The sequence below is a fragment of the Flavobacterium fontis genome (assembly GCF_900129405.1).
GTDB lineage: Bacteria > Bacteroidota > Bacteroidia > Flavobacteriales > Flavobacteriaceae > Flavobacterium > Flavobacterium fontis.
On the sequence record NZ_FQVQ01000003.1, the window covers coordinates 173,015 to 230,685 of the forward strand.

Below are 57,671 nucleotides of genomic sequence, written 5' to 3' on the forward strand. Positions count from 1 at the left end.
TGTATTCCAAGATCTCCGTACACAAGTTGGACGAACGAATCGTACCCAAGTTTTTCTGGTTCGATTTACGGTTAGCCGCATCTTTGTACAGCATATAAGGCGTGCCTGTTTCGATTTGTGATTCTAAGATTTTCTCCCACAATTCACGGGCACGGATCGTTTTACGTCCTTTACCAGCCAATTCGTAAGAGGTATATAATTCTTCAAATTTTTCACCATAGGTATCATACAAACCAGGACACTCGTTCGGACACATTAAGGTCCATTCGCCGTCGTTTTCTACGCGTTGCATGAACAAATCGGAAATCCACATGGCAAAGAACAAGTCGCGGGCACGCATTTCTTCTTTACCGGTATTCTTTTTCAAATCCAAGAATTCGAAAATATCGGCATGCCAAGGTTCGATATAAATCGCGAAACTTCCTTTGCGTTTTCCACCCCCTTGGTCAACATAACGTGCGGTGTCGTTGAAAACGCGCAACATCGGTACAATACCATTCGAGGTTCCGTTTGTCCCACGGATGTACGATCCTGTTGCGCGCACGTTGTGAATAGACAGCCCGATACCTCCGGCCGATTGTGAAATTTTGGCCGTTTGTTTTAAGGTGTCGTAAATACCATCGATGCTATCGTCTTTCATGGTCAACAAGAAACACGACGACATTTGTGGTTTGGGCGTACCCGCGTTGAAAAGGGTAGGCGTGGCGTGGGTAAAGAATTTTTTGGACATCAAATCGTAGGTTTCAATTACCGACTGCAGGTCGTTTAAGTGAATCCCTACCGCCACACGCATCAACATGTGTTGCGGACGTTCTACGATTTTGCCATTTATTTTGAGAAGATAGGAACGCTCTAAGGTTTTAAAACCAAAATAGTCGTAATTGAAATCGCGGTTGTAGATTACATGAGAATCCAAAAACTCGGCGTTTTCCATAATGACTTGATGTACTTCTTCAGAGAGTAAAGGCGCCTCTTGATTGGTTCTTGGGTTCACATAGTGAAACATATCGTTCATGGTTTCGGAGAACGATTTTTTCGTGTTCTTGTGCAAGTTAGAAATCGCAATTCGGGCGGCCAACAACGCATAATCCGGATGGGTTACGGTCATGGCAGCAGCGGTTTCGGCGGCAAGGTTGTCCAGCTCAGAAGTGGTCACACCATCATATAAGCCTTCAATTACACGCATGGCGACTTTTACAGCATCGACCATTTCGTTTAGGCCGTAACATAATTTTTTGATACGGTCGGTAATTTTGTCAAACATAACGGGCTCTCTGTGGCCGTCTCTTTTTACTACGTACATATTTGTTTGGTTTTAGGTTATGAGTTAGACAATCCCTTCTCTAACTCGAATTGATTTTTTGATGCGGCGACAGCGAAGGTCTTCCGAATCGGTTGTAACTCCTCCCGGAGCAGTATTTAGGTTTGATTTTGCGAATTAAAAATCAGCGTCAAAGCTAATTTTCTGTGTGCTGGAGTCATTGTTCATCACGCCGGCTTTTTGGTATTCGGAAACGCGTTTTTCAAAGAAATTTGTTTTTCCTTGCAACGAAATCATGTCCATGAAATCGAAGGGGTTGGTCACGTTGAATACTTTATTGCATCCCAATTCTACCAACAAACGGTCGGTAACAAATTCGAGATATTGGGTCATTAATTTGGAATTCATGCCGATCAAACTCACCGGCAACGACTCAGTGATGAATTTACGCTCAATATCCAACGCATCGGTTAAAATTTCGGTAATGCGTTCTTTCGAAACTTTATTCACCAAATGGTGGTTGTGTAAGTGAACGGCAAAATCGCAATGCATTCCTTCGTCACGCGAAATTAATTCGTTGGAGAAGGTAAGTCCGGGCATTAACCCGCGTTTTTTCAACCAGTAAATCGAACAAAACGATCCTGAAAAGAAAATACCTTCTACGGCGGCAAACGCAATGAGTCGTTCATTAAAATTGGGCGATTGTACCCATTTTAACGCCCATTCTGCTTTTTCTTTGATAGCAGGGAAGACTTCAATGGCATGAAACAATTGATTTTTCTCAGCTTCATCTTTCACATAAGTGTCAATCAAAAGCGAATAGGTTTCACTGTGAATGTTTTCCATCATCAACTGGAAACCGTAGAAAAATTTAGCCTCGGGGTATTGTACTTCACTAACGAAGTTCTCGGCCAAGTTTTCGTTGACAATTCCGTCGGAAGCCGCAAAAAAGGCCAAAATATGTTTGATAAAATAGCGTTCATCATCGTTCAATTTGTTGTTCCAATCGTTTAAGTCTTGGTGCAAATCGATTTCCTCCGCCGTCCAAATACAGGCTTCTTGTTTTTTATACCATTCCCAAATATCATGGTGTTTGATGGGGAAAATTACAAATCGGTCTTTGTTGTCCTGTAGAATGGGTTCCGCAATTGCCATAGTGTTTTTCTTTTTTTAGGATTTTATTAACGTAATTCTGACTGTTACAAATTTGGTCAAATACCCGTAAAAAAGAAAGTCAAACTTATCCACAATCGGCTTTAGTTTTTAACAACGCGTAAGAAAATTCTTCTTTTTAACTATTTTATAACGTATTGAAAAACAAGGAAATAGAAGTCCATTTTTTGATAAACCGCTGAAAAATCAAGGGTTTTCGGAAAAGGAGTAAATAATTTTCGTTGGGTTTTCGGAGGCGCTGAATGTTGTGTTAATGTAAATAAAAAAACCGCTTCTCGATAGAAACGGTTTTTAGTTTTTTGGATACACCTTTTACTCTTCTTGCTCGCCGTCAATATAAGTCTTGTTTCCGTTTTTATTGATGTAATATTTTCCACCACGAGGCCCCGTATACACTTTTCGTCCTTTATACGTGCCCGTCACTTTGTCTTTTACCTTTTTTTCAGCGGCCTTAGATAGCGTTGATTCTTTTAAATCTTCTTTCTCTTCAGCAGCGCTCAATTTTTTAGCTTTGGCTTTGGCTTTGTTGCCCGCCGCTTTGGCTTTTCCTTCGGCCGCTTTGGCTTCTCCTTTAGCCGCCGCTTGATTTTCTTTAAATCGTTTATCGGGAGTGCCGTCTTTTTTTAATGGGGCTTTTGCTTCCTCTTTTGCATTTTCTTTGAAGCGTTTGTCTGGAGTGCCGTCTTTTTTGAGTTTTTGAGTCTCTTTTTTTGCTTTTGCTTTTTTGTCTTGCACTACTTTTTCAGTTTCTTTCTTGGCTTTTTTGGCTTTTTCTTTGGCTTCTTGCGCTCCTACAACTTGCAAACAGAAGAATGCCACACAGAGCAGAATGAGTTTTTTCATAGGGTTAGGATTTAAATTTGACTCTTAAAAGTACAAAAATTATAGTTCCAAAAGTGCACCTTTTTAGAAAAAAGCGCGCAATTGTACACTCCCGGTATGTATGGTCTTGGTGTTTTCCGACTGTCGGCCGAGGTAGTTGAGGTTGAGGTCTAAATATTTTGTCAAATTTTTCTGTAGCAAAATGCGCCAAGTCCCATTGCGTCCCGGTTGTAATCCTTCCAACATTTGGAAAGCAACGGGACTGTTCGTATTACCCGTAAAGTCATTTTGGTAGTACGAATATTCACCCGTTAAAGTGAACTGTTTCGACCCAATGTAATTGATAGACGCGCCAAACCGTTGTTGGTGGAGTTGCTCGCCGTCGGTAAGTATATTCTTTTTGGATTTTTGTTCGTAGAAAAGACTCACACTCGTGTTGGCCGAAAACAAATACGATACTTTGGGCAACCATTGGGTGGCTTCCAATTCAAAATTTCGAGCGGCAAAGTTGTCTGAAATACCGGTGCTTGAACTCCACGACGATTCAAAATTGAATAACCATGTTTTGCGCCACAAATGGGCGTATTGCAACTGATGGGAACGCAGCTGATTTTCTTGTGATCCCACCGAGAGTAGGGTGCGCACTTTGGTGACTAAATAGGTATAGGTCATGGAATGCAACTGACGTCCCCGATTAAAAAACAAACTGTTGCGAAACGATTCATTGAGCCCCAACAAGTTTTCTGAACCAGGGTCAAAAGGATTTAGATGAAAACGTTCGCCTACCCGTTGTGTTTTTTGATCAATGGTGAAGGCGGTTTGGTTGTAAAAATGAGACAACAACTTTTTGAATCCTTTGGCATTTATCCATGTCGCTGGATTGAGAATAAGGGATTGTGAAAATTTGTTTTGATGTGTTTTCACAAAAATTTGATTGGGCAAAAATACCCGAACGTATTTGGCTAAATCAGGAAAAGGGGCGACTTCAAACTCCTGTAATTCCTGAATGCCGTTTCCATTATAATCGTTCCACATATATACCCCCTGCCCAGCATTTACCTCCAAATACGTAAACTCTTGTTGCGGCAACGTACCTGAGGCCGTTTCAACCGCGGTTGTCACTTGTACCAACTGTCCCCAATACCGATCGTTGTAGACCAATCGCGAGTTTAACGAGGGTTCGTCGGGTCGCGCTGCATCGTTGTAGGTCAATCGGCGGTAGTTGGCAAACAAAAGTAAATTGGATTTGGCGGTTTGCAACAACCGTGTTTTTAGAAAAAATCGGTTGGAAGTATTCACCCGTCGTACGGCTCCATTTTGCAAACTATCGTTTTTTCGGTGGTACCAACCCATTTCAACAAAGACTTTGGTCGTATCGCCGCGTCCCACCCAAAGGCCTACTTCACGAAACCGCTGACTCAAGGCACTCAAGTTTCCTGTGGTGGCGTCTTTTTCTTCATTATCCTCCCAATTTTGTTCGCCACCGACCCAATTTTTGCCCCAATGCCGCTTCACCACCGAACGATTGCGGGTGAAACGACTCTGGGTAAGCGTTCCTTGACTTTCCAGCGCACTGGCTTGTTGCACGATCCACCATTTGGTATCGCGAAACTGTCCTTTGATGCTGTGTCGATTTCCAGCGAAAACGGTTCCCAAATCGAGGCGCTCAAATTGATACGCGAAAGCACCTTTGGTTTTAAAATCAAATTCCAAGCCCGTTCCCGCCAAAAGTTGGGTTCCCGTCACGGCGGTATTCAGATTCCAATCCCGATTAAATTCAATATTGAACAAGCGCTCGACCGTACGAAAATCCTGTTGAATCAACTGCACATTAGCCAAAGCATTGATCGAAAAAGTGCCCGTGTACAATCGCTGTTTTCCATTAAATTTCGCCGCCACACCTTGATTGTTCCCATCGTCCAAGGCCGAGAAGAGGTTCAAATCGTTGTTGCTCACGCCCACTTCAAAGTCCAACGCTGTTTTTTCATTGGGTTTATATCCTCCCAATACCGTTGCAATTTGCAATTTCACGGGCGCAATCAATCGCGTGATGGGTTCGAAATTCCCCTGAGGAACCCCGCCAATTGGTGCTACATATTGGTAAATTTTACTCACCGCATTGTTGTTGGCCAAAATATAATTTCCTTGATTGGCACCCACCAACGTAAAGGTGACATTGAACAAAGTATCGGAGGGATTGTTTGAAAATTCAAAGATTTCTGTGGTGCCCACGAGTACTTTTTTGTATAAAATTTTATTCTCAGAAAAAGTGTCCTCAAAGGCCGAGGGCGCTGCCATTAAGTTGAGGTTATCCCCAGCATTTTGCAACACGGCCACTTGTTCACCCGTTAGACTTTGTTGTAACGGCTGATTTTTCACATCATTTTCTGAATATACATACCCGGCAATGTTCCAATTTTCATTTTGATGATGCACGCCGCCATAGGTAACAAATCGGGTATAGCTACGCTCGGCATATTGGTATTCGATAACAATTCGCATCTCTGAAGTAATAGGAAAAAGGGAGGTAAAACGCACTTCACCCGCGTTGTAATCGATGATATAGTCGTTGTTTTCACCCCGGGTCAATAGAATCCCGTTGACGAAAACACGTTCCGAGCCTGAAATAACCAATACAAACAATTCGCCGTTGTTTCCCCGCAATTTATAGGGCCCTTGATTGCCTTCTTGTCCTGTGAAACTACTTCGAGCATATTGACCGCGAACGACAGCCCCTGAGGCAAAGAGTTCGGTTTTGTTTTTGGGGCCACCCAATGTAAATCGGGTGTTGATGCCTTGCACTTTTTTGTTAAAGTTCAAAAATTTGGAATGCCGATTTTCCAAAAACAAATCCCCCGCGCGAATGCTCCATTTGTCGGAAAAAAGTTCGACGAAGATTTGATCAAATTCATCCAGTCGTTGCGAGTACCCGCCATCTTGTAGCGGAATGTTGCTGTCTTGAATTGAAGCGCGCAAACTTACTTTATCCGAAATTTTCCCGCTGATTTGTAGGTCCAAATTAGAATTTACCGTAGCATTTTGGTTGTTTCCAATGGTAATCCCGCGGCTAATACTCCCCGTGGTCGTAAGTCCATCAAAAGGCTTGAAGGTACTGATGGGGTCTTTTTTTACGGTGACCAAAATTCCCGCTTCGTTGGGTACGACCCGTTTACTATCGTATTGGGCATACGATTTAGTAAGAAACTCAGGAAAGGTTTGAAACCGAACCGTTAAGGAGTCTTTCGACTGAAATTGAGGAGCGAACCACAGTTTGGCACGGGAGTAATCTACAGCGTAATATGCAGTATCAATGGGATTTCCACGGGCATCAGTGAGCTGGAAGGCCGTTTTTAAAATACTCACCGGATGCAAGGTGAGGGTATCACGGGAATAGGCAATTTTTTTGCTTTTGAAAGGTCCGCCCACTTCTTGTGCCGACAAACCCCAAAAACAACCGAAAAGTAGTACCCATGCCCAAAATATCCGCATACCCGTAATCACTCGTGTCCTTCAAAAGTAGTATTTCCTTGGTGATTATGGAACGCTAAAAATCAGGAATTATTCTTTAGTAACCAATTGAAGGGTTTCTCGTGAGGTTTGTCGTACCAAAACGGTTTTTCCTTTTTCAACCATGGTCGCGGCTTCAGGAGTAAAATGGCGAATGGTATACAAAGAAACATTTTCGTTGTAGGCGACTTTGAACTTTTTAGAAAGCACCGATTTCAGTTTTTCAAAATGGCCAAATTTATCCTCTACGCAGACGGTAAAACTAATGGCGGTGTTTTGAATTAGGCTGACTTTAATTTTATATTGGTGTAAAAGCGCAAAAATTTCGCTGATGTTTTCCTCCATAATGAAAGAGAAATCGATGGCCGACAACGAAATGAGTAGCTGATTTTTTTTCACAATAAAACAAGCTGTTTTGGGTTCGAGATCGGCTCCTTTAGAAACGCTTGTGCCTGGCAATAACGGATTGACAAACGATTTTACGTACAAAGGAATTTCTTTGCGCTGCAGCGGTTGTAAGGTTTTGGGGTGAATGACGGAAGCCCCATAAAATGCCAACTCAATGGCTTCTCGGTAGGAGATTTGGTGTAAAAGGGTAGCGTTTTCAAAGTACCGTGGGTCGGCATTCAAAACACCGGGTACATCTTTCCAAATGGTCACACTCTCGGCCCCAATGCAATAGGCAAAAATCGCCGCCGTATAATCCGAACCTTCACGACCTAAGGTGGTGGTGAAATTGTTTTCATCTGAACCTAAAAATCCTTGGGTGATGTAAAGTCCTTTTTTCTTGATTTGTTTGGAAATACGCTTTTGTGTTTGATCCCAATCGACCAAAGCATCGCGGTAAGTTGCATCGGTTTTGATCAAATTGCGCACATCTACCCACTGATTGGACAACCCTTTTTCATTGAAATAATGACTGACAATGGTGGTAGAAACAATTTCGCCATAACTCACTACTTGGTCGTACACAAAGTTGTAATTGGGCGATTTGTTGCTGCGTAAGAAATATTCTAAATCGGCAAAATGACTGTTGACGGCATAAAACACCTCGTGGTTTTCATCGTCAAACAATTCCAACAAAATCTGGTTGTGGTATTTTCGCACTTCCTGAAGCGAGGCATGAAAGGCTTTCGATTTTTCGAAGTAGTTCTTGATCACTTCTTCCAAAGCATTGGTGGTTTTGCCCATAGCCGAAACGATGATGACCACCTCTTCGTGTCCCACGGTTTGCAGTACATGCAACACATTTTTTACACCTTCGGCATCTTTTACAGAGGCCCCACCAAATTTGAATAATTTCATGAAGATTGGGATTTAAAAAAAATGAAATCCAAAACTAAGCAATTCTTCTTTTCAGGGCGCCTAAACAAATTAAAAATTATCCCTTTTTTTCCAAAAAGGTGGCGATACCGTTTTCGTCCATTTGTACCACACGCCAATCCGGTAGTACACGCGCGCCCGTTTTTTCGTAGAACTGAATTGCGGGCGTATTCCAGTCCAAAACGGCCCATTCGATACGGCGCACGCCTTCTTCTTTTCCACGACGGATTACTTCACGGTATAATGCCATTCCAATGCCGCGCCCTCGTTCGGAGGCTTTGACAATCAAATCTTCCAAATGAATCGTTTTCCCTTTCCAAGTGGAATACCGAAAGTAAAAAAGGGCAATACCCAACACGATATCCTGTTCTTCCGCCACCAAACATTTAAATAGCGGCGGATCAGAGAATCCATCGCGAATCAAGTCGGCCTCGGTGATGACCACGGCTTCGGGTTCTTTTTCAAAAACAGCCAGCTCTCGAATTCGTTCGAGCACCTGCTTCATGTCGCTTGGTTGGGCGGGACGGATAGTCATTACTTTTTCTTCTTTTTGGTAGGACGTTTTGTGGTAGGTTTTTTTACCACGGGCGCTCTGTTGTTGATGGGTTTTTGGACATACGCTTTGTAACGGTTGTCGGCGATGGCGCGTTCGCGAGCTTTTTGTGCACGACTGTTAGGGTCGGGATGCGAACTCAACATACGGCTGATAAAGTCGGACTGCCCACCTTCGCTGAGTTTGGCTAAAATTAAAAAAGCCGATTCTACCGCATTGACATCATAGCCATGTTTTTTCATAAAATCATAGGCAAATGTATCGGCATCATTTTCTTGGCTGCGGCTGTGTTTACTATCGAGCAAAACGCTGGCAATTTGCCCTGCCTCTCCGTCGGTTACTTTACCAATTTTATCCGATTGGGAAGCGAGCGCGTCCAAAACAGCACTTTTTTTCAAAGCGGCCCGCATGGCATCTTTTGAATCTTCATTGACCACATGACCGATTTCATGACCAATGACGGCCAACAGTTGGCTATCGTCCATGATATCCATCAATCCCGAATACACGCGCACGCTGCCATCGGCACAGGCAAATGCGTTGACTTCTTTGGTTAAATAGACTTTATAGTTGAGTTGTAATCCGTTTTCATTAGCGTGTTTGCCAAAAACGCGATTCAGACGCAAGGTATATCCGTCATTGGGTCCTGCTACCACGTTGGCCGAATCGAGTTTTCGAACGCCTTCTTTGGCCAAAGCGGCGGCTTGCTCATTGGAAAATGTAAATCCAGCGACGCCTTTTTGAAGGGCTCCAAGTGCTCGTTCGCCAAGGTTGATTTGCGCTGAGGTAATCCATGGGATGGCGGTTATAGCCAAAATGGGGATGAGATGTTTTGCTTTCATTTTTCGGTTTTTTAGGTCATACAAAGATACAGGAAGTCGCGGGAATTGGGCGTAGAATTATTTTCTCCCGAATTGTCGAATTAATTCCGAAAAAATAGGATATTTGCAGCACAACTACAACGATTTCGTAAATGGAAGAACGCAACAAAACCTTAGGGGAATTTATCATTGAGAAACAAACCGATTTTCAGTATTCAACAGGCGAATTATCGCGCATTATCAACTCTATTCGCTTGGCGGCTAAGGTCGTAAATTACAAAGTAAACAAAGCGGGATTGGTTGATATTGTGGGCGCTGCGGGCGATACCAACGTGCAAGGCGAAGACCAGCAAAAATTGGATGTGTATGCCAATGAAGTATTTATTCAAACCCTGATCAATCGCGAAATTGTGTGTGGGATTGCCTCCGAAGAAAACGATGATTTTATCACGGTGGCGGGCAGTGACAATAGCCACAACAATAAATATGTGGTCCTGATGGATCCACTAGATGGTTCTTCCAATATTGATGTGAACGTTTCGGTGGGAACTATATTTTCGGTTTTTCGACGGGTTACTCCTGTGGGAACGCCCGTTACTTTGGACGATTTTTTGCAACCCGGTGTTAACCAAGTGGCCGCGGGGTATGTAATTTATGGCACCTCGACGATGCTGGTTTACACTACGGGACATGGGGTGAATGGGTTTACACTCAATCCAGCCATTGGCACCTTTTACCTTTCGCATCCCAACATGCAATACCCGAAAAACGGAACCATTTATTCGATAAACGAAGGGAATTACGTACATTTTCCACAAGGCGTCAAAAATTATATTAAGTATTGCCAGTTGGAAGAAGGTGATCGTCCCTATACGTCGCGCTACATTGGGAGTTTGGTGTCCGACATGCACCGCAATATGATCAAAGGCGGAATTTATATTTATCCCACGAGTTTCAAAGCCCCCAAGGGCAAATTGAGACTGTTGTATGAATGCAATCCGATGGCTTTTATCGCTGAACAAGCTGGGGGAAAAGCCTCCGACGGTTACCAACGAATTATGGAAATTCAACCTACCGAATTACATCAACGGGTGCCGTTTTTTTGCGGAAGCGAGAATATGGTGACGAAAGCAGAAGAATTTATGCGTGACGCGCTATAATTGTTATGTAAACTTGAAAAAAAAGTCCCGAACATGCGGGACTTTTTTGTTATTTGTACATGTGTCGCATTTCGTACACAAAGGTGTCCAAATCGGCGTTGAGTACTAATAGCGACAACGCTTTGTCCACGATATACTGAACGTTTCCTGGGGTAAAGCCCAAGGCTAAGGCAAAACGCGTCAGGATTTCCTTTTGTTTTGGGCCTAACACTTTATCCGCGTAAACCATTCGTGATAAATCGTACAATCGCTCCAATCGCATCGCATAGGAGTAGGGAGGATTGATAGGATATTTTAAAGGATTGGCCAAAATTTCGGCATATTCTTCATCAGAAATTTCCAACTGCACGGCCAATTTATCCAAGAAGTTTTTCTCCTCATTGGTTAAATCGCCATCGGCAATGGCCACACGAACGATGGCTGAAAAATGCCCTTTATTTCGGCTTTTGAACTCACTGTCAAATAAATCTGCTATAGACATAATACTATTGATTTTATGCGCTAAAAATACCGCTTTTTCTGAAATATGACTAAAAAAATGCCGATTTTACCGCTGGGTTTTTTCACTATGAAAATATATTGTAAGTTTACCCTAATTAACCTTCTTTTGCAATGCTATGACTGATTTCTGGATTTTTTTTAAATTCGGTCTCGAACATGTACTCGACCTAAACGGCTACGATCACTTGCTTTTTTTGGTGGTGCTCACGGTTCCCTACACAGGAAAAGACTGGAAACGGATCCTTTTGTTGGTGTCTCTTTTCACGTTGGGGCACACCTTATCCTTGTTTTTGGCGGTATTGAATATCGTTCGGGTGCAACCCACCTTGATTGAATTTCTTATTCCCATAACGATTTTGCTGACAGCGCTTTATAATTTGGCAACCGCGGGAAAATCCAAGCCCAAAGAAAACCTTACTTTCATCGGGGGTATTACTTTGTTTTTTGGTCTAATTCACGGGTTGGGGTTCTCCAATTATTTTAAAGATTTGCTCCCAGGGGAAGCCCCCGATAAAATGCTTCCGATGCTGGCTTTTGCTTTAGGTATCGAAGCGGCGCAACTCATTATTGTTTTGGTGGTATTGTTGCTGTCCTTTGTGTTTTTAACACTTTTTCGTTTTTCCAAACGAGAATTTATTCTGGTTTTTTCAGCGATTGTTCTCGGAATTATCCTTCCTTTGTTGGCACAAAATCCCATTTGGGAGCCCTAGTTCAACGAAAAAGTAGTATTTTAGAGACCATGAAAAAGGAGAAGTTAATCAAATACGATAAAGCGTATCTGCGCATCGCTGCCGAGTGGAGTAAATTGTCGTATTGCCAACGCAAACAGGTAGGAGCCATCATCGTACGCGATCGAATGATCATTTCGGACGGATACAACGGTACGCCCTCGGGATTTGAAAATTGTTGCGAAGATGACGAGGGTTTAACCAAATGGTATGTGCTTCATGCCGAGGCCAACGCCATTTCCAAAGTGGCGCGCTCTACCCAATCGTGTGAGAATGCAACGTTATACATTACCCTCTCTCCGTGCCGAGAATGCAGCAAACTCATTCACCAATCGGGCATCAAAAGAGTGGTTTACCAAAAGGGCTACCGCGATACTTCGGGCATCGATTTCTTGACTAAGGCCGGGGTTGAAGTGGTTCAAATGGAAGATCTAGAATAAACGAAATATTCCTTTTTTAGCGTTATTTATTTTTCGGTACACCTATGCGTATTCCTAAAATTTACATACCGTTTCTTTTTTTCTCCTGTGTGGCGCTCGGCATCGTCATAGGTGGACTCGTGAACTATCCGATTCCTGCCAAAGTGACAAAGCAAGAGTACCGCAGTAAACTCAATCGGTTGTTGAATTTTATCGAGAACGAGTATGTAGATGAGGTAAAAACCGACTCTATCGTCGATGTTACGGTGACGGGTATTTTAGCCAATTTAGATCCGCATTCGGTGTATGTTACCCCCCAAGAACAAACGCTGTTGGCCGATAATATGCGCGGCGATTTTGTAGGCATTGGGATTAATTTTTATACCTACAATGATTCGATTGCAGTGATCAAACCCATTCCGGGGGGACCCGCAGAAAAAGCTGGAATCCAAGCGGGAGACCGAATATTGTATGCGGGAAAAAAACCTTTATTTGGGAAAAAATTAAAATCCGAGTCGTTGTACAATACGTTGAGAGGCGAACCCTTATCCAAGATTCAACTGACCGTATATCGCAAGAAAACGCGCAAAACATTTACCACCCAAGTCATTCGCGACGTTATCCCATTGAAAAGTGTGGAAGTTGCCCTTCTCCTCGATGGGAACACGGGTTATATCAAAATTGAACGTTTTGCCGAAACGACCGGAGAAGAGTTTCATGAAGCCTTGCTCCAGTTGAAAAAGAAAGGCATGCGCGCACTTATTATTGATGTACGCGAAAACGGCGGCGGGGTGATGGAATCAGCGATTGCTATTGCCGATGAACTGCTTCCCGAAAATGATTTAATTGTTTTTACCAAAAATAAAAAAGGCGCGGTTGAAAAAATGTATGCCACCGAGGAAGGTTTGTTTGAATCGGGGAAAGTAACCGTGCTCATCGATGAAAATTCAGCCTCGGCGAGTGAAATTCTAGCCGGAGCGATTCAAGATAATGATCGCGGGCAAATTGTGGGAAGACGCTCTTTTGGCAAGGGATTGGTGCAACGAGAAATGAATTTTGACGACGGTTCGGCAGTGCGTTTAACCGTTGCACGTTATTTTACTCCCAGTGGCCGTTCGATACAAAAACCCTACAAAAAAGGCGAGTCCGAAGCCTACCATGGGGAATACGAACACCGCTACGAATCGGGTGAACTCACACAACCCCAAAAGGTTAAAGTAGCCGATTCACTCAAGTTTAAAACCAAGAAAGGCCGAACGGTGTATGGGGGAGGCGGCATTGTTCCCGATGTTTTTGTTCCCCTAGAAAGTGCTGTGGGCGAAGAAAATGTAGCCTATGTTTTGAAAACGGGTATTGTAGGCCATTTTGTATTTGAACAATTGGACAACAACCGCAATCGATTTGCGGGCTGGACCTTTGAGCAGTTTCAAAAAAACTATGAAACAACAGCCGATTTTTTGCCTGAATTTGAAAAGTATATGGAAAAGTCTGGAGTTCAAATGCAGTGGGAAAAAAGTAAATCCCTAGTGCAACGGTATGTAAAAGCCGAATTTGCTCGACAGTTGTTTGGGGATACTGCCTACTACAAAATCATTCTCCAAGAAGACCCTATGTTAAAAAAAGCGGGCGTTGTGCGTATTCGTTAGCGGTTCACGCTATCATGCACTTGCACCGGAATCCCATCGTTCCATTCGGTCAAAATATCTGTCGCTACCGAGGCGCCACTTCCTGCGGCTATAGGCAATTGACTCCGCCACCCGGCTAAGGTTCCACAAACATACAATCCCGGTTTTACCACATGATCGGTGTTGCGCAATTGCAACCGGTTTTTGTCGGGATGGGCTTTTTGATGCGGGATAACATACGATTCCAGTCCCGCAATGGGAAACGGATTTCCAGCTCCAATAGCGATGACTACACGACGACTTTCCAAAATTTCGCCCGTATGGGTTGTTAGGGTAAACTGATTTAATTCGCCCGAAATCGCTGTGATTTTCAGGGTTTCGAGTTGAATGACATGCGGATACACAGCTGCCAAATGCGTTTTACTTTCCGCCAACAACGATGCACCCGTGGTTCCTGCCGGAATACCATAGGCGTTATTGAAAACCGCATTTTGTAAAGAAGAAGCTTTTTGGTGCGTAATCACGCCAATTTTTTTATTGGCCGCAAAAGGTTTGTGTTGCGCCGAACCCAAGAGCAAGGCACACGACATTCCCGATACGCCACCGCCAATAATGAGTACGTCAAACATGTTATTGGTTTTTCATTTTCTCTTCGATGCGCTTCGACATTTTGAAAATCAAAAGAATAAAAATAGCGCAAAACGAAGCTACGATTCCGATTAAGGCCACCAAACTGTTCCCTTCAAACGGACGGTCAAAATCCAACATCATCACATTAACGACCACTAATGCAATGGCAATAAAGATTAATAAAGTGGTAAAGATTTTCATTGTTTTACTTTCTGACGACAAATTTAATCATTTATCGCGGGACTAAAAGAGGGCTTTAACATTAGAGGCAAATAATTTAACAGCAATCGCCAACAACACGACTCCAAAGGTTTTTCGAATAACGCCCAAACCATTTTTGCCCAAAAACTTTTCAATTTTTGCCGACGATTTCAATACACCGTAGACCAAAATCACGTTCAAAAAAATGGCAATCACAATATTGATAGAAGCATATTGCGACCGAAGCGATAGCAAGGTGGTCATCGTTCCAGCCCCAGCAATCAAAGGAAACGCCAAAGGCACTATCGAGGCCGAAGTATTGGCTTCCTCTTTATAAATTTTGATTCCCAAAATCATCTCCAAGGCCAAAAAGAAAAGGACAAACGAACCCGCAACCGCAAACGAGTACACGTCCGTGCCGATTAATTTCAAAAACTCTTCCCCAGCAAACAAAAAGGTAATCATGATACTCCCCGCCGCCAACGACGCTTTTTCCGATTCAATATGCCCAAATTTCTGCCGTAAATCTACAATTATCGGAATCGTACCGACGATATCAATGACTGCAAAAAGCACCATACTAATGGTAACAATCTCCCTAAAATCCAAGCCCCACATACCCGTTGAAATTTTTTGCAAAAGTAAGGCATAAAAAAAGATTCAAATTTTAAATTCCCGTTAAATTTCAATCCCCTGATTTTTAATCTTTTGGGCGCTCCCCCTCGGTGTGAAGTGGGCAATTTCTATCCGTTTTTCGTCCTCGGGGTCAGGTCGTCCGTTACAAGTCCGCGCTCGTTCCTCGCTGTGGGCTTTTCACTACCACCCTTAGCGCGGTGTTCAGTCTACAGTGTTCAGTCTACAGTGTACAGTCTACAGTGTTCAGTCTACAGTGTACAGTCAACAGTGTTCAGTCAACAGTGTTCAGTCGCACTTTCAAAAATCAACAATCGTTAATCAACAATCGTTAATCATCATTCCCCCTTTGTGGAATACCGACAACCGACAACCAACAACCGACAACCAACAACCGGCAACCGACAACCGACAACTGGCAACCGACAACCGACAACCAATCCCCAAGTGCATGGGTGCAGCAGGCAGTCTTCAAGTACTTAGAAAGTAATATCTTTGCCACAAAGAAAAATACTATGTTTCAACTCGGGAAAACCATTGTGTCGGAGGATATTTTAGAAAAAGACTTTGTGTGTAACCTCACAGCCTGCAAAGGGGCTTGTTGTGTTGATGGCGATGCTGGGGCTCCGCTTAGCGCCGAGGAGACAAAAATATTGGAGGCGATTTATCCCCAAATTAAATCCTATTTACGTCCCGAGGGCATTGAAGCTATCGAACGCCTCGGAACTTGGGTGGTCGGGACAGAGCAAGATTTAGAAACGCCTCTTATCGATAACAAAGATTGCGCATATGTCATTTTCGACGGTCAAACTGCCTTGTGCGGCATTGAACAAGCCTACAATGAAGGCCTAATCGACTGGAAAAAACCCGTTTCTTGTCATTTATACCCCATCCGAATAAAGGATTTTACCGAATTTGCTGCTGTGAATTACGATCGGTGGGATATTTGCGATCCCGCTTGTTCGCTGGGTAAAGAACTACAAGTACCCGTGTATAAATTTGTCAAAGAAGCCTTGATTCGTCGCTTTGGAGATAATTGGTATGCCGAATTGGAAAAAGTAGCCGAGGAATACCAAAAAGAGCGCAGAAAATAAAGGGGAATAAGGTATACGTCTTCAAACTAAATTGGACTTTTCCTAGGAGATTATTGAGGCTATTAATGCCAAGGTAATACGGTGATTCTTTGGAATAACTGATTCTTGTTGTATATTCGTCAAATAAGTAGTTAAGAAAATTAAGCACCATGTCAGAAGACCAAAAACGCATCCTAGAACAACAACTCTGGAACATCGCCAACACCCTTAGAGGTAAAATGAACGCCGACGAATTTCGGGATTATATTCTCGGCTTTATTTTCTATAAGTACTTGGCCGAGAAAATGGAGTTGTTTGCCAACGATATACTCAAACAAGACGGAATTTCATTCCGAAGCCTAACAGCAACCGATAGCCAAACCCTTGAAATCGTGGAAGCGGTGAAAGAGGAATCGCTCGAACGGTTGGGCTACTTTTTGAAACCTGATGAACTGTTCAGCGAAGTGGTGAAACGCGGCAACAATGATGTGGAGGGTCAGAGCAATTTCATCCTAGAAGATTTGCAAAAAATCCTCACCAACATTCAATTAAGTACCATGGGGACAGAGAGCGAAGACGACTTCGACAATCTGTTTGAGGACATGGATTTGAACAGCACCAAGTTGGGGAAATCACCCGAAGCCAGAAATGAGATTGTGGTGAAGGTATTAACCCATTTGGATAAAATCGACTTCAAGCTCGAAAGCACCGAATTGGATGTGCTGGGTGATGCCTATGAATATCTTATCAGTCAATTTGCCAGCGGGGCTGGCAAAAAGGCTGGTGAGTTCTATACCCCACAAGAGGTGAGTATGATTCTGGCTAAAATTGTATCAACGGGTAAAGACAAGTTGAGGTCGGTGTACGACCCTACGTGTGGTTCTGGTTCGTTACTGTTACGGGTAGCCCGTGAAGTTAAGGAAGTAAGCAACTTTTACGGTCAAGAACTCAATCGTACCACGTATAACTTGGCCCGAATGAACATGATATTGCACGGGGTACATTACCGCAAGTTTGACATCAAACAAGAAGACACCCTAGAGCACCCACAACACAAAGACTTGACGTTTGAAGCGATTGTGGCCAATCCACCGTTTTCAGCGCAATGGAGTGCCAACCCTTTGTTTACAACTGACGACCGATTTTCACAGTACGGCAAGTTAGCACCGTCAAGCAAGGCCGATTTTGCTTTTGTATGCCACATGGTGCATCACTTGGCCGATAATGGCTGTATGGCCGTTGTATTACCGCATGGCGCCTTGTTCCGTGGTAGTGCAGAACAACACATTCGACGTTATTTGATTGAGAATCGTAATTACTTGGATGCGGTGATTGGATTGCCAGCCAACATATTCTATGGAACCAGTATTCCAACGTGTATCTTGGTATTCAAGAAGTGCAAAGAAAGTCCAGAGGATGTCTTGTTTATTGATGCCAGCCAACATTTTGAAAAAGTGAAAACCCAAAATGTCTTGAGAGAGGAACATATTGAAAAAATTGTGTCCACCTACCGCAACCGACTGGAAGAAGATAAGTACAGTAAACGTGCTACGTTGCAACAGATAGCCGACAACGATTACAACTTGAATATACCGCGCTATGTGGACACTTTTGTGACAGAGGAATCCATTGACATCAACCAAGTGGCCAATGAGCTTAAATCGCTGGAAAATGAGTTAAAAGACATCGACCAACGTATTGCTAGTTTTTGTGTAGAGTTAAACATAACAACGCCATTCTAATGAACAAATATTCAATTCCAACATTGCCCCTAGAAGTCGACCTTGAAACCAAAAAAGTTCTCAAAAAAGTTGCCGAGGCTAGAGCTTCTTTGGCTGAATTGAAAGGGGTTCATGCAACTGTGCCCAATGTAGGTATTTTGTTGAATACTCTGGCTCTACAAGAAGCCAAAGACAGTTCAGCGGTGGAAAATATTATAACCACTCACGATGAGTTGTTTCGTGCGGAGTTGAATATGAATTTGGTAAAAAATATTGCAGCCAAAGAAGTTCAACGATACTCTTTAGCACTAAAAAAAGGTTTTGAGTTAGTTCAAAAAGATAAACTGATTACCAATGGTCATATTCTTGAAATTCATGGTGTTTTGGAACAGAATGATGCTGGTTACAGAAAAGTCCCTGGTACCGATTTAAAGAATGATAAAACAAAAGAGGTTGTGTATACCCCTCCACAAACCGCTAATGAAATTATTGCTCTGATGCGCAACTTGGTAGAGTATATCAATGATGATACACTAGATGATTTAGACCATTTGGTTAAAATGGCTGTAATTCATCACCAATTTGAAAGTATACACCCTTTTTATGACGGAAACGGAAGGTTAGGTAGGATTATCAATATACTGTATCTGATTTCAAAGGATTTATTAGACTTTCCAACCTTGTATTTAAGTCGATACATCATTCAAAACAAAGCTGAATATTACCGATTGTTGCAAGATGTTAGAGATAATGGTAATTGGGAAGATTGGGTGCTATATATCTTAGAAGCCATTATAAGTGTGGCCAAACAGAGTACTGAACTTATCAAAGCTATCAAAACAGAAATGATGCGTTACAAGTCAATTATACGCCAAAAATATCCCAAAATTTACAGTCAAGATTTACTGAATAACATATTTAAACATCCGTATACTAAAATCGAATTTTTAGAAGAAGATTTGGCTGTAACACGCCAGACATCTTCAAAGTATTTAGAAACGATTTCAAAGGACGAAAACAAGCTGTTGGAAAAAATTAAAATTGGGCGTGATAATTATTATATCAATGTCGGGCTAATGCAGTTATTCTCGCAGTATGACTATAAGTTATAATAGGTAAACCAAACGTTGATTTAATTAACGCATTTCAAAAACGTGTTAATAAAAACACACTTTCGTTAACATGTTTCAAAAACGTGTTAACCAAATGACTAAAAAAATAAACATGACAAAATATACATACATACCGAAGTTGAGGTTCCCAAATTTCAAAGACCAATGGGCTGTAAAAAAAATGGAAGAACTAACAGAGAGGATTGGTGATGGTTTGCATGGTACACCAATTTATTCTGAAGATTCAGATATATTTTTTATTAATGGTAACAACTTGATAAATGGATTGATTTCAATTAATGAAAACACTAAACGCGTTGATAATGAGGTTTTTATTCTTAACGATAAAAAACTCAATAAAAATTCGATATTAATTTCAATCAACGGAACAATAGGTAATGTTTCAAGGTATAATGGAGAAAAAGTAATGTTGGGAAAAAGTGTAGGATACTTTAAGTTCTATTCTAATCCAGATTTTTATTATCACATACTAAACTCAAATAAAATTCAAAATTATTTTTATTCTGAGTTAACTGGTTCAACTATCAAGAATCTATCTTTAAAAACTTTAAGAGAAGCAGAGATATGTATTCCGAGTGAAGAAGAACAAACCAAAATCGCCTCCTTCCTCACCGCAGTGGACGACAAATTGCAAGCCTTGAAAAAGAAAAAGGAATTGTTGGAGCAGTACAAAAAAGGAATGATGCAACAACTGTTTTCCCAAGAGATACGATTTAAAAAGGAAGACGGGACAAATTATCCTGATTGGGAGGAGAAAAAGTTGGGGAATTGTTTAGATTATACTCAACCAACAAGTTATTTAGTTGAAAGTACAGAATATGACAATTCATATAGTATTCCAGTTGTTACGGCTGGAAAAACTTTCATTTTGGGATATACAAATGAAGAATTTGGCATATATGAAAATGGACTTCCAGTAATCATTTTTGATGACTTTACAACTGCCAGCCAATTTGTTGATTTCCCTTTTAAAGCTAAATCTTCTGCAATGAAGATATTGACAGCCAAAGAATCAATGAATATCAAGTTTGTTTATGAAGCGATGCAAATGATTAATTTTGAAATAGGTGGACATGGTAGGCATTGGATTTCAATATATTCAGAATTGATGATTGAAGTACCTTGTGAAGAAGAACAAACCAAAATCGCTAATTTCCTATCAGCTATTGATGATAAAATTGCCCATTGCCATTCGGAGTTAGACGGTTTAGAGCAATGGAAAAAGGGATTGTTGCAGCAGCTATTTTGTTGATATAAATAATTGTATTCCAAAGATTTATTAATTTTATTTTAAAAATGATTAGAAATAATAAAAATATTTATAATTTTGCATCAACAGTATCCGTTGAGCATACCATAAGAACTGCATACGGGTCATTTTTGGAAGACAGTAATTTTACCAACAATAATACACCTCCTATGCCTCTCAACGATGCACACTTAGGGGGTCTTTTCTTTTTATAAACTAATGAAGAAGGTATATAACAAAGCCCCACTTAGTTTCCAAGACCAGTTAAATCTACTGAAAAGTAGAGGTCTAGAAGTTGGCGATGAGCCAAAAGCATTGTCGTATCTTCAAGAAATAAGTTATTACCGACTAAGCGCCTATTTTTTGCCTTATCAAAAGGTGAAAGACAAATTTGATAACGGAACAACTTTTGAAAAAATTATTGAAACCTATTCTTTTGACAGAGAACTTCGTTTATTAGTTTTTGATTGTATAGAACGAGTTGAAGTTGCTATTAGAACACAGATGATTTATCAAATGGCAATTTTTTACAACGATAGTCATTGGCATGACAACAAGGCTCACTTTATTACGCCTTATTACAATAAAATTGGCAATCTAATTGACCCTTATTCTGATTTTCAAACTATTATATCAAAAGCCAAAACTGCAAGAACACCAGAAACTTTTATAAAACACTACATGAATGAGTATGGTGTTCCAGCTAATCCACCAAGTTGGATGTGTTTTGAACTTTTAACAATCGGGGAGCTTTCACATTTGTATAGAGGATTGAGTAACAATTCTGATAAAAAACGAATAGCTGATTTTTTTGACTTGCACCATACTGTTTTTACATCGTGGCTGCACACTTTGACTTATGTTAGAAATATTTGTGCACACCACAGTAGATTATGGAACAGAGAGCTTGCTATTGAACCTGATAAACTTCAAAAGCCAAAGGGGATTTGGATAGCTAAACAATTTGAGAACAACAAACGATTATTTTATTTTTTAAGTGCACTTCGGTATATGCTTTTAAGGGCAAATCCTGAAAATGGCTTACGACATAAACTTATCGATTTGTTTTCAAGATACCCAAGTGTGCCAATACAATACATAGGAATATCAAGTGACGGTAACGGAAATATGTTAGATTGGCAAAATGACCCTTTTTGGAAATAATAAATGAGTAAACAATCCGAAGCCATATTAGAAGCACAACTGGTCGCCCAGCTCCAAAAATTGGGGTACGGTTTGGCCAGCATCACCAATGAACAAGAACTGATTGCCAACTTAAAAACCCAGTTGGAAAAGCACAACCGTATTCAATTCTCGGCCACCGAGTTTGAACGGGTGATGAATATTTTATCCAAAGGGTCGGTATTTGAAAAAGCCAAAACGCTTCGGGAGAAACAACACATTATTCGGGACAACGGGGACAACTTATACTTTGAATTTATTAATACCGAACATTGGTGTCAAAATCAGTTTCAAGTAACGCATCAAGTATCTGTTGAAGGGAAGTATCAAAATCGTTACGATGTAACGATTTTGATCAACGGCTTGCCGTTGGTACAGATTGAATTGAAGCGTAGAGGCCTCGAGTTAAAAGAAGCCTTTAATCAAGTCAATCGCTATCAACGTCATTCGTTTGGTTCCAATTCGGGGTTATACCAATACATTCAAATCTTTGTGATTAGCAACGGGGTAAATACTAAGTATTACGCCAACAACCGTAACCAATCGTTCAAACAAACGTTTTACTGGACGGACAAAGAAAACAAACGATTAACCAATATTCTCAACGGATTTACCAGCGAGTTTTTAGAGCCGTGCCATATCAGTAAAATGATTTGTAAGTACATTGTACTCAATGAAACCCATAAAATCCCCATGGTGTTACGACCGTATCAATTCTATGCCGTAGAGGCGTTGATTGATAGAGTTAAGAATAGCGTGAACAATGGGTATATCTGGCACACTACTGGAAGCGGTAAAACGCTAACTTCCTTCAAAGCAAGCCAGATTATAATGAATTTACCACAAGTTAAAAAAGTGGTGTTTGTGGTTGACCGTAAAGACTTGGATTATCAGACCACCAAAGAGTTCAATAGCTTTAGTAAAGGAAGCATCGACGGAACCGACAATACCAAGATGCTGGTGGATAAATTTACGGACGATTCCAAGTTGATAGTTACCACCATCCAAAAGCTCAATACGGCCATTAGCAAGAAACAGCACTTAGAAAAGATGAATCGTTTGAAAGACGAACGTATTGTCTTTATCTTCGATGAATGTCACCGTAGCCAGTTCGGTGAAACCCATAACCGTATCAAGAGTTTCTTTAACAATATTCAATTCTTTGGCTTTACGGGAACCCCAATATTTGCGGACAATTCCGTTAAAAATGAATTAGGTCGTAGAACCACCAAAGAACTGTTTGGGGATTGTTTACACAAGTATGTGATAACCGATGCTATCAAAGACGAAAACGTGTTGAAGTTTTCTGTGGAGTACGTGGGTCGCTACAAACAGAAGGAAGACCGCAATACCAACATCGATATTGAAGTAGAAGACATCGACACCAAGGAGTTAATGGAACACCCTTCACGATTGGAAAAAATAGTGGATTACATCGTGGCACACCATAACCGTAAAACACACAGTCGTAACTTCACGGGAATGTTTTGTGTAAGTAGTGTCGATACGCTGATTAAGTATTACGAAATATTCAAAAAGAAACGATTAGCGGGTGAACACAGTTTAAACATTGCCACCATATTCAGTTATTCAGCCAATGAAAACGATGCCGATGCCAACGGCTTTTTGCCCGATGAATTATCGGTGGTGGAAGAACCCAGAGCGTTGTATGGATTACAAGCCCACAGTCGGGAGAAACTGGATGAATTTATTGTCGATTACAACCAGTTATTCGATACCAAGTTTTCCACCAAAGACAGCGAGAGCTTCTACAACTATTACAACGACATATCCAAGAGAGTAAAGGAACGTAAGATTGATATTCTACTGGTGGTCAATATGTTTTTAACGGGTTTTGACAGCCCTACATTGAACACCTTGTACGTTGATAAGAACTTAAAATACCACGGTTTAATTCAAGCCTATTCACGCACCAATAGGGTGTTGAATGAGATGAAGTCCCAAGGTAATATTGTGGTGTTCCGTAACTTAAAAGGAGCCACTGACGAGGCAATTACGCTATTCAGCAACAAAGATGCTGTTGATGTGATTATAATGAAACCGTATGAAGATTATGCGGTTAAATTTAATGAGGCCTATCAAAGGTTACTAGAGTTGGTTCCAAGTGTAGATGCTGTCAATGAACTAAGAACCGAGGACGAAGAACTGGAGTTTATAAAGGCGTTTCGTGAGTTAATGCGTATTCGCAATACCATGACAGCCTTTGCCGATTTCAGTTGGTCAGACCTTGAAATGGAAGAACAAGAGTTTGAAGATTACAAGAGCAAGTACTTGGATTTGCATGATAAGGTTAGAACCGAACATGAAAAAGACAAAGTGTCCATACTAGAGGATGTTGATTTTGAATTGGAGTTGTTGCACCGTGACGACATCAACGTGGCCTACATACTCCAATTGCTAATGAAGTTAAAGACCGATAACAAAAAGGATGCAGTTAAGACCGAGGCCGATATAATAAATTTATTGAGTGGTGAAGCCGAATTGAGAAGCAAGAGAGAATTGATAGAACGCTTCATTAAAGAGAATTTGCCCATTATTGAAGACAGCGAAACCATACCCCAAGAGTTTGATAAATTCTGGAGTGAGGAACAAGTCAAGGCCTTTAATAAAATCGTAACCGAGGAGAATTTATCCCCAGAGCGGACAGAACAGCTTATTGAGAATTATTTATTTTCAGAACAAGAGCCGTTACGTGATGAGGTACTGGATTTAATTGAAGGAACCAAACCCACCATATTGGAACGCAAGAAAACGGGTGATAGAATCCTAGATAAGATTGTAACGTTTGTGAAGACGTTTGTGAGTGGGATAACGGGGTAAATAAATCTATTAAGTGTATGAATTTTGATAAGTTAACCGATAAAGAAAGAATTGAGTTTGCATTAGGTTCAATAAAATTGATTAATCATTATTTGAGAGGCGTAAACGAAGAAAAGTTTGAGAATGATATGAAGACGCAAGATGCAATTCAATATAGAATGTCATGTATCGGTAATGCGATTAATGCTGTGTCAGAAAAATTAAGAGAAAGATATGACATTCTTTGGGGTTTGTATGTTGTTTTAAATATTGACAGTGCTGAGCTTATGTTTCAGTTGAAGCAAAAAGACAAGGAAACGAATGAGCCTTACGAATCATTAAAGTCTTTATTTAATATACTTTACGATGTTTACAGACATGAATATTCAGATGTTTTGGATAGTGAAAAGAAAAGTTATGTTGAGGATTATGATTATCCAATAAAAACAAAAAATTCAATCTGGACTGTAAAAAATAAATGACCCCCCTCCGTTACCCCCGTCCCTTCCCCCGCCCATAATATAGGTAGCTATGAGAACCTTGATGAGGCGAGGAAAAATTTTTGGGAGATTGGGATAAAACATCTTTTTAGAGTGTTTTTTTGAATCTATATTAGCGGGTAAACGCTATGTAAGTCTTAATCAAAAAACATCTATTAGAGGTAAAACATTGGAGGTGTTCGTTCGTTTTTAGTAAGGTTATAGATAAATTATCTTTTTGGGTTAAAAGGTATGATGTTTTGCGCCTTATCCAGCCATGAAAATTTATAGAGCTTTTGAATAATATACTGTTGCGCCGAAATACTAGGTTCCATACTATCACCAAACCAGTTACAAATCAATTGGCTCCCTTCGTATTTACCCAACGGGTCGTTGATGCTTTTTGGACTATATAGCCAGACTTGATATAAATATTTTGGCAACAAACCGTTGGAATCAAAATGCAAAGAATTTCTATTAATAACGGCTGGAATATCATAACCCCACTCCAATGGATTACTGGGATAAATTAATAGTTTGTTTAAACTATTTAGCGTTTTAGTGTCGGTTGGTAAACTGTTGGCGTAAGTTTCAACAAAAGTGAAACCCTTAATGAAAATTTGATACCCGTCAGGGTAAATGATGTTGTTTTTGTTTTCCATAGCTTTTTATTAATAAATATTTTAGCCATGGAAAAAGTTAAAAAAAGGGTCAATAATTTTTCAATCGTACAAGAATCGTACAGATTTAAGTAAATAAAAAACGCATCAATCTGATTATTAGATTAATGCGTTTTTACTAAGTGGAGAAGATGGGGCTCGAACCCACGACCTCTACGCTGCCAGCGTAGCGCTCTAGCCAACTGAGCTACATCCCCTTGGATGCGTTGCAAATATACTAATTTACCTATCAACCCCAAATATTTTTTTGATTCCTAAAGAATTGTATACTTAAAGCAAAAAAAACACTGATTTATAGCAAATTATCGCAATGTCCCCTCCTGAAATAAGTTGACACAAATTCGACTTATTATGAAAGACAAAGCAACCTCGCACATTAAGCGTAGTCAGAAAGATTACAACATGGCTTTTAAACTTGCTGTTATTTCCCGTGTTGAAAAAGGCGAAATGACCTATAAACAAGCTCAATCTGTTTATGGAATCCAGGGTAGAAGTACAGTTTTGGTTTGGTTAAGAAAATATGGTAACTTAGATTGGAGTAAGCCTAACCTATTATTTATGGCAAAATCTAAAGAAACCCCTGCTCAAATTATCAGAAGGCTTGAAAAAGAATTGGCTGATGAGAAGCTTAAAAATAAGATTCTTAACACCATGATTGATATTTCTGACAACCAGTATGGCACTCAGATTCGAAAAAAGTTTTCTCCCAAACAATCTTCCGGCTCAGGGAAAGAGCAGGAATAAGTCTGTCCAAAAGTTGTAGATTGTTTGGGATAAGCAGACAGGCTTTATATCAGGAACAAAGAAGAATTTTTTGTAGAGAGAGTGAATTACTTCAGGTAAAAGCTATGGTTCATGCTTTAAGATTAGAAATGCCACGCATTGGAACCCGAAAACTATATTATTTGCTTTCTCATGAACTTTCCCTTTGTAATATAAAGATAGGTCGAGATGCCTTATTTAATTATTTACTACTGGTCAGACCAAAGAAAAGTTATACTAAGACAACCTTTTCAAAGCATTGGCTACACAAGTATGATAACCTTTTAAAGGATTATAAAATTGAACGTTCCGAACAGGTTTATGTTAGTGATATTACTTATGTAAAATCATTTGAAAGGACACACTATTTATCTTTAGTAACTGACGCATATAGTAGAAAAATAGTAGGTTATCAGCTTAGTGATGATATGAGTACTGAAAATGTTGTCAAAGCTTTAAAGATGGCTGTTAGGGATAGAAAATCAGATCTCCCTCTTATACATCATTCAGACAGAGGGCTACAGTACTGTTCTAAAATTTATCAGGACATATTAAAGAAAAATAACATAACACCATCAATGACAGACGGATATGATTGTTATCAAAATGCCTTGGCAGAAAGAATAAATGGTATTATAAAGAATGAATTTTTAATCTATAAATGTAAGGATGGTAAAACATTAGAAAAGCTTATTGAAACATCAATAAAGACCTATAATAATAAAAGGCCTCATTTAAGCTTATCAATGAAAACTCCTAACTTTGTACATGAAAAAACCAGTCAGCAAATACCGACTGGTTAATATAATTTTTATTGTAAAACTTGTCAATCTATTTTAGGACGACTCAAAGAAATATTTGTTTGAATGAAATTTTTAGTACTATTCCTGCAATCGGCCATCGATAAAAAACTTCAAGAAGCACCTGATAACGGGTATGCTATCGGTGTTTGGATTGGAAATTTGCTGCCTTTTGTGGTATTGGTGGGCTTGGCTTATCTGCTTTATTACCGTTCCAAAAACCGAAAGGATTAGAATAAAACCGTATTTTTGTCGCGAAAATTTCCAGTATGAGTACCATTCGAATCACCAAACAATTTAGTTTTGAAACCGGACATGCCTTGTATGGCTATGATGGAAAATGTAAAAACGTTCACGGACACAGTTACAAATTATCGGTCACTGTCATCGGTCAGCCAATTACCGATACGGCTCATGTGAAATACGGAATGGTAATCGATTTTACCGACTTAAAAAAAATCGTGAAAGAAGAAGTAGTCGACGTGTTTGACCATGCGACCGTTTTTAATAAAAATACGCCTCATATCGAATTGGCTCAGGAGCTCCAACAGCGCGGACATCATGTTATTTTGGTCGATTACCAACCTACGAGTGAGAATATGGTCATTGATTTTGCGGCTAAAATCAGCAACCGCCTTCCCGCTACTATTCAACTTTTTTCGTTACGACTACAAGAAACGGAGACGTCGTATGCCGAATGGTATGCGTCTGATAATACATAAGTATGGCCAAAAAAATCTATTTTGCTTCCGACCAACATTTGGGTGCGCCGACTGCTGAAGCCAGCTTTCCGCGTGAACAAAAGTTTGTGGCTTGGTTAGACACTGTGAAGCAAGATGCCGAAGCTATTTTTTTGCTCGGCGATTTATTTGATTTTTGGTTTGAATACAAAACCGTAGTGCCTAAAGGCTTTGTGCGCGTTTTAGGAAAATTGGCTGAAATTCGCGACAGCGGCATTCCGATTTACTTTTTTGTAGGGAATCACGACTTGTGGATGCACGATTATTTTGAGAAGGAATTGAACATCCCCGTATACCACGATAACCAAACCTTTACGTTTCACGGCAAGTCGTTTCTCATTGGTCACGGCGATGGCAAAGGACCTGGCGACAAAGGCTACAAACGCATGAAAAAAGTGTTTACCCATCCGGTCTCCAAATGGGTTTACCGCTGGTTACATCCCGATTTGGGTGTTAAGTTAGCCCAATACCTTTCGGTCAAAAACAAATTGATATCGGGGGAAGCCGACGTGAAGTTTTTGGGCGAAGACAACGAATGGCTTGTGCAATACTGCAAACGGAAATTACAAACTCAACACTACGATTACTTTGTGTTTGGTCACCGTCACTTGCCCATGACGATTACCTTAAATGAGCAATCAACCTATATCAATCTCGGGGATTGGATTGGGTATTTTACCTATGGCGTTTTTGATGGAACCCAAATGTCGCTTGAAAAATTTGAACTATAATTTCTGGCCAATCAAATTGACAGCAGGCGTTCGAATCAAGCTTTTACTGGGCTTTTTGTAAAAGTAAAACGCAAAATCATAATTGATCCATAGATTGGCATTATATAATTCTTCCGTTTCTTTTTCAGTAACGGCATCCCGATATTTCGTGTAAAAGTTGGTTTCGTTCGAACATTGAAACTTCACTAAAGTTTGCTCTTCAAAAGGGGGATAAACCACGGTTTGATTCGCATCAACATAGTCGACCAATTCAATGGAAACCAAAATTTCTTCTCCTGGCGTTAAGGTGTAATCGATGGGGGTGTTGATTTTGTTTTTTTGTTTTGGGTCTAACGTTTGAACCGGTGAAATGTACACGGGGATGGCCTGCAGGGGAGAAATATTGGTTCGTTGTATGATTTCTCTATTCACTATTACTTTATAAAAAAGAATGCGGTATTTTGTGGGATGCACTACTTTTTTGACATACCATTGTACCTGTTCTAGCGCCAAATCAAAAGGGTGTTCATTGGTAAGCAGTAAGCCAAAAAACAATTGCTTTTGCAAATACATGCCCCTGGAATTGGGTAAAATGCGGTTGTGTTCGCCCAAGGTAATTTTTTCAGGAAGCGATCCCACTACGACTTCCTCTAGTTCGTAGATTTTTTTCTTGAGATAAATGACATCGGCGAGTTGTTCACGCGCATAGCCTTTGGGTTCAAAATTGAATTTAGAAAAGGCAATGGAATCAAACGGAATTTGAGGTAGCGTAAGTGCTTCTTTTTCGGGGGAGATGCCTTCAAAAACTTTCTTTTTTTGGTGAAAAAGGTGAAAATTCACTTCCGGTAAAAATTCGCTGGTTTCTTCATCTAAGAGTAAAAAGTGTAGGCTTTGTGCCCGTGTAACAGGAGCCAAAAATAGGAGTAGGCAGAACAATACTATAGAAAATAGTGGCTTCATAAGGTGAAGATACGGTTTTTCCCTTCATGATTTGAAAATGGGGCGTCGATTCAGCCCCGATCATAGCGGCATCCCCCGATGTATTCGGGGATATAGCGGAGAGCGGGATCGTGTTGCCAAGAACGAGGGAGTTGTTGCTGCCTAAAAATTACAATTCTTCAATTTTTTTATGAATGTCCAATTTCCGGAAGGAAGGCGAAAGGATTCCCGTAGCCGTTACCGTTACTAAGGTCATTGTACCGCCAAAAACCACTGCCGTCACCGTGCCCATTAATTTGGCGGTCAAGCCACTTTCAAACGCGCCGAGTTCGTTGGACGAACCCACAAAAATAGAATTCACCGAAGCGACCCGTCCGCGCATGTGATCGGGCGTTTCCAGTTGTAAAATGGTTTGCCGGATGACCACTGAAACACCATCAAAAATACCACTGAGAAATAAAGCGGCCACCGAAAGCCAAAAGGACGTCGAGAGGCCGAAGACAATCATGCACACGCCAAACAGAAATATGGCTACTAGCAATTTCATCCCTGCATTTTTGTTCAGCGGAATGTAAGCCGCGAGGATCATGGTGAGGAACGAACCCACTGCGGGAGCTGCGCGCAAAACGCCAAATCCTTCGGAGCCTACTTTTAAAATATCTTGGGCAAATACGGGAAGTAGTGCAATGGCGCCCCCGAAGAGCACGGCGATCATATCGAGCGTGATGGCGTTTAAGATGGTTTTGTTGTGAAAAACAAAGCGTACACCTTCTTTTAAACTTTGCATCATGGGTTCGCCGATTTTGGTATTTAATATCGGTTTCTTCTCAATTTGCGTCAGAAAAAGTAAGGCCAAGACCGTACAACCAAATACAAAGCACAGCGAATAATGCACGCCAAAAAAGCGAATGGCAATTCCGGAGAGCGCGGGTCCGGTAACCGCCGCAATTTGCCACACCGAACTGCTCCAGGTAGAAGCGTTGGGGTAGACTTTTTTAGGAATCAACTGACCCAACAGTGAAAATACGGAAGGTGTGATAAAAGCACGTACCAATCCCCCACAAAATACCAGGGCATAGATGGCATACAGCAAATTTTGTGCGGCAAAGTTCGCTTTAATAGCGGGAAGGGTTAGGGCAAACAAGCCGAGACTAATGAGTGAAAAAGCGATTAAACATTTGATCAACAGACTTTTCTTTTCGTTTTGATCGACGATATGTCCCGCAAAAAGCGCCATGCTCACGGCGGGGATAATTTCCATCAAACCAATAATTCCCAACGACAGCGTATCTTTCGTCATGGTATACACTTCCCATTCGATAATGACAAATTGCATCGACCAAGCAAAGACCAAGGCAAAGCGCATGAGGAGGAAGAAGTTAAATTCGCGAAAGCGCAGGGCTTCGTAGGGATCGTTTTTAGTCATGGTGATTGCGTAAATCTTTCAAACGGAGTTGCAAAGTTACGGAACCGTTGAATTCATTTTCATCCAAACAGAAAACCGCATCAATTTTTTGTCGGTTTTCAATCAAAGTGACCTTGTCGCCTAGGCCAAAACCCACAGCGCCTATCGTTTCGGAAGTCCCTTGTTTGAGGTTGAGTTTTAAATGGGTTTCGTCACTCCCAATGCGTTTGCCATAGCCCGTGTCGTACAGGTTTTTGGCGAGAAATGTGGGGGTCATATTGCCCGGGCCGTAGGGTTCAAATTGTTTTAGTAGTCGCATCAATTTGGGCGTGATGTCTGAAAATTGGATTTCGGCATCGACTGCTATTTCTGGGATGAGAAGATTGGGGTCAATGGTTTTTTTGACCACTTCTTCGAAAGCGGCTTTAAAGGCCGGATAGTTTTCTTCATACAAGGTCATTCCAGCCGCATACTTATGTCCGCCAAATTGAATAAGGTGTTCGCTACACGCTTCCAAAGCTTCGTACAAATCAAAATCTTTGACCGAACGCGCTGAGGCGGCCAGTTTATCGCCACTTTTGGTAAACACGATGGTCGGACGGTAATAGGTTTCGGTGAGGCGAGAGGCCACGATTCCGATGACGCCTTTGTGCCAGTTTTCTTGGTAAACTACAGTGGTAAAACGTTCGGTTTCGTTCAAATCCTGAATTTGACGTAACGCTTCTTCAGTGATGGTTTTGTCCAATTCCCGACGGTCTTTGTTATGTTGTTCAATGTCGGCGGCAAATTGAACGGCTTGTTCCAAGTTCATTTCGGTCAACAAACTCACGGCAGCGTTGCCATGTTGGATACGACCCGCGGCGTTGATGCGTGGCGCTATGATAAATACGACATCGGTAATGGTGAGTTCGCTTTTCTTGACTTGTGTGAGCAAGGCTTTGATGCCGGGTCTTGGATTCTCGTTGATGACTTGTAAGCCAAATTTGGCCAATACCCGATTTTCCCCCGTGATGGGTACAATATCGGCGGCGATTGCAGTAGCGACCAAATCGAGGTAGGGGATCAAATCCAAAATGGTTTGCCCACGGCGTTCCGACAAGGCTTGGATCAGTTTAAATCCGACGCCACACCCACAGAGTTCGTCATACGGATAGGAACAATCGTCGCGTTTGGGATCTAAAACGGCCACGGCATCGGGTAAGGTATCGCCAGGACGGTGGTGGTCGCAAATGATAAAATCGATGCCTTTGGCTTTGGCGTAGTTGACATGATCGATGGATTTGATGCCGCAGTCCAAAGCGATAATTAAAGTCATGCCATTGTCTTCGGCAAAATCAATGCCTTGGTAGGATATACCGTAGCCCTCGGCATAGCGATCGGGAATGTAGGTGGCCACGTAGGGATAAAAGCTGCGAAGGTAGGAGGCCATCAAGGAAACGGCTGTGGTACCATCGACATCATAATCGCCAAACACCAAGATGTTTTCGCGGTTGTTCATGGCTTGTTCGATACGAAATACCGCTTGCTCCATATCTTTCATGAGATACGGATTGTGTAAGTCGTTTAGGGTAGGGCGAAAAAAAGCTTTAGCTTCTTCGTAGGTGGTGATGCCGCGTTGCACCAATAAGTGGGCTACGCGTTCATCGATGTGCAATACGTCCATCAAATGGCGTACGGCGGAGGGATTCGGCTTTGAGTGAAAGTTCCAGCGCATAAGAGTTAGGTGTTAAAAGGTTGGCGTATAAATTATTCATGAATTTGATTTAAGATCCAATTGGTCCAACTAATAACTGTAGAAGATCTTCTTTTAAATGTCTCAGGTGATTTAACATTATTCAACCTCGATTTTTTCATCATTTCAATTACTTCAAATTTGCTGGGCATCTCAGAATTTTTTAGACAAAAATCTAGACATTTTTTAAAAACTTGATGGGTAAGAATTATTTTGATAAACTCTTTTTGTCTTTCAATAATGTTTAGACTAAAAATTCTTTTACCATTATTTGTCAAATAACAGCCTACATTCCCATGAACATCTTTGTTAAAATCAACTAGGCCTAAATATTTAGCAGCATTTGAATAATAATCAGTTTGTCTTTTATCAAAATCGAAATTAGCTGTTATCATTTCTTTTGTCAAAAATTCATTCTGATTTAGTAGTTCACATAAATTAATGACTCGATCGAAACTGTCAGCTTGTGGGAAAGGAATACTAGGCTCAGGAATTGTTACAGTTTTTTCTAATAATTCAGATAATACTTCTAAGTTGAGGTTTCCATCCGAAAAAGTGTATTTTTTTTCTTTCTTCAAGAAGATAGAGTTGTAATCTTTTTCATTAGCAAATTCATATTCTCTTAAGTGAAATATCCCATTTGAATAAGTTAAGAAAATTGGTTTAACTTTTTTTTGAATTTTATTTTTCCATAGAACGTAAGGATAAAAAAGTTGGCGAATCAAAAAATCATTAGAGATATAGTTTTTTGCCTCAATTAAATTTAAACTATCACTGCCCTCAAAACCACCATCGATTTCTATTTGCGATCTATCTACATATATAGTTTTCTTTCCGTTTTTTGAATTAATTTGGTAATCAAAAAATGAAGAACTCATTCGTCCATTAACAGTTGGAAACAATTCAATTTCGTTTGTAAAATCATTCAAAATTTTAGAAACAAAAGCACAATTAATTGCGGTTGCTTCGCTTGTTATATCTGTGAAGTTTAAACTTTCTAAAAAATTAGGAAACTCAATTTTTACCGTCTCTACCTCATTGATGTTGAAGTCAAAAAAAGTCTCATAATTTCCAATACTATACCCACCTCTATTTGTTGGAAGTATGGATAAGTTATTTTTTGCAAAAATTTCGGGTAGCTGAGATTTATGATCAAATTTTGTCATTAATCTTGCTTGTCTTACATCGTTAATTTGTTCAGATGTAATTTCAAAGCTACCATTTTTCTCTATTTGATTAATGATATTGAATTTTTCGAATAGAGAATTCCAAGCTATATCATTTTTTGATTTACTCATAATTTTTAATTAAAACTTCATCAACTTCTCCTCTATTGTTAGGATTTGAGTTAATAAATCTATTGGCTCTTACAATTTCAATGTTATAATCTTTGTATAAATCCATTATTTGTTGTGAAGCTGAATTTGACAATAAGAATTTTATGTTATTGTCGTTCAAAGTATCACAAACTTCTTTTAATCTTATTTGGTCAAAAATATCCCAACCCCCTTGAATATACCCTGTAAAATTTGAGGTTTCAGAGATTGGATGATAAGGAGGATCAAGATAGACAAATGATTTACTGTTTTTTTTAATATTTAATAAAATATCTGCATAATCATCATTTCTTATTTCAATATTAGCTTTGTTAAGGTAATTACTTACAGCTTTTAAAACAGTTTCATTAACTATATTTGGATTTTTATAACGACCAAAAGGTGAGTTAAATTCTCCTGAATTATTAACTCTGTATAGTCCGTTATAACAAGTTTTATTTAAATAAATTATCCGTGAAGCTTTTTCTACATTAGTCAATTTATTGTAGTCTTCGCTTCTATCTAAACTTCTAATATTATAGTAATATTCAGAATCATTAATATGAAGTTTTAAATTTTCAATTAGTTCTTCTGGATTATCTTTGATTGTTTGATAGACATTAATTAATTCTGAATTAAAGTCATTGATTATACCTTTTTTTGGTTGTAAATCAAAAAATACAGCACCACCACCAATAAAAGGCTCAAAATAGTTGAGTTTATTGATGTCGTTTGGTAAATTTTCTTTTATGGAAGGCATTAATTGTCTTTTTCCGCCAACCCATTTTAAGAATGGAATAATTAACTTATTTTTTGACATTAATCTTAATTTATTTTGTAGGTTTCCCTGCCACTACAGCGACAATTTCGCCTTTCGGGGGTTTGGTTTCGTAATGTTTGAGAACCTCTTCGGCGGTGCCGCGAATGGTTTCCTCGTGCAATTTGGTGATTTCTCGGGAAATCGATACCGGGCGATCGGGGCCAAAATACTGCACAAATTCGCCCAAGGTTTTCACCAATTTATGGGGCGAAACATACAGAATAATCGTTCGCGTCTCTTCGGCGAGTTGCAGGTAGCGTGTTTGTCGACCCTTTTTTTCGGGTAAAAAACCTTCAAAAATAAAGCGATCGTTGGGCAACCCACTGTTCACCAAAGCCGGAACAAAAGCGGTGGCTCCGGGCAGGCAATCTACTTCAATCCCATGTTCTACACAGGCTCGGGTCAACAGAAATCCAGGATCGGAAATTGCAGGGGTGCCCGCATCACTGATCAAGGCCACGGTTTCTCCCGCTTGGATGCGTTTCACCCAATGGTCCACGGTTTTGTGTTCATTATGCATGTGATGACTTTGCATGGGTGTGGCAATGTCAAAATGCTTCAAGAGTTTACCGCTATTGCGGGTATCTTCTGCCAAAATGATATCGGCCTCCTGCAAGACTTTTACGGCACGAAACGTCATGTCGTCTAAGTTGCCAATAGGCGTAGGGACCAAATACAATTTACCCATTTACGAGAATTTTTTGGCAACGATGGCGATAAATCGTTCGGCATAATCGTCGACTCCATCCCAATTGTTGTAATCGGGTTTGATGATTTCGTCGATAAAATCTTTAGCTTCAGGAAACGTGGAGAAGGTATTTAATTGCGACAGGACCCGGTTGTAATCTTCGGTGCTGTCGGCAAACAAATATTTCACGAAGGCAATTTTATCGTTTAAGCCAATATTGATGCTTTTGGAATGCAATTCATTGAGTGATTTCCCTTGTTCGTCGATTACCGTTTTAAGCGAGGGGGGCACGACTACATCGTCGGGTTTGACAAAAATGGGTTCGGTGTAATTTTCGCCCAATAACTCTTCAAAGGAAATTTGTTTGGGCTCGTCTTTTTTAGGCGCCTCAACGACGGGGTCTTCTATGGGAGTGGTGGGCAGCTCAGGCTCAGAAAGGGCTGCTGTTTCCTCCATTGGCTCTGCGGCCAATTCAAAAATAGGTTCAAAATCCAAGTCCGATTTGGCCTCCGTCATGGGAACATCCTCCTCTATTTCTTCTTCCTCCAACGTAATTTCTCCCACAATAACGGGTTCTTCCTCTATAGTTTCGGCTTCTACAACGGCTTCGGTTTCAATCACTTCTTCAACGTCTTCCACTTTTTCCACTTCATCTTCCACTACCGCAGGCGTTTCTTCCACCACTACAGGGGTTTCTTCCACAACGGGTGCTGCTTCTACCACCGCCTCGGGAATATCCAAAGCAGCGGCCAATTTGGCTTCCAAATCTTCGACGGCCACATCGTTTTTGACGACTTCAAAGTGATCGCCATAAAATTTTAAAACCGCTAGGGTTTCGTATAATTTTCGGGTTTCCGTGTAGAGTTGGTCTACTTCCGATTTGTTGCGAAGTTTTAAAATGCGGTGTGCAATACTAATCAATTCAGCTTCCAGTCTTTTTTTCATGGTGCATTACAATTTTGGGTATACAAGCGCTACCTTAGGGTAGTCGGCGTTGGGTCTTTTGTACGGTCATTTCCTTCAAAAATATGCAAACTCTTCATAACTTTATCCTAATAACCGGAGCAAGTCAGGGGAATTTTGATATTTTTGTTTCTGTACAAATGTAACAGAAAAACCTAAATTCATCTAACCAATTTAGTAAATGTTTTTAGAAAATACGGTTAATCACGAAGAGCAATTTGGGTGGATAGAAGTCATCTGCGGCTCCATGTTTTCGGGGAAAACAGAGGAATTGATTCGGCGTTTACGTCGGGCGCAATTTGCCAAACAAAAAGTAGAAATTTTCAAACCTGCTATCGATGTGCGTTATGATGAAGAAATGGTAGTTTCGCACAACAAAAATGAAATTCGCTCCACTCCGGTTCCTGCTGCCGCCAACATTGCTATTTTGGCGCAAGGTTGCGATGTGGTAGGGATTGATGAAGCCCAGTTTTTTGACGATGAAATCGTAAAAATATGCAATGATTTGGCCAATTCAGGGATTCGGGTCATTGTGGCCGGCCTCGATATGGATTTTAAAGGAAATCCTTTCGGACCCATGCCCGCGCTCATGGCTACCGCCGAATATGTAACTAAAGTCCACGCTGTATGCACCCGCACGGGGAATCTCGCCCATTACAGTTACCGCAAATCCAATAACGACAATCTCGTTCTTTTGGGGGAAACCGAAGAATACGAACCGCTTAGTCGTGCCGCTTATTATAAAGCAATGCGCGAACATATTGAAGTCAACGACCCTGAGGATTTATCGACCGAACCCAATTCCTAACTGCTGTGACACGTTCCATTCGAACCCTCATTCCCATTTTGAAAGCGCAATTTCAAGGACCGCATGATATCGCGATTGTAGATGCCGTCTCTATTGATAGCCGTTCACTTCAAAATGGCCCGCACACCTTGTTTTTTGCCTTGCGCGGGCCGAATCACGATGGGCATAATTTTTTGGAAACGGTCTATGCGCAAGGGGTGACCAATTTTGTGGTTCATAGCATACCCGAAAGCTTGGTGGGGAAAGCTAATTTTTTAATTGTTCCCGACACTTTGGTAGCCTTGCAACAATTGGCCACGGCTTACCGTTCGGAATTTTCGTTTCCCATCATTGGCGTAACGGGGAGCAACGGAAAAACCATAGTCAAAGAATGGCTTAACTTTTTGTTGAGTCCCGATTATCATATCATTCGCAGTCCCAAAAGTTACAACTCACAAGTTGGGGTGCCTTTGTCGGTATTGGGCATAAATGAAAAACACAACCTAGGTATTTTTGAAGCAGGGATTTCCACGGTAGGTGAAATGGTGCATTTGCAAAAAATTATCCAACCTACCCTTGGAATCCTCACCAATATCGGTTCGGCGCACGATGAAGGTTTTCAAAGTGCGGGGGAGAAAATCAAAGAGAAGCTTACGTTATTTTCGGCCGTTGAGCTTTTGATTTTAAATAAAAACCGAACAATTGAAGCCTTTTTGCCGCCTTCAATACGCACATTTACGTGGAGTTCGGATGATAAAAAAGCGGATGTGTTTGTCATGGCCAATGAGCATGCTGACTTCACCGAATTGCGCATTACCTATCAAAAACAATGTTTTAAAGTTGTCATTCCTTTTTCGGATTTTGCCTCTATCGAAAATGCGATGCATTGTTTGATGGTGCTGTTGTACTTGCGTTATGATGAGGCAGTGATTCAAGAACGCATGGCGCAATTGTATCCTGTAGAAATGCGACTGAAAGTCAAAAACGGCCAGCACCAAACGCGTATAATTGACGACAGTTACAGTTCGGACTTCCAATCATTGAAAATCGCTTTAGATTTTTTGGAAAGTCAGCAGCAGTATAAAAAGAAAACACTTATTCTCTCGGATATTTTTCAAAGTGGGTTGGACAATGATGCCTTGTATGCACAAGTTTCCTTGCTAGTGGTGTCCAATCATATCAACCGCGTGATTGCCATTGGGCCAACAATCAGTGCCTACAAACGGAAGTTTCCCAATTGTTTGGCTTTCCCATCGACCCAAGCCTTTTTGGAAGTCATCGATAGCGTGGTTTTTGAACAAGAAACGATACTCATTAAAGGCGCACGTCATTTTCATTTTGAAGATATCGTGACAGTTTTGGAGGAGAAAACGCACGAAACGGTGCTTGAAATCAATCTCAATGCCATCAGTCATAACCTCAATTTTTACAAAGCTAAATTACAATCCAATACCAAACTGATGGTCATGGTTAAAGCGTTCAGTTATGGCAATGGAGGATATGAAATTGCCAAATTGCTCGCCCATCACAAGGTAGATTATCTGGGAGTAGCATTTGCCGATGAAGGAGTGGCGTTAAAACAAGCGGGAATCCAATTGCCAATTATGGTTTTGAATCCTGAGAGCACGAGTTATCCTTCGTTGATGCAACACGCGCTCGAACCCGAGATTTACTCTTTAAAAGGGTTGAATGCTTTTGTCAAATTGGCCGAACAGAAAAAATTGAAGCGTTTTCCTATTCATATCAAACTCGATACGGGGATGCACCGATTGGGATTTATGGAACAAGACATTCCCGCTTTGATTGCCCGTTTGCAGCAAACCCAAGCGGTGGAAGTGAAAAGTATTTTGTCGCATTTGGCCGCGAGTGACGACATGAAGTTTGTCGATTTTACCCTCGCCCAACTTACTTTGTTTGACGCGTTGTCGACGCAAATGATGGAGGCATTGGAAATACAACCCATTCGCCATATTTTAAATACGTCGGGCATTTCCAATTTCGGTCAAGCGCAATACGATATGGTGCGTTTAGGCATCGGCTTGTATGGAATATCCAATGACGAAGACGAACAAAAATTACTGGAGCAAGTCGCCACCCTAAAGTCGGTCATTTCGCAAATTCGGGTCATCGAACCCGGAGAAAGCGTGGGGTACAGCCGCCGATTTATGGCCGAACGCCCAACGTGTGTCGCTACGGTGCCCATTGGTTACGCCGACGGAATCTCACGCCATTGGGGCAACGGTAAAGGGTATGTCACGGTTAAAAATAAAAAAGCTCCTATACTCGGTAGCATTTGCATGGACATGTTGATGGTCGATGTGACCGATATCGACTGCAAGGAAGGCCATGAGGTGATTGTTTTTGGAAAAGACCCTTCGGTGATGCACATGGCCAAAGTATTGGATACCATTCCTTACGAAATTATGACTTCGATTTCCCAACGGGTGAAGCGAATTTTTTACCGCGAGTAATTTTTTAGGGTAAAAAATCTAAATTTATTGTTAAAATTCATAGCTTTGATACTCTAACCTTAAAAAACGAATAAAAATGGGAATGGTATCAGAATTTAAACAATTTGCCATGAAAGGCAATGTGGTTGATTTAGCAATCGGGGTAATTATAGGTGGTGCTTTTAGTAAAATTGTTAGCTCGTTCATTGACGATGTAATTACACCTTTGTTGTTAAAGCCCGCTTTAGAAGCAGCAAACCTTCAAAAAATCGAAGATTTAACCATTTTGGGTGGAGTCAAATATGGGATGTTTCTATCGGCAATTATTAACTTCATAATCGTTGCTTTTGTGTTATTTCTTTTGGTGAAAGGAATGAATGCCGCGAAGAAAAAAGAAGAAGCCGCTCCAGCAGCACCTGCGGGTCCCACACAAGAGCAATTGTTAGCCGAAATTCGCGATTTGTTGAAGAAGTAAACCGCTACCTATATATTCTAACTAAAGCCACTCCAATGCGGGTGGTTTTTCTTTTTTAAAATGCACCAACCGACCTAATTTCTCGTTATTTTTGCGTGACGGTTCAAGAAGCTGCTCCGTTTCTTGAATCGCAAACTACTTAAATTTCAACTAAAAAAAATAAAGACCATGAAAGTTGCCGTTGTTGGTGCTACCGGTATGGTAGGCGAAGTGATGCTACAAATGTTAGCCGATCGAAATTTTCCCGTAACCGAATTAATTCCCGTCGCTTCCGAGAAGTCGGTCGGAAAAGAAATCACCTGGAAAGGGAAGGGCTACACCGTAGTCGGATTGCAAACAGCGGTTGATAGGCACCCCGATATCGCGTTGTTTTCCGCAGGCGGCCAAACCTCACTCGATTGGGCACCAAAATTTGCCGAAGTGGGCACCACCGTCATCGACAACTCTTCCGCATGGCGCATGGATCCAACCAAGAAATTGGTCGTACCCGAAATCAATGCGCACGAATTGACCAAAGCCGATAAAATCATTGCCAATCCCAACTGTTCTACCATTCAAATGGTGATGGTTTTGGCTCCACTACACAAAAAATACGGTGTAAAACGCGTGGTCGTTTCCACCTATCAATCCATCACTGGAACGGGTGTGAAAGCCGTGCAGCAATTGGAAAATGAATACGCCGGCGTGCAAGGGGAGATGGCCTACAAATACCAAATCCACCGCAACGCCATTCCACAATGCGACGTGTTTGAAGACAACGGCTACACCAAAGAGGAGATGAAACTCACCCGCGAAACCAAAAAAATCATCGGCGACGACACGATTCATGTGACGGCCACCGCCATTCGTATTCCCGTAGTTGGGGGCCACAGTGAGGCGTTGAATGTAGAGTTTCATCATCCGTGTAACTTGAATGAGATCCGCGAAATCTTACACCATACCCCCGGCGTAGTCGTGCAAGATAATACCGACACTTATACCTATCCGATGCCGCTGTATGCTCATGGAAAAGATGAGGTATTTGTGGGACGCATTCGCCAAGATGAAAGTCAGCCCAATACGGTAAATATGTGGGTAGTGGCCGATAATTTACGCAAAGGAGCGGCCACCAATGCCATTCAAATTGCCGAATATTTGGTAGCGCAAGGACTCGTATAATCCGCTTCCTACAAAATATCTTCCCGTCGGTTCTTAAAAAAATGGTAAATCGACGGGAATTTTTTTGCCGAAACTTTATCTTTGACCCATGATGAATGTTCGTCGGTTACTTTTTGGTGGTATTTTATCCCTCGCCTTTTTGGGAGTTGTCGTCTTGCAGGCGGTCCATGAGGTGGGGCATATTGCGCACGAATTTGAAACGGCGCACTGCCATCATCATTATACCCAAGGGACTACCGAAGTTTCTCACGCGCATCATGATTATGAAAAGTGTTTTCAATGTGAGTTTGCTTTTGGGGCTTACTTAAAACCCATTGCATTGGGATTCACGCTTTGGCCGGATTCCAATTTCCCTGAGGAATTATTTTCTTTCCATAGTATTTCGATTTCCGGATATTCCGGTTTTCACCCCGCCCTTCGCGCACCGCCTTTAGGATAATACACTCGTTTGTATGATCTTAATGCATTATCCATGTCAAGAATTTTTTATGTCATCTCCTTGCTGTGGGGTTACCTTTTATTTGGGCAACACACCGTAACGGGGATTGTATATGGTTCCCAACAGCAACCGCTCGAAGGCGCTCATATTCACCTTTCCGACCAGTCCGTCAATGCACAAAAAGACGGCACATTTCAATTTCGCAATGTCCCCCAAGGCAAGCACAAAGTGTTTGTTACCTATGTGGGTTACTTGCGGAAGGATACGCTTATTGTGGTAACTCAAGCCCAAGATTTGGTACTCCGCTTGCAAAAAGACCCTGTGGTATTGCAAGAAGTAGCTGTGAAAGGAAATCCTATTTCCAACAAAGGTCTTGTGGTGGAAGCCAAAGTAAAGACGGTCGAGTTACAACGAAATGCTGCGCGAAGTCTGGCTGAAGTTTTGGTTGAAATTCCCGGTGTAAGTATACTGCGAACAGGGAGTACCATTGCCAAACCGGTCATTCAAGGATTGCACAGCAGTCGTGTTCCTGTGGTAGTCAATGGGATTCGCAGTGAAGACCAACAATGGGGGGTTGATCATGCGCCCAATTTTGATAGTAATACGGCAGGGAAAATCAGTGTAATCAAAGGAGCGGGTGCATTGCAATATGGCGGTGATGCCATTGGGGGACTGATACTTATTGAACCCCATGTATTTGCCAAGGACACGCTTTCGGGTAGCGCTGTAGTCAGTTTGCACTCAAATGGACGCGGAGGTGCCGTCAATGCTGCGATTCACCGTGGAAATTTTTGCGATTGGGCATGGAATGTACAAACCGGCATGAAGTATTTTGGCGATCGAGAAACTCCCGATTATGTCCTGTCCAATTCGGGGAGCCGTGAGTATTCGTTTAGCGGTGATGTGAAACATATTGGAAAAAAAGTGGTTTGGGGTGCTGCGGCGAGTTTTTATCAATCGCAAATGGCCATTTTAACCGCCTCTCATATTGGGAATGTAACCGATTTGTACTATGCCATAACCAGTGGCCAGCCCTATTTTGTGGGTGATTTTGGGTACGGAATTTCAAACCCCAAACAGGAAGTGCGTCACATGCGAGGAAAGCTGTTTTTGAATTACACCCTCTCCGATTCCGAAAGTTGGAATACCCAATATGAAATGCAGTACAATCAACGCTTTGAATACGATATCCGCCGGGGACAAGCCCGAAATACGCCATCGTTGGATTTGACGTTGACCACGCATACCGTATTGTCGGATTACAAAAAACAAACGGAAAAGGCGGTTTTCAAAGCGGGCGTCATGGGGCAATACCAGCACAATGAGGCGAGTCCTGATACGGGCATTCGGCCTTTAATTCCTACCTATGAGAAAGTAGATTTTGGGTTGTATGGCGTATATCAATATGCTATTGCTCCAAAATGGACAGCTGAAGCGGGAATTCGGTATGATTTTTCGCAAATGATGGCCCAAAAGTTTTACCTCAAATCCCGTTGGAACGAGCGCAATTACAGTCCCCAATTTGACCATTTTATTGTGGGTGATGCAGGCACGCAATGGAATACCCGTCCTGAGTTTCTTTTCCACAACCTTAGTGCTTCGGCTGGGATACGTTGGAATGCTAATGCAGCTTGGGATTTCCTTCTCAGTTTGGGTCGGGCCGTTCGGAATCCGAATCCTTCAGAATTGTTTAGCGATGGATTGCATCATGCTACTGGAATGATTGAATTGGGCGATTTGAATTTAAAGCAGGAAAAAGCCTTAAAAACCGCGTTGGAAATCAATTACAGAAGCACTCCATTTACCCTGACAGCAACTCCGTATATGAATCGAATTCAAGATTTTATGTACTTGCGTCCCGTAGGTTTTGAAACAACCATTCGCGGTGCCTTTCCCGTTTGGGAATACCAACGTACCGACGCGTTACTGTTGGGATTGGATTGGAATGCCCAAGTGCGTTGGAATACCCATTGGAGTTATGGCGTGATGGGGGCCATGGTCTATGCGCAAGATCAAACGACCGATACGCCAATTATTGATATTCCACCATTGAATTTTACCCAACATATTCAGTTTGAATATCCGCAATGGCATGGGTTGACGACCCAATTACGCTGCTTGTGGATGACGCAACAACACCGCTATCCCAACACGAATATTGACGCGTCCATTGTTGTCGATAATCAGTTAGTGCCTGTCACCGTTGACGTGAGTACACCTCCGCCAGGGTATGTGTTATGGGATTGGAATGCGGCAATTACTTGGGTTGCTAAAAATAAATCAGAGTGGGTAATGGGTCTCGGGGTGCAAAATATCGGAAATACCAGGTATCGAAATTATTTAAATCGGCAACGTTTTTTTGCTGATGAAATGGGAAGAAATATTCAAGTTCAATTACGTTACAATTTTTAACTTCTAACTTAAAAAAAATGAAAAAAATGAACACTTTAGAAAAAGTACAAAAATCAATTCGTCTTGTTGCTGTAGCTGCTTTGACTTTGGGGATGGTATCGTGTAGTGATGACGATAACAATACGCCTGTTAATGAAGAAGAGGTAATTACCACTGTAACCGTTCGCTTGACAGGAGGTGGACAAGTGGTTACGTTGACCTCAAGAGATTTGGATGGAGACGGGCCCAATGCGCCAGTGGTAACTGCTTCGGGGAATTTAACACCAAATACTACTTACACAGGTACGGTAAGTTTCTTGAACGAGGCTGAGACTCCAGCGGAGGATAAAACGGCAGAAATCCAAGCAGAAGGTTTAGAACACCAAGTGTTTTTCCAACCGACAAGTGGGTTAGGAACATTTACTTACACCGATTCAGATTCTTCTGGAAGACCGATTGGCCTTTCTTTCAATTATGTCTCAGGAAATGCTGGAACGGGTAATTTAACAGTGACCTTACGTCACATGCCTAACAAAGCGGCGGCTGGTGTTGCGGCTGGCGACATTACCAATGCAGGCGGAAGCACGGATGTACAAGTACAATATCCAATTACCATCAACTAATGGGGTAAGACTCAAAAAAAAGCCTAACGATTTTGTTAGGCTTTTTTGTTTAAAAACGATTATCTCCGTCCAATAAGTTGCCGAGACCTCCCAAAAGGCTGCCTTCTTCACGAGAACTGCCCCCGGCTTTGGGTGCTGAGGCAATGATCCGATCGGCCAAACGACTGAACGGAAGCGATTGAATGTAAACCGTACCGGGTCCGCGTAGTGTAGCAAAAAAGAGTCCTTCACCCCCAAATAATGAGTTTTTGATGCCTCCGATAAATTCAATATCATAATCAACTTCTTGAGTAAACCCTACGATACAACCGGTATCGACTTTTAGGATTTCGCCAGGTCCCAAATCCCTTCGGGCTAAAGTTCCTCCCGCATGAACAAATGCCATTCCGTCTCCTTCTAGTTTTTGCATGATGAATCCTTCTCCTCCAAAAAGACCTCGCCCTAGTTTGCGCGAAAATTCAATACCCACGGCAACTCCTTTGGCAGCGCATAAAAAGGCGTCTTTCTGACAAATAAATTTTCCGTTGTATTGTTGTAAGTCAATCGGAATAATTTTCCCCGGATAAGGCGAAGCGAAACAAACTTTGCGTTTTTCGGAATGTTGGTTTTGGTAAGCCGTCATAAACAAACTTTCGCCGGTCAAAACCCGTTTCCCTGCTGAGAGTAATTTTCCTAAGATTCCATTGGATTGTGACGCAGATCCATCGCCAAAGATGGTCTCCATTTGAATGCCGTGGTCCATCATCATAAAACTTCCCGCTTCAGCGACCACGACTTCTTGTGGGTCCAATTCTATTGCTACGTATTGCATTTCTTCACCGTAAATGGTGTAATCAATCTCATGTGCCTTCATGTTGTTTTTCTTTTTTATGTTTATAAGTGTGCTTCCTAATTTAAACGTTACAGCGAAGTGACTTCAAAATAGACTTTTTACAAATTAACAATAGGAATGCAAAAAATAAATAAATAATGTTATATTTTTACCATAATGATAACCAATAAACCTGTATATTATGAATTCAATGTTTACTAAAATTGTCCGAATAGTGCTAGGGCTCGTCTTGGTGGTTTTTGGACTGAACAAAGTACTTCCGACACCCCTGATTCCGTTGCCACAATTGCCTGACAATGCAGCCTCTTTTATGACTTCCTTGGCTGCTACGGGATATGTTTTAAAAGTATTAGGGATTTTAGAAGTTTTCATTGGCGCACTACTATTGACTCGAAAATGGGTGGCCTTTGCCCTAATCATGTTGGCACCTATTTCCGTAAATATTTTGCTGTTTCATTTGTTCTTGGATGCTTCAGGGATGCTTGTGGCCTTGGTAATCGCCGTATTGAATAGCATTTTGATATACAAACACTGGTCGCAATACCGATCGTTATTTTTATAAAAAAAGAAAAGCGTTGTTCCATAAAACAACGCTTTTTTTTAAGGTTCCAAATAAGCGGGACGTTTCACATGCCGCATAATTCGCAGTATTTTATCCTTTCGGCGTTCAATATAGTTCGAGCTATTGACCGGTTTATATTTTCGGGGATTGGGTAGAATGGCAGCAATACCGGCCGCCTCACGTTTGGTTAACGATCGAACCGAATGGCCATACCAATATTGTGCAGCTGCTTCGGCACCATATACCCCTTCACCCATTTCGATACTGTTGAGGTAGACTTCCATAATGCGTTCTTTGCCCCAAATTACTTCAATTAAAACGGTAAAATAGGCTTCAAAAATTTTTCGCACATAGCTTCTTCCTTGCCATAGGAACACATTTTTGGCGGTTTGTTGCGAAATAGTACTTCCTCCTTTGATGCGTCGGCCTTTTTGGTTGTTTTTGAATGCTTTTTGCATGGCGGTAAAATCAAAACCCCAATGTTCTTCAAAAGTCCCGTCTTCACTGGCGATGACGGCCCGTTGTAGATTGACCGAAATGCTATCTAGCGGAACCCAATCGTGGTTACAAATCATTTCTTTACCTTCCCATTTGTTTTCGATAGCACGGGTGATCATTAAAGGAGTAAACGGAACGGGAACCCATTTAAATAAAATGACTGCACCAATGGATAAACCCAAAAACCAAAGGATAATTTTTCGTACTATTTTTAAGAATCGTCTCATGGTTAGATTATATCAAGTCCGCTAATTCTTTTCCAACTAAACTCCCGATGGCGACACCCATACCGCCCATTCGCACCCCGCAATAGGTGTGTTCAGATAAACGCTCAACGATGGGTTTTTTACTATTACCAATGCCCATGATACCACTCCATCGATGTGCAATGGTAACTTCTTTACCCGGAAGAATGACTTCTTTTAAAAGCTGGTCTAAACGGTTTTGAATTTTTGCTGTGGTTTCCAGTTCGGTTGTGGTTTCCCCTTCGAAATCCAAATTTCTTCCACCGCCCAGCAGAATTCGGTTTTCAAAATTACGGAAATAATAATAGCCCCGGTCCAAATGAAAAGTACCTCGAATATCTAAGTCCGAAATAGGTTCGGTAATCAATACTTGAGCTCGTGCGGGACGAACCGCATTTTGCGTTAATCCACCTGCAAAACCGTTGGTAGTAAAGAGCAACTTTTGGGTTGAAAAGCTAAGCTGCTCCAATTCAACTTGCACCTGATGGTTGTTTTCATAATGGTTTTTAACCTCCATTTGGTTGAGAATCAATACGCCCGCCGCTGCTGTTTTTTGCAATAAAGCCTGCATCATATTTCCCGTGTCGATTTGGGCTTCAAAAGGATTAAACACAACATATTCGTGGATGCCTTTAAAGTCGAAACGATCCATTTCTCGGGCAAATACATCGGATTTAAAAAGCGGTTTTAATAGGTCGTTGACGAAAGGAATTTTCTGCAAACATTCTTGGTATAAGCTTTCGTCTTCTTTTAAAAACAATTCATACCCGCCGTGTGGCTTAAAATCTAGCGCCGTATCGCCGATGTTTTTACGTAATAGTTGTAGCCCTTCCCAGCGTTTTTGGATCAATTGAATCACTTCCTCCTCCGAGTGCGTTTTCAAGTCGTCAATAACTTCCGAAATACTGCCAAAACAAGCAAACCCCGCATTTTTAGTGCTGGCACCTTGGGGTAAAATCCCGCGCTCCAGCACAAGTATTTTAGCTTGAGGAAACCGTTCTCGTAAGCGTAAAGCGCAATGCAAACCAACAATTCCGCTCCCTACGATAGTGTAATCGACATGGGTAAACCAATTTTTTAATTCCCAAAAACTATAGGTCATCACGCTTTATTTTTTTACGAAAATACATAGATTTTTTGTGTTGTCGGATTATTAGGAATGTATTAATAAAATAGAAAAAATGCTGTTAAATACCTATTTTTCAGCCGTACACTTTGTCGATTTGTTAATATCTTTTGTTAATGCGTCGTAATTTTTTAACAAAAACTTAATACTTTCGACTTCATAACCTAAAAAAGCGATTGAATATGAAGTACAGATTACTAACTGTTGCTCTTTTGGCCTTTACCGGTTTGGTAACGGCGCAGCAAAAGGGCTCGTTTTGGAGTCCGGCCTCACGAGGAAATGCACCCTTGTTGGAGAGTCGTATGCAACTTCCAGAGCAAAAAGTGATGCATTTACGTGTCAATGATTTTAAAGCAGCCTTGCAAGCCGCGCCCCAACGTAACTTTACGGGTCGATCAAGTGCTGTAATTGTGGAAATCCCAAATAGCACAGGAGCTATGGAGCGTTTTCAAGTGTTTGAAAACTCCAATATGGATCCCGCTTTAGCAGCACAATACCCTGAAATTAAATCGTACATTGGGTATGGTGTAGATCATCCGACCTTAACGGCTTATTTCAGTGTTTCTCCCCTTGGATTTAAATCTATGGTGCTGGGTGCCGATCGTAAAGCAGAGTTTATCGAGCCCCTCACGGAGGATTTAAACACGTATACCATTTTTCAAAAAGGGTCATACGCTGCTGCCGATACCTTCCGTTGTTTGGTGGATGATGAGCCCATTTTGATTACTGCAGCAGAGAGTCTTCAAGCGCGCCCCAATGCCGATGACGGTATATTGCGTACCTATCGTTTAGCTTTATCCTGTACTGGGGAGTATACGGCTTACTTTGGGGGAACAAAGGCGTTGGCATTAGCGGCTATGAATAACACCATGACGCGTGTGAATGGAGTCTTTGAAAATGATTTCAATGCACGTATGGTGATTATTGCAAATAATGATGTTATTATCTATACATCTGCATCTACAGATCCTTACTCTCCCGCTTCTACAGGGGCTGGTGGCGCCTGGAACACAGAGTTACAAAACACTTTGACTTCAGTGATTGGTAATGCCAATTATGATGTGGGTCACTTGTTTGGGGCAACTGGAGGCGGAGGAAATGCGGGTTGTATTGGATGTATTTGTGTAGATGATACGGCAAGTACTACCGATCGAAACAAAGGAAGTGGTTATACTTCACCAGCAAACGGAGTTCCTTCAGGAGATACTTTTGATATCGACTATGTTGCGCATGAGTTGGGACACCAATTTGGTGCGAATCATACGTTTTCCATGAGCAACGAAGGTACAGGCGCCAATATGGAACCAGGTTCGGGATCGACCATTATGGGGTATGCCGGAATTACCAGTCAAGATGTACAACCGAATTCGGATGCGTATTTTCACGCTATCAGTGTTCAGCAAGTAACCAACAATATTAAAGCCAAAACCTGTTCGGTTAATACGCCTACCGGAAATGCTGTACCTACAGCCAATGCTGGTTTGGATTATACGATTCCACGCAGTACGCCATTCATGTTAACAGGATCAGCTACCGATGCTAATGGTGATATTTTGACATACAACTGGGAACAGTTTGACAATGCGGCTTCAACCGCTACTGGCGCAAGTTCGGCAGCAAGTGCAACACGTACTACTGGTCCAACGTTCCGTTCTTATAATTCCTCTACGTCTCCAGTGCGTTACTTCCCAAGAATGCAATCGATTCTAGCGGGAGCGACCACCACTGCAGGAACTGAAATTACTGTGGAAGCCTTGCCCTCTGTGGCTCGTACTATGAACTTCCGTTTAACTGTTCGCGACAACCGTGTCGGTGGCGGGAACAACAACAGCGACGATATGATTGTTACGGTAAATGGTACTGCAGGTCCGTTTACCGTAACAGCACCCAACACTGCTGTGTCATATACAGGCGGATCGTCACAAACCATTACTTGGAATGTAGCAGGAACAACCGCCAACGGAGTGAATTGTGCCAATGTAGATATCATGCTTTCAACCGACGGTGGCTCCACATGGTCAACCTTATTGGCGGCGACGCCTAATGATGGAACGCAAGCCGTAACTATTCCGAATACACCGAGCACGACTTGTCGTATCATGGTAAAAGGAACCAATCATATTTTCTTTGATGTTTCTAATGCCAACTTTACCATTACTTCAGGTGTAGCCGATACGCAAGCACCCACAGCTCCAACGCTAAGTGCTTCAGGAACAACAGGTACGTCCACCAACTTGTCTTGGACAGGGGCTACTGATAACGTTGCTGTAACCGGATACGATGTATTCCAAGGGGCTACATTATTGGGTTCTACAGCAGCTACTACGTTTGCAGTAACGGGATTAACACCAGCTACTACCTATTCGTTTACAGTTCGTGCCAAAGATGCGGCAGGAAATGTTTCAGTAGCTAGTAATGCGGTGAGTGTAACTACTTCAGCCCCCGATACGACTGCGCCAACCGCTCCTACCTTATCAGCGTCAGGAACAACATCAACCAGTACCAATTTATCATGGACTGGCGCTACCGATAACGTCGCTGTAACGGGTTATGATGTGTTCCGTGGTACAACCTTAATCGGATCAACAGCCAACACGACTTTTGCAGTAACCGGATTAACGGCTGCAACCACTTACACTTTTAACGTTCGCGCAAAAGATGCCGCTGGGAACGTTTCCGTAAACAGTAATACGGTTACGGTAACTACTTTAACAGCTTCGGTAACGTATTGTGCTTCTCAAGGGAACAGCACTGCCGATGAGCGTATCGGACGTGTTCAATTGAGAACTATTAATAATGCCTCTACAGGAACGGCGGGGTATGAAGATTTTACCGCTATTTCGACCAATTTGGTTCGTGGTGTGGCCAATACGATCACCATTACTCCAACGTGGACGGCTACGGTGTATCGTGAAGGTTATGCTGTATTTATCGATTTAAATCGCGATGGTGATTTCTTGGATACGGGTGAGCGTGTATTCTCGCGTAATGCCACCACTACGACTCCAGTTTCAGGTTCGTTCACTATTCCTACTACCGCTGCTTTAGGAACTACCCGTATGCGCGTTTCTATGAAGTACAATGGGGTACCCACCGCTTGTGAAATTTTCGGTTTTGGTCAAGTGGAAGACTACACCGTAAACATTACCGCAACAGCTCGTGCGGAAGAAAGCACACCGGAGTTGGCTGTAAAAGTATATCCAAACCCAGTACGTGATGTATTGTATATTTCCGATTTAGCACAAGAGGCATCCTACCGCATTGTGAATGTGATGGGTCAAGAAGTGCAACGCGGAACTACGCAAGGCGAAGGTATTGAAGTACAAAATCTTGCGCCAGGCACCTATCTTCTAGAAGTTTCTACCGCTGAAGGTTCCGCTACAAAACGATTTATCAAACAATAATATCCGTTTTTTCAATTCCAAAAAGACCACTCTTCGGAGTGGTTTTTTTATTACTTTTAAGGCGGAATCACTATTTCCACAAACTAAATGTTACGAATTATGAATAAAAAAATTGGCATTGTAATCTTAAGTCTTATGAGTGTTGCAGCAAGTGCGCAAACCCTTACTCCAGAAATGCTTTGGAAATTGGGACGCGTGTCCGTTTTGGGTTTGACCAAAGATGGACAAACAATAGTATATAAAGTTTCAACGCCTTCTGTGGCCGAAAATAAATCGTCATCGAAATATTTTACAGTTCCCATTGCTGGCGGAACCGCTACCGAGGTTCAAAATGCAGAAGCACTGGTGGCCAACCGGAATTTATCGCCCAATGGGAAGTATGTGTTGTCTTCAAAAGAAACCAAAGTAGAAAAGGTTTTAGGAAAAGACTTTTATCCCGAACTGGATAAGTCTTCGGCACAAGTCTACAACGGATTGGATTACCGCCACTGGGATACTTGGAACGACGGTACCCACAACCACGTGTATTTTGCCGATGCAAACGACCCTAAGGCCACGCCGTTTGATATTATGGCGGGCGAACCTTTTGATGCACCCCAAAAGCCACACGGGGGAGAAGAAGACTATATCTGGTCGCCCAACAACACCATCATTTATGTGTGTAAAAAGAAAGCAGGAACGGCCTATGCGATTTCGACCAATACCGATTTGTACGAGTACAATATCGAAACCAAAACCACCCGTAACCTTACCGAAGGGAATTTAGGATACGACACCAATCCGGCGTTTTCAGCTCAAGGGGTTTTGGCCTATTTGCAAATGCAACGCGACGGCTACGAAGCCGACAAAAATGATATCATCGTTCGCATCAACGATCAAGTGAAAGTGAATTTAACCGCCGCTTGGGACGGTAGTGTCGATAATTTCATGTGGGCTCCCGATGGTAAGAAGATTTATTTCGTTGCAGCAATAGATGGAACAAAACAACTGTTTGAAGTCAACTATCCTGGGCTAACCAAAATTGCGGTAACCGTGAAGCAAGTGACCAACGGCGACTTTGATGTGGCTGATATCATTGGGTTTTCAGGAACTAAAGTGGTGGTGACGCGCACCGACATGAATCACGCCGCTGAGGTGTATACGTATGATTTAAAATCAAAAGCGTGGAATCAAGTGACGCATGTGAATGATGCGGCCTATGCAAGTTTGAACTTACCCAAATTCGAGCGTCGTTATGTGACCACTACCGATAATAAGAAAATGTTGGTATGGGTGATTTTACCGCCCAATTTTGATGCGACCAAAAAATATCCCGCCTTGTTGTATTGCCAGGGCGGACCCCAGTCGCCGCTGACGCAGTCGTATTCGTTCCGTTGGAATTTCTCGTTGATGGCTTCACAAGGGTATATTGTGGTGGCGCCCAACCGACGTGGAATGCACGGTCATGGCGTGGCTTGGAACGAACAAATCTCCAAAGATTGGGGCGGGCAAGTGATGCAAGATTATTTGTCGGCGATTGATGATGTTTCCAAAGAAGCCTATGTCGACAAAGCCCGTTTGGGAGCGGTAGGAGCGAGTTATGGCGGGTATTCGGTGTTTTATTTGGCCGGAATTCACAACAACCGTTTCAAAACCTTTATTTCCCATTGTGGGGTGTTTAACTTAGAAAGTATGTACGGTACCACTGAAGAAGTTTTCTTTACCAATTGGGACCACGGCGGACCCTATTGGGAAAAAGACAATGCTGTAGCACAAAAAACGTTCAGTCAGTTTAACCCGATTAACTTCGTGAACAACTGGAATACACCAATTTTGATCATACAAGGAGGCAAAGACTACCGCGTACCGATTGGACAAGGACAAGAAGCTTTCCAAGCGGCTCAATTGAAAGGTATTAAGAGTCGGTTTTTGTACTTCCCCGATGAAAACCACTGGGTGCTGAAACCGCAAAACGCCATCGTGTGGCAAAATGAATTTTACAAATGGTTGAAAGAGACGTTATAGATGTTTTTTTTGATTAATTTTGTTCAAACACTTTGAAGATGAGTCTTAACAGCAATCAAATCAATATTATACAGAATTTTTTTTCGAAACAACCTGTTTTGAAAGCCTACCTTTTTGGGTCTTATAGTAAAGATTTAGAAAATGATTCTAGTGATATTGATTTGTTGGTTGAGTTAGATTATTCCCAGCCCATAGGTTTAGAATTTATTCAGATGCAATTGGATTTACAAGAACTACTGTCCAAAAAAGTAGATTTAGTTTCTGAACGAGGTTTGTCAAAATACATCAAACCCATCGTGGATAAAGAGAAAAAATTAATTTATGCAAGATAGGTAAGGGGATAAAGTTCGATTGCTTCATGTCATGGATGCGATAACTGAAATTGAAAACTATCTACAAGATGCCGATTTGGATCATTTTGTAAAAAATTCAATGATGTTTAATGCAACCTTAAGACAACTAGAAATTATCGAAGAAGCTTGTAATTGATTATCACAAAATTTACTTTTAAATCATCCGGAAATACCTTGGGCGAGAATTATTGGATTACGAAATTTAGTTATTCATGAATATTTTGGTATCGATGATTTCACCATTTGGAATGTAGTCAAAATTAATTTACCCGAATTGAAAGTTAAGGTACAAGCCATTTTGGATAAAGATGATTTTTAATTTTTCAACCACACATCCTTGGCAAACTTAAGTACGATGCTACTGGATATTTTACGCTATAGCTCATGAAAAACATATTCAATTTACTTGCGACAATTGCCTTTTTCAATGGTAATGCACAATGTCTATCACCCTCTAATTTAACACTATCTAATTTCACATCTACAACAGTTGAATTTTCATGGACTGAAAATGGAACTGCTATGAATTGGGAAGTTTCAATAATACCTGACTTCAATGTTGGTGATTCATTACCAACTTCTGGTACAACAACTGCAAGTAACCCCCATACTTTCATTAATTTACCCCAACTTTTTGGTTGTAATGTTTTTTTTGTACGATCACTTTGTTCTTCCAACGCTTATAGTCCTTGGGTTGCCATAGGAACTGGAGGGTGTTCAACAGAAATAAATAATTATCTGGCTACGTTATCAAATAACACTTTCTTATTTAATGAAAGCAAAGTTATAGTGTTTCCAAATCCATCGAATTCCTTTATGCAAATAAAAAGCACATCAACAATTGATAAATTAACGGTTTTTGATTCTTTAGGTAAGGTAGTTCCACTTCAAACGCAAAACAACAACGAAATCAACATCGAAAACTTATCCAACGGGATTTATTTCATAGAAATTCTTACCGATAATGAAACGATTTATAAAAAGTTTATCAAAGAATAAATTTTCCTTGAAAGCCAAAAACAATACCTTGTCCTTGAAAGTTATGGACATTAACGTGTTTGTGTATACTATTCTATGAACAGCAATCCATTAGAAGAAGATTGAAATTCATTGCTCCCCTTGAGTCATAATGCGTGAAAAGATTAATATAAAAATGAAGCGAATCTACATGTCAATAAATTGATAATGAATGGATTACGAAGTTGCAAAAATTCTTTTTTCTTGCTTCTTTTTTCTTTAGTCTTTACAAATCTTCTCCACTTTCCAAACACCGTTCTGTTCAAATCGGAGGAGGTAAATCCCTTTGGGTAAAACGGAACACTCAATAGTCGATGTAGTTCCCGTAGCTGATTGCACCAACTGCCCTTGAACTGTATACAATTCATAGGCGGTAGCCGGTTCGGCGAGTGTAACGAGTTGTAATTGATCTTTAACGGGATTGAAATGTCCAAGGTTTTCGTTAGTTCGTTAGCGGGAAAGTTTCTTAATCAAACCCAACGTTTCTTTTTATTCTAAATTAAACGTTTGCAAAGTAGGATTTTAAAAAACAGATAGTTAAATTTGATATAAAATAAACGCTAGCAGTATAGTAGTAACCATGTTTTTGTATTTGAGCCTGTATGTAATTATTTTATGATTATTGATTCTCAAGAATTCTGCACTTTATTCAATGTTGTCTTAAACTCCTTTTAACTATTCAAAATTTTAATTTATAAAGCCCAAAAACTAATTTTTCAACCACACATCCTTGGCAAACTTAAATACGATGCTTCTGGATATTTAACGCTATAGCTCATGAAAAACATATTCAATTTACTTGTGATAATTGCCTTTTTCAATGGAAATGCACAATGTCCTTCGCCTTCAATTCTCTATTTGGTAGATAATATTAATATTTCAAATAGTGCTGAATTGTCTTGGACGGAAAACGGCAATGCTACAATCTGGGATTTGGCTGTAATACCAGATTTCAATATGGGTTCATCTCTTCCTTCAAATATTGGGGTTACAACAAATATTAATCCATTTGTTTTAGTTAATCTACCTCCAAGTAATGGATGTTATGTCTTTTTTGTGCGATCAGTTTGTTCTCCCACTGTTGTGAGTCCTTGGGTAGCCATAGGAACTGGAGGGTGTTCAACAGAAATAAATAATTATCTAGCTACGTTATCAAATAACACTTTTTTATTTAATGACAGTAAAGTTATAGTGTTTCCAAATCCATCGAATTCCTTTATTCAAATAAAAAGCACATCAACCATTGATAAATTAACGGTTTTTGATTCTTTAGGTAAGGTAATTCCACTTCAAACGCAAAACAACAACGAAATCAACATCGAAAACTTATCCAACGGGATTTATTTCATAGAAATTCTTACCAATAATGAAACGATTTATAAAAAGTTTATCAAAGAATAAATTTCCTTGAAAGCCAAAAACAATACCTTGTCCTTGAAAGTTATGGACATTAACGTGTTTGTGTATATTATTCTACGAATAGCAATCCATTAGAAGAAAATTGAAATCCATTGCTCGCCTTGAGCCATAATGCGTGAAAAGATAAATATAAAAATGAAGTGAATCTACATGCCAATAATTTGATAATGAATCGATTACGAAAATATAAAATTCTTTTCTCTTGCTTCTTTTTTCTTGCTTCTTTTCTCTTTCTTCTTTTCTCTTTCTTCTTGCCTCTCCCCGCGTTAAGGATTGAAGCGGCATCCTCCCGATCCTTCGGGAGATACAGCGGAAAGCCTGACCCCCGACAACCCAACGTGTATTGTAGCTGTACTCTTCATCGGGGGGAACGCCATAAAAAAAGTCGTCTCAATGAAGAAACGACTTTAATAAATTATGAATTATGAATTATGAATTATGAGTTTTGCGAAGTTTCAATCTAAACTCTAAATTCTAATCTTTTTAGTATCTATAGTACTCAGGCTTATAAGGTCCTTCTACTTGAACTCCGATGTACTCGGCTTGTTCGTGGTTTAAGGTTTCCAATTCCACGCCTAATTTTGCTAAGTGCAATGCCGCTACTTTTTCATCCAAATGTTTCGGTAACATGTACACTTCGTTTTTGTAGTTCGCACTGTTGTTCCACAATTCGATTTGTGCCAACGTTTGGTTGGTAAACGAGTTACTCATTACAAAGCTTGGGTGACCTGTAGCACAACCTAAGTTCACTAAACGACCTTCAGCCAAGATGATAATGTCTTTTCCGTTTACGTTGTATTTGTCCACTTGAGGTTTGATTTCGATTTTGGTTTCGCCATAGTTCGCGTTCAACCACGCCATGTCGATTTCGTTATCAAAGTGTCCAATGTTACATACAATCGTTTTGTCTTTCATGTTCTCGAAGTGACGACCTACTACGATATCTTTGTTTCCTGTAGTCGTGATGACGATATCTGCTGTAGCAATCACCGTATCCAATTTTTTCACTTCAAATCCGTCCATAGCGGCTTGTAACGCACAGATGGGGTCGATTTCAGTTACGGTAACAATCGAACCTGCTCCACGGAACGAAGCTGCAGTACCTTTACCTACGTCACCGTAGCCACAAACTACTACGCGTTTTCCTGCCAACATCACGTCAGTTGCACGACGAACTGCATCTACAGCCGATTCTTTACAACCGTATTTGTTGTCAAATTTTGATTTCGTAACCGAGTCGTTTACGTTGATTGCTGGCATGTGTAACGTACCGTTTTTCATACGCTCGTACAAACGGTGAACCCCTGTAGTAGTCTCTT

The 57,671-nt window shown here is 41.1% G+C and carries 51 protein-coding genes, 1 tRNA gene and 2 pseudogenes (2 of these 54 running past the window's edge); 29 read left to right on the top strand and 25 right to left on the bottom strand.

Features of this window, described 5'->3' with window-relative positions:
• The 7 genes from BUC17_RS04225 to BUC17_RS04255 all read right to left on the bottom strand — a co-directional run.
• Positions 1-1,303, bottom strand: the 5' portion of a protein-coding gene (locus tag BUC17_RS04225) for a ribonucleoside-diphosphate reductase subunit alpha (RefSeq protein WP_073361932.1). The gene continues 1,124 nt to the left of window position 1, outside the view; the window shows 1,303 of its 2,427 coding nt (coding positions 1-1,303); its start codon is at positions 1,301-1,303; its stop codon lies beyond the left edge, outside the window.
• A 135-nt stretch (positions 1,304-1,438) separates the two neighbouring features.
• On the bottom strand, positions 1,439-2,416 hold the full coding sequence (locus BUC17_RS04230) for a ribonucleotide-diphosphate reductase subunit beta (RefSeq protein WP_073361934.1): 978 nt from the start codon (positions 2,414-2,416) through the stop codon (positions 1,439-1,441).
• Positions 2,417-2,746: 330 nt separating this feature from the next.
• Complete coding sequence (locus BUC17_RS04235; RefSeq protein WP_073361936.1) at positions 2,747-3,277, bottom strand: hypothetical protein; 531 nt, start codon at positions 3,275-3,277, stop codon at positions 2,747-2,749.
• 63 nt (positions 3,278-3,340) lie between these two features.
• Positions 3,341-6,745, bottom strand: coding sequence for a hypothetical protein (locus BUC17_RS04240; protein WP_073361938.1), 3,405 nt, complete (start codon positions 6,743-6,745; stop codon positions 3,341-3,343).
• A gap of 69 nt (positions 6,746-6,814) precedes the next feature.
• A complete protein-coding gene (locus BUC17_RS04245) occupies positions 6,815-8,068 on the bottom strand; it encodes an aspartate kinase (protein ID WP_073361940.1) in 1,254 nt (417 codons plus the stop codon).
• 76 nt (positions 8,069-8,144) lie between these two features.
• A complete protein-coding gene (locus BUC17_RS04250) occupies positions 8,145-8,621 on the bottom strand; it encodes a GNAT family N-acetyltransferase (protein ID WP_073361942.1) in 477 nt (158 codons plus the stop codon).
• Positions 8,621-9,481, bottom strand: coding sequence for a M48 family metalloprotease (locus BUC17_RS04255; RefSeq protein ID WP_073361944.1), 861 nt, complete (start codon positions 9,479-9,481; stop codon positions 8,621-8,623). Before BUC17_RS04255 ends, BUC17_RS04250 begins: the two co-directional genes overlap by 1 nt.
• Positions 9,482-9,612: 131 nt before the next feature.
• On the opposite strand from BUC17_RS04255, the gene fbp reads away from it, so the two are divergent.
• Entirely contained in the window at positions 9,613-10,620 is a 1,008-nt protein-coding gene (fbp, locus tag BUC17_RS04260) for a class 1 fructose-bisphosphatase (RefSeq protein WP_073361946.1), read from the top strand.
• Between the two features lie 49 nt (positions 10,621-10,669).
• Here the strand turns inward: fbp and BUC17_RS04265 are convergent, their stop codons facing one another.
• On the bottom strand, positions 10,670-11,101 hold the full coding sequence (locus BUC17_RS04265) for a tellurite resistance TerB family protein (RefSeq protein ID WP_073361948.1): 432 nt from the start codon (positions 11,099-11,101) through the stop codon (positions 10,670-10,672).
• 136 nt (positions 11,102-11,237) lie between these two features.
• On the opposite strand from BUC17_RS04265, the gene BUC17_RS04270 reads away from it, so the two are divergent.
• From BUC17_RS04270 to BUC17_RS04280, 3 genes are read left to right on the top strand one after another with little or no spacing between them, the layout of a single operon-like run.
• Positions 11,238-11,831 carry a HupE/UreJ family protein gene (locus tag BUC17_RS04270; RefSeq protein WP_073361950.1) on the top strand — a complete coding sequence of 198 codons (594 nt, stop codon included), beginning with the start codon at positions 11,238-11,240 and terminating at the stop codon, positions 11,829-11,831.
• A 29-nt stretch (positions 11,832-11,860) separates the two neighbouring features.
• Entirely contained in the window at positions 11,861-12,289 is a 429-nt protein-coding gene (locus BUC17_RS04275; RefSeq protein WP_073362075.1) for a deoxycytidylate deaminase, read from the top strand.
• 44 nt (positions 12,290-12,333) lie between these two features.
• Positions 12,334-13,914 (top strand): S41 family peptidase, encoded by a 1,581-nt coding sequence (locus BUC17_RS04280; RefSeq protein WP_073361955.1) that lies wholly within the window; start codon positions 12,334-12,336, stop codon positions 13,912-13,914.
• Here the strand turns inward: BUC17_RS04280 and BUC17_RS04285 are convergent.
• The 3 genes from BUC17_RS04285 to BUC17_RS04295 are packed head-to-tail and all read right to left on the bottom strand — an operon-like array spanning position 13,911 to position 15,342.
• Entirely contained in the window at positions 13,911-14,522 is a 612-nt protein-coding gene (locus tag BUC17_RS04285) for an FAD-dependent oxidoreductase (RefSeq protein WP_073361957.1), read from the bottom strand. The genes BUC17_RS04280 and BUC17_RS04285 overlap by 4 nt on opposite strands.
• A 1-nt stretch (position 14,523) precedes the next feature.
• Positions 14,524-14,724, bottom strand: a complete 201-nt coding sequence (locus BUC17_RS04290) for a hypothetical protein (protein ID WP_073361959.1) — start codon at positions 14,722-14,724, stop codon at positions 14,524-14,526.
• Between the two features lie 42 nt (positions 14,725-14,766).
• Complete coding sequence (locus tag BUC17_RS04295; protein ID WP_073361961.1) at positions 14,767-15,342, bottom strand: MarC family protein; 576 nt, start codon at positions 15,340-15,342, stop codon at positions 14,767-14,769.
• A 530-nt stretch (positions 15,343-15,872) separates the two neighbouring features.
• Here BUC17_RS04295 and BUC17_RS04300 point away from each other — a divergent pair.
• From BUC17_RS04300 to BUC17_RS04330, 7 genes are all read left to right on the top strand, one after another.
• Positions 15,873-16,451, top strand: coding sequence for a DUF3109 family protein (locus BUC17_RS04300; protein ID WP_073361963.1), 579 nt, complete (start codon positions 15,873-15,875; stop codon positions 16,449-16,451).
• 149 nt (positions 16,452-16,600) lie between these two features.
• Positions 16,601-18,172 (top strand): type I restriction-modification system subunit M, encoded by a 1,572-nt coding sequence (locus BUC17_RS04305; protein ID WP_073361965.1) that lies wholly within the window; start codon positions 16,601-16,603, stop codon positions 18,170-18,172.
• Positions 18,172-19,263 (top strand): Fic family protein, encoded by a 1,092-nt coding sequence (locus BUC17_RS04310; protein ID WP_073361967.1) that lies wholly within the window; start codon positions 18,172-18,174, stop codon positions 19,261-19,263. Before BUC17_RS04305 ends, BUC17_RS04310 begins: the two co-directional genes overlap by 1 nt.
• A 70-nt stretch (positions 19,264-19,333) precedes the next feature.
• On the top strand, positions 19,334-20,536 hold the full coding sequence (locus BUC17_RS04315; RefSeq protein ID WP_143161709.1) for a restriction endonuclease subunit S: 1,203 nt from the start codon (positions 19,334-19,336) through the stop codon (positions 20,534-20,536).
• A 216-nt stretch (positions 20,537-20,752) separates the two neighbouring features.
• The gene (locus BUC17_RS04320; protein WP_073361969.1) at positions 20,753-21,697 is read left to right on the top strand and encodes an Abi family protein; all 945 of its coding nucleotides are present in this window, start codon (positions 20,753-20,755) and stop codon (positions 21,695-21,697) included.
• A 3-nt stretch (positions 21,698-21,700) separates the two neighbouring features.
• Positions 21,701-24,556 carry a type I restriction endonuclease subunit R gene (locus BUC17_RS04325; RefSeq protein ID WP_073361971.1) on the top strand — a complete coding sequence of 952 codons (2,856 nt, stop codon included), beginning with the start codon at positions 21,701-21,703 and terminating at the stop codon, positions 24,554-24,556.
• 17 nt (positions 24,557-24,573) lie between these two features.
• A complete protein-coding gene (locus BUC17_RS04330) occupies positions 24,574-25,017 on the top strand; it encodes a HepT-like ribonuclease domain-containing protein (RefSeq protein ID WP_073361973.1) in 444 nt (147 codons plus the stop codon).
• Between the two features lie 227 nt (positions 25,018-25,244).
• On the opposite strand, the gene BUC17_RS04335 is transcribed toward BUC17_RS04330, so the two are convergent.
• Positions 25,245-25,676, bottom strand: coding sequence for a hypothetical protein (locus BUC17_RS04335; RefSeq protein ID WP_073361975.1), 432 nt, complete (start codon positions 25,674-25,676; stop codon positions 25,245-25,247).
• Between the two features lie 141 nt (positions 25,677-25,817).
• Positions 25,818-25,891 (bottom strand) — tRNA-Ala (locus BUC17_RS04340).
• 154 nt (positions 25,892-26,045) lie between these two features.
• Here BUC17_RS04340 and BUC17_RS04350 point away from each other — a divergent pair.
• From BUC17_RS04350 to BUC17_RS04360, 4 genes are all read left to right on the top strand, one after another.
• A protein-coding gene (locus BUC17_RS04350; RefSeq protein WP_394334043.1) for an IS3 family transposase occupies positions 26,046-27,259 on the top strand; the annotation gives its coding sequence in 2 pieces (ribosomal slippage) (positions 26,046-26,385 and positions 26,385-27,259; 1,215 coding nt in all).
• Positions 27,260-27,322: 63 nt separating this feature from the next.
• Positions 27,323-27,490, top strand: coding sequence for a hypothetical protein (locus BUC17_RS14140; RefSeq protein WP_200798314.1), 168 nt, complete (start codon positions 27,323-27,325; stop codon positions 27,488-27,490).
• A gap of 35 nt (positions 27,491-27,525) precedes the next feature.
• The gene (locus tag BUC17_RS04355) at positions 27,526-27,978 is read left to right on the top strand and encodes a 6-pyruvoyl trahydropterin synthase family protein (protein WP_073361979.1); all 453 of its coding nucleotides are present in this window, start codon (positions 27,526-27,528) and stop codon (positions 27,976-27,978) included.
• 2 nt (positions 27,979-27,980) lie between these two features.
• Positions 27,981-28,727: a UDP-2,3-diacylglucosamine diphosphatase gene (locus BUC17_RS04360; RefSeq protein WP_073361981.1), complete on the top strand. Its 747-nt coding sequence runs from the start codon at positions 27,981-27,983 to the stop codon at positions 28,725-28,727.
• Here the strand turns inward: BUC17_RS04360 and BUC17_RS04365 are convergent.
• The 7 genes from BUC17_RS04365 to BUC17_RS04395 form a co-directional block, all read right to left on the bottom strand.
• Entirely contained in the window at positions 28,722-29,666 is a 945-nt protein-coding gene (locus tag BUC17_RS04365) for a hypothetical protein (protein WP_143161711.1), read from the bottom strand. The genes BUC17_RS04360 and BUC17_RS04365 overlap by 6 nt on opposite strands.
• Positions 29,667-29,814: 148 nt before the next feature.
• On the bottom strand, positions 29,815-31,071 hold the full coding sequence (locus tag BUC17_RS04370; RefSeq protein ID WP_073361985.1) for an MFS transporter: 1,257 nt from the start codon (positions 31,069-31,071) through the stop codon (positions 29,815-29,817).
• The gene (gene recJ / locus BUC17_RS04375; protein WP_073361987.1) at positions 31,064-32,764 is read right to left on the bottom strand and encodes a single-stranded-DNA-specific exonuclease RecJ; all 1,701 of its coding nucleotides are present in this window, start codon (positions 32,762-32,764) and stop codon (positions 31,064-31,066) included. The genes BUC17_RS04370 and recJ overlap by 8 nt, the downstream gene beginning before the upstream one ends.
• A 32-nt stretch (positions 32,765-32,796) precedes the next feature.
• Positions 32,797-34,080, bottom strand: coding sequence for a type II restriction enzyme (locus tag BUC17_RS04380; protein WP_073361989.1), 1,284 nt, complete (start codon positions 34,078-34,080; stop codon positions 32,797-32,799).
• Positions 34,073-34,918, bottom strand: coding sequence for a DNA adenine methylase (locus BUC17_RS04385; RefSeq protein ID WP_073361991.1), 846 nt, complete (start codon positions 34,916-34,918; stop codon positions 34,073-34,075). Before BUC17_RS04385 ends, BUC17_RS04380 begins: the two co-directional genes overlap by 8 nt.
• A gap of 10 nt (positions 34,919-34,928) precedes the next feature.
• Positions 34,929-35,606 (bottom strand): 16S rRNA (cytidine(1402)-2'-O)-methyltransferase, encoded by a 678-nt coding sequence (gene rsmI / locus BUC17_RS04390; RefSeq protein ID WP_073361993.1) that lies wholly within the window; start codon positions 35,604-35,606, stop codon positions 34,929-34,931.
• On the bottom strand, positions 35,607-36,551 hold the full coding sequence (locus BUC17_RS04395) for a hypothetical protein (protein WP_073361995.1): 945 nt from the start codon (positions 36,549-36,551) through the stop codon (positions 35,607-35,609). It lies immediately after the preceding gene.
• A gap of 199 nt (positions 36,552-36,750) precedes the next feature.
• On the opposite strand from BUC17_RS04395, the gene BUC17_RS04400 reads away from it, so the two are divergent.
• The 7 genes from BUC17_RS04400 (at position 36,751) to BUC17_RS04430 (ending at position 44,892) form a co-directional block, all read left to right on the top strand.
• Complete coding sequence (locus BUC17_RS04400; protein ID WP_073361997.1) at positions 36,751-37,377, top strand: thymidine kinase; 627 nt, start codon at positions 36,751-36,753, stop codon at positions 37,375-37,377.
• A gap of 5 nt (positions 37,378-37,382) precedes the next feature.
• A complete protein-coding gene (locus BUC17_RS04405) occupies positions 37,383-39,827 on the top strand; it encodes a bifunctional UDP-N-acetylmuramoyl-tripeptide:D-alanyl-D-alanine ligase/alanine racemase (RefSeq protein ID WP_073361999.1) in 2,445 nt (814 codons plus the stop codon).
• A gap of 76 nt (positions 39,828-39,903) precedes the next feature.
• Complete coding sequence (mscL, locus tag BUC17_RS04410; protein ID WP_073362000.1) at positions 39,904-40,281, top strand: large conductance mechanosensitive channel protein MscL; 378 nt, start codon at positions 39,904-39,906, stop codon at positions 40,279-40,281.
• 168 nt (positions 40,282-40,449) lie between these two features.
• Entirely contained in the window at positions 40,450-41,439 is a 990-nt protein-coding gene (locus tag BUC17_RS04415) for an aspartate-semialdehyde dehydrogenase (RefSeq protein WP_073362082.1), read from the top strand.
• A gap of 88 nt (positions 41,440-41,527) precedes the next feature.
• A complete protein-coding gene (locus tag BUC17_RS04420) occupies positions 41,528-41,878 on the top strand; it encodes a hypothetical protein (protein WP_143161712.1) in 351 nt (116 codons plus the stop codon).
• A 33-nt stretch (positions 41,879-41,911) separates the two neighbouring features.
• Complete coding sequence (locus BUC17_RS04425; protein WP_083544729.1) at positions 41,912-44,290, top strand: TonB-dependent receptor; 2,379 nt, start codon at positions 41,912-41,914, stop codon at positions 44,288-44,290.
• A gap of 26 nt (positions 44,291-44,316) precedes the next feature.
• Positions 44,317-44,892: a type 1 periplasmic binding fold superfamily protein gene (locus BUC17_RS04430; protein ID WP_073362086.1), complete on the top strand. Its 576-nt coding sequence runs from the start codon at positions 44,317-44,319 to the stop codon at positions 44,890-44,892.
• A gap of 49 nt (positions 44,893-44,941) precedes the next feature.
• Here BUC17_RS04430 and BUC17_RS04435 read toward each other — a convergent pair whose 3' ends face one another.
• Entirely contained in the window at positions 44,942-45,745 is an 804-nt protein-coding gene (locus BUC17_RS04435) for a TIGR00266 family protein (protein WP_073362004.1), read from the bottom strand.
• A 160-nt stretch (positions 45,746-45,905) separates the two neighbouring features.
• Between BUC17_RS04435 and BUC17_RS04440 the strand changes: the two genes are divergently transcribed.
• Positions 45,906-46,286 carry a DoxX protein gene (locus tag BUC17_RS04440; RefSeq protein WP_073362006.1) on the top strand — a complete coding sequence of 127 codons (381 nt, stop codon included), beginning with the start codon at positions 45,906-45,908 and terminating at the stop codon, positions 46,284-46,286.
• Between the two features lie 38 nt (positions 46,287-46,324).
• Here the strand turns inward: BUC17_RS04440 and mtgA are convergent, their stop codons facing one another.
• A complete protein-coding gene (gene mtgA / locus BUC17_RS04445; protein WP_073362008.1) occupies positions 46,325-47,011 on the bottom strand; it encodes a monofunctional biosynthetic peptidoglycan transglycosylase in 687 nt (228 codons plus the stop codon).
• A gap of 7 nt (positions 47,012-47,018) precedes the next feature.
• Positions 47,019-48,131, bottom strand: coding sequence for an NAD(P)/FAD-dependent oxidoreductase (locus BUC17_RS04450; RefSeq protein ID WP_073362010.1), 1,113 nt, complete (start codon positions 48,129-48,131; stop codon positions 47,019-47,021).
• A gap of 206 nt (positions 48,132-48,337) precedes the next feature.
• On the opposite strand from BUC17_RS04450, the gene BUC17_RS04455 reads away from it, so the two are divergent.
• The 5 genes and pseudogenes from BUC17_RS04455 to BUC17_RS13895 all read left to right on the top strand — a co-directional run bounded on the left by BUC17_RS04455 (position 48,338) and on the right by BUC17_RS13895 (position 54,915).
• Complete coding sequence (locus BUC17_RS04455; RefSeq protein ID WP_073362012.1) at positions 48,338-51,559, top strand: reprolysin-like metallopeptidase; 3,222 nt, start codon at positions 48,338-48,340, stop codon at positions 51,557-51,559.
• Between the two features lie 99 nt (positions 51,560-51,658).
• Positions 51,659-53,563 carry a S9 family peptidase gene (locus BUC17_RS04460; RefSeq protein WP_073362088.1) on the top strand — a complete coding sequence of 635 codons (1,905 nt, stop codon included), beginning with the start codon at positions 51,659-51,661 and terminating at the stop codon, positions 53,561-53,563.
• Between the two features lie 38 nt (positions 53,564-53,601).
• Positions 53,602-53,895 carry a nucleotidyltransferase family protein gene (locus BUC17_RS04465; RefSeq protein ID WP_073362014.1) on the top strand — a complete coding sequence of 98 codons (294 nt, stop codon included), beginning with the start codon at positions 53,602-53,604 and terminating at the stop codon, positions 53,893-53,895.
• A 31-nt stretch (positions 53,896-53,926) separates the two neighbouring features.
• Positions 53,927-54,235: pseudogene (locus BUC17_RS14315) on the top strand (HepT-like ribonuclease domain-containing protein).
• A gap of 65 nt (positions 54,236-54,300) precedes the next feature.
• Positions 54,301-54,915 carry a T9SS type A sorting domain-containing protein gene (locus BUC17_RS13895; protein WP_083544730.1) on the top strand — a complete coding sequence of 205 codons (615 nt, stop codon included), beginning with the start codon at positions 54,301-54,303 and terminating at the stop codon, positions 54,913-54,915.
• A 237-nt stretch (positions 54,916-55,152) separates the two neighbouring features.
• On the opposite strand, the pseudogene BUC17_RS14320 reads toward BUC17_RS13895, so the two are convergent.
• A pseudogene (locus BUC17_RS14320) lies at positions 55,153-55,344 on the bottom strand (T9SS type A sorting domain-containing protein); the annotation flags it as partial.
• A gap of 366 nt (positions 55,345-55,710) precedes the next feature.
• On the opposite strand from BUC17_RS14320, the gene BUC17_RS04490 reads away from it, so the two are divergent.
• Positions 55,711-56,334, top strand: a complete 624-nt coding sequence (locus BUC17_RS04490; RefSeq protein ID WP_073362020.1) for a T9SS type A sorting domain-containing protein — start codon at positions 55,711-55,713, stop codon at positions 56,332-56,334.
• 501 nt (positions 56,335-56,835) lie between these two features.
• On the opposite strand, the gene ahcY is transcribed toward BUC17_RS04490, so the two are convergent.
• Positions 56,836-57,671: the 3' portion of an adenosylhomocysteinase gene (ahcY, locus tag BUC17_RS04495; RefSeq protein ID WP_073362022.1), read on the bottom strand. 481 nt of this gene lie beyond the right edge of the window; 836 of the gene's 1,317 nt are visible here — the last part of the coding sequence; its start codon lies beyond the right edge, outside the window; it ends in the stop codon at positions 56,836-56,838.

Coding starts and splice junctions, on each gene's coding strand:
- mtgA (WP_073362008.1), bottom strand. CDS start 47,011: ATGAGACGATTCTTAAAAATAGTACGAAAAATTATCCTTTGGTTTTTG.
- mscL (WP_073362000.1), top strand. CDS start 39,904: ATGGGAATGGTATCAGAATTTAAACAATTTGCCATGAAAGGCAATGTG.
- BUC17_RS04255 (WP_073361944.1), bottom strand. CDS start 9,481: ATGAAAGCAAAACATCTCATCCCCATTTTGGCTATAACCGCCATCCCA.
- BUC17_RS04235 (WP_073361936.1), bottom strand. CDS start 3,277: ATGAAAAAACTCATTCTGCTCTGTGTGGCATTCTTCTGTTTGCAAGTT.
- BUC17_RS04440 (WP_073362006.1), top strand. CDS start 45,906: ATGAATTCAATGTTTACTAAAATTGTCCGAATAGTGCTAGGGCTCGTC.
- BUC17_RS04415 (WP_073362082.1), top strand. CDS start 40,450: ATGAAAGTTGCCGTTGTTGGTGCTACCGGTATGGTAGGCGAAGTGATG.
- BUC17_RS04460 (WP_073362088.1), top strand. CDS start 51,659: ATGAATAAAAAAATTGGCATTGTAATCTTAAGTCTTATGAGTGTTGCA.
- BUC17_RS04250 (WP_073361942.1), bottom strand. CDS start 8,621: ATGACTATCCGTCCCGCCCAACCAAGCGACATGAAGCAGGTGCTCGAA.
- BUC17_RS04305 (WP_073361965.1), top strand. CDS start 16,601: ATGTCAGAAGACCAAAAACGCATCCTAGAACAACAACTCTGGAACATC.
- BUC17_RS04385 (WP_073361991.1), bottom strand. CDS start 34,918: ATGTCAAAAAATAAGTTAATTATTCCATTCTTAAAATGGGTTGGCGGA.
- BUC17_RS04360 (WP_073361981.1), top strand. CDS start 27,981: ATGGCCAAAAAAATCTATTTTGCTTCCGACCAACATTTGGGTGCGCCG.
- BUC17_RS04270 (WP_073361950.1), top strand. CDS start 11,238: ATGACTGATTTCTGGATTTTTTTTAAATTCGGTCTCGAACATGTACTC.
- BUC17_RS04290 (WP_073361959.1), bottom strand. CDS start 14,724: ATGAAAATCTTTACCACTTTATTAATCTTTATTGCCATTGCATTAGTG.
- BUC17_RS04230 (WP_073361934.1), bottom strand. CDS start 2,416: ATGGCAATTGCGGAACCCATTCTACAGGACAACAAAGACCGATTTGTA.
- BUC17_RS13895 (WP_083544730.1), top strand. CDS start 54,301: ATGAAAAACATATTCAATTTACTTGCGACAATTGCCTTTTTCAATGGT.
- BUC17_RS04240 (WP_073361938.1), bottom strand. CDS start 6,745: ATGCGGATATTTTGGGCATGGGTACTACTTTTCGGTTGTTTTTGGGGT.
- BUC17_RS04380 (WP_073361989.1), bottom strand. CDS start 34,080: ATGAGTAAATCAAAAAATGATATAGCTTGGAATTCTCTATTCGAAAAA.
- BUC17_RS04315 (WP_143161709.1), top strand. CDS start 19,334: ATGTTTCAAAAACGTGTTAACCAAATGACTAAAAAAATAAACATGACA.
- BUC17_RS04245 (WP_073361940.1), bottom strand. CDS start 8,068: ATGAAATTATTCAAATTTGGTGGGGCCTCTGTAAAAGATGCCGAAGGT.
- BUC17_RS04320 (WP_073361969.1), top strand. CDS start 20,753: ATGAAGAAGGTATATAACAAAGCCCCACTTAGTTTCCAAGACCAGTTA.
- BUC17_RS04395 (WP_073361995.1), bottom strand. CDS start 36,551: ATGAAAAAAAGACTGGAAGCTGAATTGATTAGTATTGCACACCGCATT.
- BUC17_RS04450 (WP_073362010.1), bottom strand. CDS start 48,131: ATGACCTATAGTTTTTGGGAATTAAAAAATTGGTTTACCCATGTCGAT.
- BUC17_RS04355 (WP_073361979.1), top strand. CDS start 27,526: ATGAGTACCATTCGAATCACCAAACAATTTAGTTTTGAAACCGGACAT.
- BUC17_RS04280 (WP_073361955.1), top strand. CDS start 12,334: ATGCGTATTCCTAAAATTTACATACCGTTTCTTTTTTTCTCCTGTGTG.
- BUC17_RS04295 (WP_073361961.1), bottom strand. CDS start 15,342: ATGTGGGGCTTGGATTTTAGGGAGATTGTTACCATTAGTATGGTGCTT.
- BUC17_RS14140 (WP_200798314.1), top strand. CDS start 27,323: ATGAAATTTTTAGTACTATTCCTGCAATCGGCCATCGATAAAAAACTT.
- BUC17_RS04330 (WP_073361973.1), top strand. CDS start 24,574: ATGAATTTTGATAAGTTAACCGATAAAGAAAGAATTGAGTTTGCATTA.
- BUC17_RS04300 (WP_073361963.1), top strand. CDS start 15,873: ATGTTTCAACTCGGGAAAACCATTGTGTCGGAGGATATTTTAGAAAAA.
- recJ (WP_073361987.1), bottom strand. CDS start 32,764: ATGCGCTGGAACTTTCACTCAAAGCCGAATCCCTCCGCCGTACGCCAT.
- BUC17_RS04400 (WP_073361997.1), top strand. CDS start 36,751: ATGTTTTTAGAAAATACGGTTAATCACGAAGAGCAATTTGGGTGGATA.
- BUC17_RS04370 (WP_073361985.1), bottom strand. CDS start 31,071: ATGACTAAAAACGATCCCTACGAAGCCCTGCGCTTTCGCGAATTTAAC.
- rsmI (WP_073361993.1), bottom strand. CDS start 35,606: ATGGGTAAATTGTATTTGGTCCCTACGCCTATTGGCAACTTAGACGAC.
- BUC17_RS04325 (WP_073361971.1), top strand. CDS start 21,701: ATGAGTAAACAATCCGAAGCCATATTAGAAGCACAACTGGTCGCCCAG.
- BUC17_RS04465 (WP_073362014.1), top strand. CDS start 53,602: ATGAGTCTTAACAGCAATCAAATCAATATTATACAGAATTTTTTTTCG.
- BUC17_RS04365 (WP_143161711.1), bottom strand. CDS start 29,666: ATGAAGCCACTATTTTCTATAGTATTGTTCTGCCTACTCCTATTTTTG.
- BUC17_RS04275 (WP_073362075.1), top strand. CDS start 11,861: ATGAAAAAGGAGAAGTTAATCAAATACGATAAAGCGTATCTGCGCATC.
- BUC17_RS04420 (WP_143161712.1), top strand. CDS start 41,528: ATGATGAATGTTCGTCGGTTACTTTTTGGTGGTATTTTATCCCTCGCC.
- BUC17_RS04265 (WP_073361948.1), bottom strand. CDS start 11,101: ATGTCTATAGCAGATTTATTTGACAGTGAGTTCAAAAGCCGAAATAAA.
- BUC17_RS04285 (WP_073361957.1), bottom strand. CDS start 14,522: ATGTTTGACGTACTCATTATTGGCGGTGGCGTATCGGGAATGTCGTGT.
- fbp (WP_073361946.1), top strand. CDS start 9,613: ATGGAAGAACGCAACAAAACCTTAGGGGAATTTATCATTGAGAAACAA.
- BUC17_RS04455 (WP_073362012.1), top strand. CDS start 48,338: ATGAAGTACAGATTACTAACTGTTGCTCTTTTGGCCTTTACCGGTTTG.
- BUC17_RS04335 (WP_073361975.1), bottom strand. CDS start 25,676: ATGGAAAACAAAAACAACATCATTTACCCTGACGGGTATCAAATTTTC.
- BUC17_RS04310 (WP_073361967.1), top strand. CDS start 18,172: ATGAACAAATATTCAATTCCAACATTGCCCCTAGAAGTCGACCTTGAA.
- BUC17_RS04430 (WP_073362086.1), top strand. CDS start 44,317: ATGAACACTTTAGAAAAAGTACAAAAATCAATTCGTCTTGTTGCTGTA.
- BUC17_RS04425 (WP_083544729.1), top strand. CDS start 41,912: ATGTCAAGAATTTTTTATGTCATCTCCTTGCTGTGGGGTTACCTTTTA.
- BUC17_RS04490 (WP_073362020.1), top strand. CDS start 55,711: ATGAAAAACATATTCAATTTACTTGTGATAATTGCCTTTTTCAATGGA.
- BUC17_RS04435 (WP_073362004.1), bottom strand. CDS start 45,745: ATGAAGGCACATGAGATTGATTACACCATTTACGGTGAAGAAATGCAA.